General features: G+C 62.1%; 58 protein-coding genes (1 of these 58 only partly in view). 28 read left to right on the top strand and 30 right to left on the bottom strand.

Annotation, left to right across the window (positions count from 1 at the left end; translation table 11 throughout):
* On the bottom strand, positions 1–1,418 hold the 5' portion of the coding sequence (locus M1L53_RS12495; RefSeq protein ID WP_228232514.1) for an Ig-like domain-containing protein. It extends 13 nt beyond the left edge of the window; 1,418 of the gene's 1,431 nt are visible here — the first part of the coding sequence; it begins with the start codon at positions 1,416–1,418; the stop codon falls past the left edge of the window.
* A gap of 310 nt (positions 1,419–1,728) precedes the next feature.
* A complete protein-coding gene (locus tag M1L53_RS12490; RefSeq protein ID WP_003941523.1) occupies positions 1,729–2,307 on the bottom strand; it encodes a hypothetical protein in 579 nt (192 codons plus the stop codon).
* Positions 2,308–2,434: 127 nt separating this feature from the next.
* On the opposite strand from M1L53_RS12490, the gene M1L53_RS12485 reads away from it, so the two are divergent.
* Complete coding sequence (locus M1L53_RS12485) at positions 2,435–3,205, top strand: DUF2993 domain-containing protein (protein ID WP_007735358.1); 771 nt, start codon at positions 2,435–2,437, stop codon at positions 3,203–3,205.
* Here the strand turns inward: M1L53_RS12485 and deoC are convergent.
* Positions 3,202–3,867, bottom strand: coding sequence for a deoxyribose-phosphate aldolase (gene deoC, locus M1L53_RS12480; RefSeq protein ID WP_047268935.1), 666 nt, complete (start codon positions 3,865–3,867; stop codon positions 3,202–3,204). The genes M1L53_RS12485 and deoC overlap by 4 nt on opposite strands.
* Before the next feature lie 64 nt (positions 3,868–3,931).
* Between deoC and purU the strand changes: the two genes are divergently transcribed.
* Positions 3,932–4,819: a formyltetrahydrofolate deformylase gene (purU, locus tag M1L53_RS12475; protein WP_003941509.1), complete on the top strand. Its 888-nt coding sequence runs from the start codon at positions 3,932–3,934 to the stop codon at positions 4,817–4,819.
* Between the two features lie 12 nt (positions 4,820–4,831).
* On the opposite strand, the gene M1L53_RS12470 is transcribed toward purU, so the two are convergent.
* From M1L53_RS12470 to M1L53_RS12450, 5 genes are all read right to left on the bottom strand, one after another.
* A complete protein-coding gene (locus M1L53_RS12470) occupies positions 4,832–5,863 on the bottom strand; it encodes an alpha/beta fold hydrolase (protein ID WP_021333908.1) in 1,032 nt (343 codons plus the stop codon).
* 168 nt (positions 5,864–6,031) lie between these two features.
* Positions 6,032–6,328 carry a DUF2516 family protein gene (locus tag M1L53_RS12465; protein ID WP_003941505.1) on the bottom strand — a complete coding sequence of 99 codons (297 nt, stop codon included), beginning with the start codon at positions 6,326–6,328 and terminating at the stop codon, positions 6,032–6,034.
* Positions 6,329–6,423: 95 nt separating this feature from the next.
* Positions 6,424–7,251 (bottom strand): heparin-binding hemagglutinin, encoded by an 828-nt coding sequence (locus tag M1L53_RS12460; RefSeq protein ID WP_003941552.1) that lies wholly within the window; start codon positions 7,249–7,251, stop codon positions 6,424–6,426.
* Complete coding sequence (locus M1L53_RS12455) at positions 7,244–7,750, bottom strand: helix-turn-helix domain-containing protein (RefSeq protein WP_003941483.1); 507 nt, start codon at positions 7,748–7,750, stop codon at positions 7,244–7,246. The genes M1L53_RS12460 and M1L53_RS12455 overlap by 8 nt, the downstream gene beginning before the upstream one ends.
* Before the next feature lie 103 nt (positions 7,751–7,853).
* Complete coding sequence (locus M1L53_RS12450; protein WP_020968906.1) at positions 7,854–9,134, bottom strand: DUF445 domain-containing protein; 1,281 nt, start codon at positions 9,132–9,134, stop codon at positions 7,854–7,856.
* Between the two features lie 170 nt (positions 9,135–9,304).
* On the opposite strand from M1L53_RS12450, the gene M1L53_RS12445 reads away from it, so the two are divergent.
* Entirely contained in the window at positions 9,305–10,039 is a 735-nt protein-coding gene (locus M1L53_RS12445; protein WP_003941527.1) for a TetR/AcrR family transcriptional regulator, read from the top strand.
* 57 nt (positions 10,040–10,096) lie between these two features.
* Positions 10,097–10,951, top strand: coding sequence for a polyphosphate kinase 2 family protein (locus M1L53_RS12440; protein WP_047268875.1), 855 nt, complete (start codon positions 10,097–10,099; stop codon positions 10,949–10,951).
* A 16-nt stretch (positions 10,952–10,967) separates the two neighbouring features.
* Here the strand turns inward: M1L53_RS12440 and M1L53_RS12435 are convergent, their stop codons facing one another.
* Positions 10,968–11,189, bottom strand: coding sequence for a hypothetical protein (locus tag M1L53_RS12435; protein ID WP_039973486.1), 222 nt, complete (start codon positions 11,187–11,189; stop codon positions 10,968–10,970).
* 114 nt (positions 11,190–11,303) lie between these two features.
* Here M1L53_RS12435 and M1L53_RS12430 point away from each other — a divergent pair, with 114 nt between their 5' ends.
* Positions 11,304–11,873 (top strand): DUF2231 domain-containing protein, encoded by a 570-nt coding sequence (locus M1L53_RS12430; protein ID WP_054186880.1) that lies wholly within the window; start codon positions 11,304–11,306, stop codon positions 11,871–11,873.
* Positions 11,874–11,895: 22 nt separating this feature from the next.
* Here M1L53_RS12430 and M1L53_RS12425 read toward each other — a convergent pair whose 3' ends face one another.
* Entirely contained in the window at positions 11,896–12,309 is a 414-nt protein-coding gene (locus M1L53_RS12425; protein WP_003941464.1) for a DUF6292 family protein, read from the bottom strand.
* A gap of 120 nt (positions 12,310–12,429) precedes the next feature.
* Between M1L53_RS12425 and M1L53_RS12420 the strand changes: the two genes are divergently transcribed.
* Positions 12,430–13,698 (top strand): glycosyltransferase, encoded by a 1,269-nt coding sequence (locus M1L53_RS12420; protein WP_003941555.1) that lies wholly within the window; start codon positions 12,430–12,432, stop codon positions 13,696–13,698.
* Positions 13,699–13,766: 68 nt separating this feature from the next.
* Here M1L53_RS12420 and M1L53_RS12415 read toward each other — a convergent pair whose 3' ends face one another.
* Entirely contained in the window at positions 13,767–14,210 is a 444-nt protein-coding gene (locus M1L53_RS12415; protein WP_007735372.1) for an STAS domain-containing protein, read from the bottom strand.
* Between the two features lie 391 nt (positions 14,211–14,601).
* Here M1L53_RS12415 and M1L53_RS12410 point away from each other — a divergent pair, with 391 nt between their 5' ends.
* Complete coding sequence (locus M1L53_RS12410; RefSeq protein WP_003941553.1) at positions 14,602–15,033, top strand: ATP-binding protein; 432 nt, start codon at positions 14,602–14,604, stop codon at positions 15,031–15,033.
* Positions 15,030–15,824: an RNA polymerase sigma factor SigF gene (locus tag M1L53_RS12405; RefSeq protein WP_003941515.1), complete on the top strand. Its 795-nt coding sequence runs from the start codon at positions 15,030–15,032 to the stop codon at positions 15,822–15,824. The genes M1L53_RS12410 and M1L53_RS12405 overlap by 4 nt, the downstream gene beginning before the upstream one ends.
* A 37-nt stretch (positions 15,825–15,861) precedes the next feature.
* On the opposite strand, the gene M1L53_RS12400 is transcribed toward M1L53_RS12405, so the two are convergent.
* From M1L53_RS12400 to aceA, 4 genes are all read right to left on the bottom strand, one after another.
* Entirely contained in the window at positions 15,862–16,902 is a 1,041-nt protein-coding gene (locus M1L53_RS12400; RefSeq protein ID WP_003941488.1) for an NAD(P)-dependent alcohol dehydrogenase, read from the bottom strand.
* A gap of 72 nt (positions 16,903–16,974) precedes the next feature.
* Complete coding sequence (gene metE / locus M1L53_RS12395) at positions 16,975–19,281, bottom strand: 5-methyltetrahydropteroyltriglutamate--homocysteine S-methyltransferase (RefSeq protein WP_003941510.1); 2,307 nt, start codon at positions 19,279–19,281, stop codon at positions 16,975–16,977.
* Between the two features lie 91 nt (positions 19,282–19,372).
* Positions 19,373–20,269, bottom strand: coding sequence for a 3-hydroxybutyryl-CoA dehydrogenase (locus tag M1L53_RS12390; protein WP_003941541.1), 897 nt, complete (start codon positions 20,267–20,269; stop codon positions 19,373–19,375).
* Positions 20,270–20,454: 185 nt separating this feature from the next.
* Complete coding sequence (gene aceA / locus M1L53_RS12385; protein ID WP_003941533.1) at positions 20,455–21,744, bottom strand: isocitrate lyase; 1,290 nt, start codon at positions 21,742–21,744, stop codon at positions 20,455–20,457.
* Positions 21,745–22,247: 503 nt separating this feature from the next.
* Between aceA and M1L53_RS12380 the strand changes: the two genes are divergently transcribed.
* The 4 genes from M1L53_RS12380 (at position 22,248) to ramB (ending at position 26,130) form a co-directional block, all read left to right on the top strand.
* Positions 22,248–22,871: a serine/threonine protein kinase gene (locus tag M1L53_RS12380; RefSeq protein WP_223304378.1), complete on the top strand. Its 624-nt coding sequence runs from the start codon at positions 22,248–22,250 to the stop codon at positions 22,869–22,871.
* A 79-nt stretch (positions 22,872–22,950) separates the two neighbouring features.
* Positions 22,951–23,238, top strand: coding sequence for an FmdB family zinc ribbon protein (locus M1L53_RS12375; protein WP_037129638.1), 288 nt, complete (start codon positions 22,951–22,953; stop codon positions 23,236–23,238).
* 94 nt (positions 23,239–23,332) lie between these two features.
* On the top strand, positions 23,333–24,592 hold the full coding sequence (gene fmdA / locus M1L53_RS12370; protein ID WP_042923284.1) for a formamidase: 1,260 nt from the start codon (positions 23,333–23,335) through the stop codon (positions 24,590–24,592).
* Positions 24,593–24,717: 125 nt separating this feature from the next.
* Entirely contained in the window at positions 24,718–26,130 is a 1,413-nt protein-coding gene (gene ramB / locus M1L53_RS12365) for an acetate metabolism transcriptional regulator RamB (protein ID WP_003941547.1), read from the top strand.
* Positions 26,131–26,135: 5 nt separating this feature from the next.
* Here ramB and M1L53_RS12360 read toward each other — a convergent pair whose 3' ends face one another.
* The 9 genes from M1L53_RS12360 to M1L53_RS12320 all read right to left on the bottom strand — a co-directional run bounded on the left by M1L53_RS12360 (position 26,136) and on the right by M1L53_RS12320 (position 35,474).
* Entirely contained in the window at positions 26,136–27,158 is a 1,023-nt protein-coding gene (locus M1L53_RS12360) for an alpha/beta hydrolase (protein ID WP_054186879.1), read from the bottom strand.
* A 131-nt stretch (positions 27,159–27,289) separates the two neighbouring features.
* The gene (locus M1L53_RS12355; RefSeq protein ID WP_042923295.1) at positions 27,290–28,309 is read right to left on the bottom strand and encodes an alpha/beta hydrolase; all 1,020 of its coding nucleotides are present in this window, start codon (positions 28,307–28,309) and stop codon (positions 27,290–27,292) included.
* A 68-nt stretch (positions 28,310–28,377) separates the two neighbouring features.
* The gene (locus tag M1L53_RS12350) at positions 28,378–30,018 is read right to left on the bottom strand and encodes a class I adenylate-forming enzyme family protein (RefSeq protein ID WP_054186878.1); all 1,641 of its coding nucleotides are present in this window, start codon (positions 30,016–30,018) and stop codon (positions 28,378–28,380) included.
* Positions 30,019–30,027: 9 nt separating this feature from the next.
* The gene (locus M1L53_RS12345; RefSeq protein WP_020906733.1) at positions 30,028–30,732 is read right to left on the bottom strand and encodes an ABC transporter ATP-binding protein; all 705 of its coding nucleotides are present in this window, start codon (positions 30,730–30,732) and stop codon (positions 30,028–30,030) included.
* A 1-nt stretch (position 30,733) separates the two neighbouring features.
* A complete protein-coding gene (locus tag M1L53_RS12340; RefSeq protein WP_007735383.1) occupies positions 30,734–31,507 on the bottom strand; it encodes an ABC transporter ATP-binding protein in 774 nt (257 codons plus the stop codon).
* Positions 31,504–32,463 (bottom strand): branched-chain amino acid ABC transporter permease, encoded by a 960-nt coding sequence (locus tag M1L53_RS12335; protein WP_228232622.1) that lies wholly within the window; start codon positions 32,461–32,463, stop codon positions 31,504–31,506. Before M1L53_RS12335 ends, M1L53_RS12340 begins: the two co-directional genes overlap by 4 nt.
* Positions 32,464–32,531: 68 nt before the next feature.
* Positions 32,532–33,407 (bottom strand): branched-chain amino acid ABC transporter permease, encoded by an 876-nt coding sequence (locus M1L53_RS12330; protein ID WP_054186876.1) that lies wholly within the window; start codon positions 33,405–33,407, stop codon positions 32,532–32,534.
* Between the two features lie 15 nt (positions 33,408–33,422).
* Complete coding sequence (locus M1L53_RS12325) at positions 33,423–34,607, bottom strand: ABC transporter substrate-binding protein (protein ID WP_261949223.1); 1,185 nt, start codon at positions 34,605–34,607, stop codon at positions 33,423–33,425.
* A 126-nt stretch (positions 34,608–34,733) separates the two neighbouring features.
* The gene (locus M1L53_RS12320; RefSeq protein ID WP_007735390.1) at positions 34,734–35,474 is read right to left on the bottom strand and encodes a TetR/AcrR family transcriptional regulator; all 741 of its coding nucleotides are present in this window, start codon (positions 35,472–35,474) and stop codon (positions 34,734–34,736) included.
* Positions 35,475–35,741: 267 nt separating this feature from the next.
* Between M1L53_RS12320 and urtA the strand changes: the two genes are divergently transcribed.
* The 8 genes from urtA to M1L53_RS12280 all read left to right on the top strand — a co-directional run bounded on the left by urtA (position 35,742) and on the right by M1L53_RS12280 (position 42,302).
* Entirely contained in the window at positions 35,742–36,998 is a 1,257-nt protein-coding gene (gene urtA, locus M1L53_RS12315; RefSeq protein WP_019744446.1) for an urea ABC transporter substrate-binding protein, read from the top strand.
* A gap of 54 nt (positions 36,999–37,052) precedes the next feature.
* Positions 37,053–37,937, top strand: a complete 885-nt coding sequence (gene urtB, locus M1L53_RS12310; protein WP_003941514.1) for an urea ABC transporter permease subunit UrtB — start codon at positions 37,053–37,055, stop codon at positions 37,935–37,937.
* The gene (gene urtC, locus M1L53_RS12305) at positions 37,934–39,040 is read left to right on the top strand and encodes an urea ABC transporter permease subunit UrtC (protein WP_007735392.1); all 1,107 of its coding nucleotides are present in this window, start codon (positions 37,934–37,936) and stop codon (positions 39,038–39,040) included. The genes urtB and urtC overlap by 4 nt, the downstream gene beginning before the upstream one ends.
* Positions 39,037–39,873, top strand: coding sequence for an urea ABC transporter ATP-binding protein UrtD (urtD, locus tag M1L53_RS12300; protein WP_003941545.1), 837 nt, complete (start codon positions 39,037–39,039; stop codon positions 39,871–39,873). Before urtC ends, urtD begins: the two co-directional genes overlap by 4 nt.
* A 3-nt stretch (positions 39,874–39,876) precedes the next feature.
* Complete coding sequence (urtE, locus tag M1L53_RS12295; protein WP_003941544.1) at positions 39,877–40,569, top strand: urea ABC transporter ATP-binding subunit UrtE; 693 nt, start codon at positions 39,877–39,879, stop codon at positions 40,567–40,569.
* A 1-nt stretch (position 40,570) separates the two neighbouring features.
* Positions 40,571–41,260, top strand: coding sequence for a GntR family transcriptional regulator (locus M1L53_RS12290; RefSeq protein WP_020906727.1), 690 nt, complete (start codon positions 40,571–40,573; stop codon positions 41,258–41,260).
* Between the two features lie 205 nt (positions 41,261–41,465).
* Positions 41,466–41,966, top strand: a complete 501-nt coding sequence (locus M1L53_RS12285) for a hypothetical protein (RefSeq protein WP_054186875.1) — start codon at positions 41,466–41,468, stop codon at positions 41,964–41,966.
* A gap of 114 nt (positions 41,967–42,080) precedes the next feature.
* Positions 42,081–42,302 (top strand): hypothetical protein, encoded by a 222-nt coding sequence (locus tag M1L53_RS12280; protein ID WP_042923314.1) that lies wholly within the window; start codon positions 42,081–42,083, stop codon positions 42,300–42,302.
* A gap of 352 nt (positions 42,303–42,654) precedes the next feature.
* Here the strand turns inward: M1L53_RS12280 and M1L53_RS12275 are convergent, their stop codons facing one another.
* From M1L53_RS12275 to M1L53_RS12265, 3 genes are read right to left on the bottom strand one after another with little or no spacing between them, the layout of a single operon-like run.
* A complete protein-coding gene (locus M1L53_RS12275; RefSeq protein WP_054186874.1) occupies positions 42,655–43,263 on the bottom strand; it encodes a signal peptidase I in 609 nt (202 codons plus the stop codon).
* Between the two features lie 10 nt (positions 43,264–43,273).
* Entirely contained in the window at positions 43,274–43,891 is a 618-nt protein-coding gene (locus M1L53_RS12270) for a hypothetical protein (RefSeq protein WP_228232510.1), read from the bottom strand.
* Positions 43,892–43,898: 7 nt separating this feature from the next.
* Positions 43,899–44,528, bottom strand: a complete 630-nt coding sequence (locus M1L53_RS12265) for a SipW-dependent-type signal peptide-containing protein (RefSeq protein ID WP_007735401.1) — start codon at positions 44,526–44,528, stop codon at positions 43,899–43,901.
* Positions 44,529–44,755: 227 nt separating this feature from the next.
* Here M1L53_RS12265 and M1L53_RS12260 point away from each other — a divergent pair, with 227 nt between their 5' ends.
* The 6 genes from M1L53_RS12260 to atzF all read left to right on the top strand — a co-directional run bounded on the left by M1L53_RS12260 (position 44,756) and on the right by atzF (position 50,914).
* Entirely contained in the window at positions 44,756–45,745 is a 990-nt protein-coding gene (locus tag M1L53_RS12260; protein ID WP_039973481.1) for an LLM class flavin-dependent oxidoreductase, read from the top strand.
* 9 nt (positions 45,746–45,754) lie between these two features.
* On the top strand, positions 45,755–46,975 hold the full coding sequence (locus M1L53_RS12255) for an MFS transporter (RefSeq protein WP_054186872.1): 1,221 nt from the start codon (positions 45,755–45,757) through the stop codon (positions 46,973–46,975).
* Positions 46,976–47,072: 97 nt separating this feature from the next.
* Positions 47,073–47,879, top strand: coding sequence for an SDR family NAD(P)-dependent oxidoreductase (locus M1L53_RS12250; RefSeq protein WP_054186871.1), 807 nt, complete (start codon positions 47,073–47,075; stop codon positions 47,877–47,879).
* Positions 47,876–48,409, top strand: a complete 534-nt coding sequence (locus tag M1L53_RS12245) for a carboxymuconolactone decarboxylase family protein (RefSeq protein ID WP_019744457.1) — start codon at positions 47,876–47,878, stop codon at positions 48,407–48,409. The genes M1L53_RS12250 and M1L53_RS12245 overlap by 4 nt, the downstream gene beginning before the upstream one ends.
* Before the next feature lie 76 nt (positions 48,410–48,485).
* Entirely contained in the window at positions 48,486–49,187 is a 702-nt protein-coding gene (locus M1L53_RS12240) for a GntR family transcriptional regulator (protein ID WP_019744458.1), read from the top strand.
* 17 nt (positions 49,188–49,204) lie between these two features.
* A complete protein-coding gene (atzF, locus tag M1L53_RS12235; RefSeq protein WP_054186870.1) occupies positions 49,205–50,914 on the top strand; it encodes an allophanate hydrolase in 1,710 nt (569 codons plus the stop codon).
* A gap of 3 nt (positions 50,915–50,917) precedes the next feature.
* On the opposite strand, the gene M1L53_RS12230 is transcribed toward atzF, so the two are convergent.
* On the bottom strand, positions 50,918–51,493 hold the full coding sequence (locus tag M1L53_RS12230) for a TetR family transcriptional regulator (protein WP_003941498.1): 576 nt from the start codon (positions 51,491–51,493) through the stop codon (positions 50,918–50,920).
* A gap of 68 nt (positions 51,494–51,561) precedes the next feature.
* Between M1L53_RS12230 and M1L53_RS12225 the strand changes: the two genes are divergently transcribed.
* Entirely contained in the window at positions 51,562–53,163 is a 1,602-nt protein-coding gene (locus M1L53_RS12225; protein WP_054186869.1) for an MFS transporter, read from the top strand.
* Between the two features lie 52 nt (positions 53,164–53,215).
* Here M1L53_RS12225 and M1L53_RS12220 read toward each other — a convergent pair whose 3' ends face one another.
* Complete coding sequence (locus M1L53_RS12220) at positions 53,216–54,067, bottom strand: SDR family oxidoreductase (protein ID WP_054186868.1); 852 nt, start codon at positions 54,065–54,067, stop codon at positions 53,216–53,218.
* Between the two features lie 118 nt (positions 54,068–54,185).
* Between M1L53_RS12220 and M1L53_RS12215 the strand changes: the two genes are divergently transcribed.
* Positions 54,186–54,635, top strand: a complete 450-nt coding sequence (locus M1L53_RS12215) for a helix-turn-helix domain-containing protein (protein ID WP_007735410.1) — start codon at positions 54,186–54,188, stop codon at positions 54,633–54,635.
* Here the strand turns inward: M1L53_RS12215 and M1L53_RS12210 are convergent.
* Positions 54,611–55,603: an iron-siderophore ABC transporter substrate-binding protein gene (locus M1L53_RS12210; protein ID WP_007735411.1), complete on the bottom strand. Its 993-nt coding sequence runs from the start codon at positions 55,601–55,603 to the stop codon at positions 54,611–54,613. The two genes, M1L53_RS12215 and M1L53_RS12210, sit on opposite strands and share 25 nt — an antisense overlap.
* Between the last annotated feature and the right edge of the window lie 299 nt (positions 55,604–55,902).

Raw genomic sequence — 55,902 nt, 5'->3', positions numbered from 1 at the left:
ATGTTGCCGAGGCTGCCGAGCGAACCGGTGCCGTTGCCTGGTTCTGCACCGTCGACGGGTGCGGCGATCTGGACGGAGACCTGATCGGACGATGCCGTCACCGTGCCGGCGCCCGAGTACTCCGCCGCGACAACTCGCTGCCCTTGAGTTGCGGGCTTCCACGAAAGGCTGGCCTTTCCGGATGAATCGACCGTGGCCGTGCCGATGACGGTCTCGCCGTCCTTGAAGGTGACTGTGCCACCCGCATTGGCGGGGCTGATTTGAGCGGAGATCGTCTGGGCAACGCCGACCTGGCCCGCTACTACGCTGAGATCTGTTGTGGAGCTTGTTGTTCCGGCGGGCTGTTCGGCGACTGTCACATTCGCGGTGGTACTCGACCCGGTGACACCGGATCGACCGGCGAATACGGCTTCCACCGTCTGTGCACCGGCGACCGTCGGAACCCAGGCATAGGTCGCTTCACCGTTGCCTGCCACCGGCACCGAAGCGAGCACCGTTCCGCCGACCTTGAACGTGACCGTTCCACCGGTGCCCGACGCGGACACAGTCGCTTTGAGATTGGTCGACTTGCCGACCTGCGCGCCCGAGATCGGCGCCAGCGTCGTACTGGACTGAGCATCGGCCTGCGAAACGTTCACGATCAGCGCTGCCGAAGCGGAACCGACGGCACGCGCCGTGTCGGCGAACTTCGCTGTGATCGAGTGGTCTCCACGGGTCGTCGGTGTCCAGGCAAGTGTTGCAACACCATTGGCGAGCGCGCCCGCACCGATCTTGGAACCGGCGTCGAAGAACTCCACCGAATCACCGTCGGCACCACCGGTCACCGTCGCACTCAACGTCACCGGCTGCCCCACCTGAGCGCCACTGACCGGTGACACGGTGGTCGTCGACACGTTCTTCTGAACGTTGATCGACGGACCACGACCATTCGTCGTGTCGTCAACGAACACCGTCCCGTCGAAATGCACCGTCGTCGACAAATCAGTACCACGAGCACAATCCGCACCGACGCGATACTGGAATTCGAACGTCTTGACGTCACCGCCCCACATCGGCCATTCCGTAGCACCCGCACTCAAACGAACAGAATCAGTAGCCACCTCGTTGACACGGAACGCACTACCGTTCACCGTCGCCGAACCATCGACATACGTCATACACGCCGGATGAAAATCGCGCACCGCATACAGATTGTGAACCGCGGCAGTTCGCTTGAACACCGTCTTCGACGTGATCACATCACCCTCGGACGGCGTCCCGTTACTGATCGTCCGAGTCACCTTGTACCCGTCGGAATTGAACTCCGCCGTCACCGGAGCCGCACCAGCAACCCCGACGCCCGCAACCACCGCGAAGCCCGCAGAAACAGCAAAAACACTCAACCCACCGACAACACGACGAACACCACTCACGGACATCCAGATCCCTCTCGACAACGGGGCAGACAGGCGTCCAGGACAAGCGTCCGTCTGCTTTCGATGCCGTGACGTTATCCCATTGACTGTAAAGTAACTACGCTTTTCGCAGATTTAGTTCATCGGCGACATCGCCGAACTGCAGTAACAGTGGGCTGAACGTCCCGAACCGCACATCTGGATGCGTTCTTACCTGCGCTAAAGACAAAACAGTCGCCCGAAAATAGCGATTTACAAATCTCTGATATCGGCGTCATATTCGATTTCGGGCGTGATGCCAGAAGGTCGCAGGAGCCTCGAAGATCTCTCTCGGCTACAGGCTTGCGGCCAGAGCCAACTCGACCCGAACAGCAACGTCGACGCTCGCGTTCTCACACGAGAGATACAACTCGTGCGCGTCCAGTCGGCCTATCGCGACCGCATCGGCGACTACTTCGTTGAGCAGAACTTGAGAGATTCCACCGGAAGCGAGGTCGTGCACGGTGCGCAAAGGCGTGGTGATGCGGATGGGCCCGATCTGTTCACACTCGTCGTCCGCGAGCGGCAGTCGGTGCAGTGCTACCTGGCGGGTCGGCGCCGCGAGAGGGTGCGCAACGGAGAGGTGGATGAAGCGAGGTTGCAGGTGCCCGAGGCCATGCAGATCTGCGGCACTGTAGTGCGAGACGGTGGCGCTACCGGCGAACCACGTGCACCACTTCGCGAACTCGTCCAAGGCGGTATGTCTGACGCGTTCGAGGCGAAAAAGTCCGCGACACTCACATGTCCATGTTCCGGATTCCGTCATTTCTTCCATCAACGCCAGACCGAAACCCAGTTCGGATGCCTGGAGAGCCGTGACAAATCCGCACTGTCGCAGCGCCAGCAGCTCGAGTGATTCGTAGTCCGAAGCCATGACCACCTCCGGTGACCGTCGAAAACGCCGTTTCGAACAGACTACGGGCGAGTGTGTCGCGCATCACAGGAATGAGGAAGTGCGTATTCACAGAGTTCGTTCAGACTCGTCGGGAAGAATCTGGCGAATGACTGTCGCAGCGAACAACCCTCGTCCGCGCAACCGAGTGCTCATCATCCTTCTCGTGGTGATCGCCGTACTCGTCGCGGCGCTCGTCGGTGGAGAACTGTACGTACGCAACCAGGTGAAGACCTGCATGGCCGATCAGTTCCAGAGCGAACTGGGATCCCAGGTCGACGTCGGGTTGAGCTGGAAGCCCGTACTCCTGCAGGCAGTCGACAAGAAGGTGCCGTACATCAGCATCGACAGTGACGACTCTTCGTTCGGCCCCGCAACGGGAATGCAGGTTCACGCGAAGGTGAACGACATCAACTTGCAGCCCTCGGCGGGCAACAGCGGCACCATCGGCAGCTCCAGCGCCGACGTCACCTGGTCTACCGCAGGCATTCTCGCCACCTTGCAGGAACAGACCTTCGGCGGGCTCGTCTCCGGCGTCACCGCCGACTCGAGCGCCGGAACACTCGCGTTCGACGTCGGTCCGGTCGGGCTCGCGAAGCTCACGGTCAAGCCCACCGTCACCAACGGTGTGGTCGACGTCCAGACCGTCGGCGCCGAGATTCTCGGATTGGGTCTGCCGACCGATCTGGTCGACGGCATCGTCCAGACACTCACCGACAGCCTGCAGACCTACCCGCTGGACATGAAGCCCACGAAGCTGACCGTCACCGACGACGCTATCCAGATCTCGTTGGAGGGCGGCGCTTACGCCATGCCCGTCGCCGACGCGAACAACCAGAACACCTCGGCGGTTCCGGACAGCTGCGGCCTGCTGACCTAGTCGGCCAGACCGTCCAATACTGCTCGACTTCCGGATAGTCCGAGGCGGGTGGCGCCGGCCGCGATCATGTCGAGCGCTGCCTGCGTCGTACGTATTCCGCCACTGGCCTTGACTCCCACGCCCGGGCCGACCGTCTGCGCCATCAGTGCGACGGCCTCGACCGTCGCTCCACCCGCGGGGTGGAAGCCGGTGGAGGTCTTGACGAAGTTCGCTCCGGCACGCACAGCTGCGCGGCAACATTCGACGATGGCCTCGTCGGACAGCGCTGCGGTTTCGAGGATCACTTTGAGGATCGCACTCTCCCCCATCGCCTCGCGGACGGTGAGGATATCGGCCAACACCGCGCTGTAGTCGCCGGCGACCGCCGCTCCTACGTCGATGACCATGTCGATCTCGGCTGCGCCTTGATCGACGGCCAGTCGCGCTTCAGCACCCTTGACCAGCGAATGATGCTTCCCCGACGGGAATCCGACGACGGCCGCCGTCACAAGTCCCTCGGCGCGAATCGGCAACATCGACGGCGAGACACAGACAGCCAGCACACCGAGGCTGCGTGCTTCGTCGATCAGGGCGGTCACATCGGCCGCGGTGGCTTCGGGTTTGAGGAGAGTGTGGTCCACCATCGCGGCAACCTGGGAACGAGTGAGTGCAGCTTCAGACATGTTGGAAAGCTTGGCACACCACCACGCGACCGTCGCTGCAGCCGCACCTGAGAGACTAGGCCGCATGACCGCTGCACCATCGATCGATGATCGTCGCTATGTTCTGTCCCTCGGCTGCCCCGACACCACGGGCATCGTCGCACGCATCTCGACCTTTCTCACCGACGTCGGTGGATGGATCGTGGAGGCCGCATACCACGCCGATGCCGACACCGGATGGTTCTTCACGCGTCAGGCGGTCCGTGCCTCGTCGGTGAGCATGAGCATCGACGAGCTTCGTGAACGGTTCAAAGCTGTTGCGGCCGAGATCGGTCCGGAAACCGAGTGGACTCTTCACGACTCCGGCGCACCCAAGAAGATCGTGTTGCTCGTGAGCAAGGAAGGTCACTGCTTGCATGACCTCCTTGGCCGCGCCGCGGGCGGGGAACTCCCCGCAGAAATCAGCGCCGTCATCGGAAACCACGAAGATCTGCGCAGTGTCACCGAGCGCCACGGGATCGACTTCCACCATGTTCCGTTCGCCAAGGACCCGGCAGAACGGGGACCGTCCTTCGAGAAGGTCCGCGCCCTGGTCGACGCTCACAATCCCGACGCCGTGGTGCTTGCCCGATTCATGCAGGTGCTGCCCGAATCACTGTGCGAGCACTGGGCCGGGCGCGCGATCAACATCCACCACAGCTTCTTGCCGTCGTTCATCGGTGCCCGCCCCTATCACCAGGCGTTCGCCCGCGGCGTGAAGTTGATCGGCGCCACCTGCCACTACGTGACCGCCGAACTCGATGCCGGTCCGATCATCGAGCAGGACGTGATCCGTGTGGACCACGCCGACGATGTCGCCGACATGGTCCGTCAGGGTCGAGACATCGAAAAGCTCGTGCTCTCCCGCGGACTGCGCTGGCACCTCGAGGATCGTGTGCTGGTCCACGGGCGCAAGACGGTCGTCTTCAGCTAGAGCTGCGTTGCGCTAGAGATTGCGCAGTCGCACGATTTCCTTGTCGAACTCGTCGATGTTCTCGATCGACGACATGTGACCGACGCCCGGCAACACGATCAGCCGTTCGAGGTTGCCGGCGTCGTCGAGGACTTGCGCAAGCTTGCGCGCATGGACCGGCGGAGTGAGCCGATCGAGCGAACCGACGAGCACGGTGGTCGGCACTTCGAGATTGTCGAGTCCCTCGTGAATGTCGAGGGTGCTCAGCGCTGCTCCCCAACCTCCACGGATGCGGGGCTTGCACTCACGAACGATGTTCTCGCAGAACTGAATCTCGGCCTTGGTCGCGTTCGGTGACATCGAGACGTACTGGATCGCCTTCGTCATGGCGCCCGAGGAGACGAACGGAACGGGCGAACTGAGGATGGCGCGGCCCACGGGGACCGGCACGCGAGGGAAACGATTGGGCAGTGGGATGACCGTGGTCTCGGCGATCAACCTTTCGCTCGCGGTGCTCGCGAGCATGACCGCCGACGCGTACTTCTTGACCTCGTCGGGGTGACGACCCGCCCAGGCGATGATACTCATCCCGCCCATGCTGTGACCGACGATGACGGCCTTCTTGTCCTCACGAACCGTGGCCGCCAGCACTGCAGAGAGATCGTCGGCAAGGACGTCCGGGCCGAGCGGAAGATTGCCGACGGTGCTGCGGCCATGACCGCGCTGATCGTAGGTGATGACGCGATATTCGCCGGCAAGCGCATTGACCTGCGGGTACCAGAATTCGGTGGAGCACGTCCAGCCGTGACTGAGAACGATCGGATCGCCGTCGACGGGACCGTAAGCCCGGACATTGATGATCGCACCGTCGTCGGTGGTCAGTTCGCTGATGTCAGCTTTGAGAGTCGGAGTCTTCAGGAGTGCATTGGGCTCGACGTCGCTCGAAAGAGTCAACCCACGCGTGGATCGCCGATGACGGATCCCAGCGACGGCCGCGACGAGTGCTCCCACTCCGACGGCGCCTGCCAGTACTCGAAGCTCTGTGGTGCGCGAACGACTGGACATGCATTTACCCCTGACTGCTGCTGACGACAGACGGATGCAATCTATGTGTGACTGCCGTTAACCGACACTATCACTCGAACAACGCCCGTTGTCAGCGTTGGAGAGAAGAGTGGGGCAGCACACCATGAGCCGGGAACCACGGCTCGGAATGAGCGGGAGTGCGGCAAACTACCAGCGAGAACCGCCGTGCTGAATGTCGTCCACCCGCGGGCGAACGTCGACGAGATACACGCACACTGCAACGACCGCGATGATGCCCAGGAGCCCGACAGGGGACGTCGCCAAGAGGATCAACGCCGCGACGATCAGAATTCCCAGCCAGATCGGCTTGGTCAATTTGTTGACCGCGGTGAAAGCGTCAGGACGCTGCCTGACGGCATGAACGATCGCGTAGACAGCACCCACCAATGCGAGCACTTTGAGTGCGAGAAAGATCAGACCGACTAGCCCATCGACTTGAGTCACAACTACATCCTAAGTTCTCATCCGGTTCCCGACGAACACGAAGGCTCCCACACTCGGCTGAGTGAGGGAGCCTTCGTCAGGTGGAGCTGGGCAAATCAGGCCTTCTTGGCCGGAGCAGCCTTCTTGGCCGGAGCCGGTGCGGTGGCCTTGGCCGGAGCAGCCTTGGCAGGTGCAGCCTTGGCCGGAGCGGCCTTCTTCGCGGCGGTGGTCGCGCGCTCCTGGACGTCGGAAGCAGCAGCGGTCACGCGAGCGGCAGCTTCCTTGGAAGCCTCGTCAGCCTGGTCACCGAGGTCGAGGACCTTCAGTGCAGCCTCGTCGCCTGCGTCGGCGATCTTCTCACCGGCGTCAGAGATCTTCTCGCCGACCTCTTCTGCGGTGTCGGAGATGCGTCCGGCAGCGCGGCCGGCCAGCTTGGCAGCCTGCTCGCCTACGGCGCGCGTCTGACGAGCAACGGTTCCGAGTGCGTCTTCGGTCAGCTCGACGGCGTCGCCGAGTGCCGACTCTGCAGCAGCGATGCCTTCTTCGACTGCGGGCTGCTTGCGGATGCGCTCGACTGCGTCTTCGCCACGTTCTGCGAGGGAGTTGTACAGATCTCCGGCAACCTTGAGGTATGCCTCGGCGACCTTGCGGAGTTCCTCGGGTGAGAACTTCTCGCGCAGCTCGGCAAGCTCTTCGGGCAGCTCGGACGGCAGGCCGGCGAGACGCTCGCGCAGCGCATCGACGCTCTCGGCAACGTCACCCTGGACGGAAGCGAGCTTCTCGCGAGCACCGTCGACACGGCCGTTGACATCGCCCTGGGTGTTCTCGGCGCGCTCACGAACCTGAGCAACTACATCGGCCACGGCCTGGACAACCAGGTCGCCTGCGCCGACGGCGGCGTAGAGCGAGGTCTTGACGCTGTCGATGGCGTTCTTGTCAGTCATCTTGTTCTCCTAGTGAAGTCTCGGTGTCTGGAATTGCGGCCGATTCAGCGAAATCGGGCGCTGCGGCTGGTCTTGACGACTCGTTCTCGCGACAGAACGAGTCGTAGATTTCGAGCAGTACTTGCTTCTGCCGTTCGTTGATGGCCGTCTCGGCCAACACCGCGTCCCTGATGGGACTGTGCGGGCGTTGCTCGAGATATCCCGCTTGGACGTACAGCACTTCTGATGAGACTCGAAGGCCCTTGGCGATTTGCGCCAGTACGTCCGCCGACGGTTTGCGCAATCCGCGTTCGATCTGACTCAGATACGGATTGCTGACGCCGGCGAGTTGAGCGAGTTGGCGCATCGAAACTTGGGCGGCTTCCCGCTGTGCACGAATGAACCCCCCGATGTCGTGTGCCGCAGAGCTGACGACGCGAGCTGCCAAGTCGCTTGCTCCGGCTGCGGCACCGGATGATTCACGATCTCCGTCATCGGAGTTCGTCGACTTCGCTGGCATTGCGTCCTCCCTTTCCAGTGGACATTTCCCAGGATAGGAGAGGGTGCTAACTATTGCAAGCACTACTGCTAGCACTCGTGGTGGACGTCACATACCGGACAGCTCAGCCGAAGATGAGCGTCGAAATCGTGTAGATCAGCAGTCCGGCGATCGAGCCCACAACGGTGCCGTTGATACGGATGAACTGAAGATCTCGACCGACCTGCAACTCGATCTTCTGGCTCGCTTCGTCGGCGTCCCACCGCTCGACGGTGTCACTGATGACTCCAGTGATCTCGTCGGTGTAGTTCTCCGCGATGTACTTGGTGCCCTGCACCAGCCAGCCGTCGACCTTCTCACGCATGGACTCGTCGTCACGCAGCCTGACTCCGAAGCCGGCGACGTTCTCGGCGACCTTGGTCCGCAGGGTGCTGTTCGGATCGTCGACGGACTCCATGATGAGCCGCTTGGCAACCTGCCATGTCGACGACGCCAGACCCGTCACTTCCTCGCGACCCATGATCTCGGCCTTGATCCCCTCGGCCTTCTTGATGGTCTCCGGGTCGTTCTGCAGATCATCGGCGAAGTCGATCAGGAAGCGGTTGGCGGCGAGGCGTACCTCGTGTTCGGGGTTGGAACGGACCTTCCAGGTGAACTCGACGAGTTCCTTGTATATCTTCTCCCCCAGCATGGCGTCGACGAACTTCGGCGACCACGCGGGCGAATCGCGAACGATCACACGATCGATCGTCTCCTGGCTGCCGAGAGCCCACTGATGTGCCCGCTCGGCAAGCAATTCGATGATCGGCAGTTGCTTGTTGTCCTTGAGAAGTTCACCGAGCACTCGGCCGATCGGCGGTCCCCACATGGGCTCGGCCAGACGCTTCACGATCGTGTTGTCGATGATCTGGGCGATGTCCTCGTCGCGAAGAACCTCGACCATGCCGCGCAAGACCGTCGACGTCTCGGCGGCGACGCGAGCGGCGTTGGCAGGTTCGGCCATCCACGTACCGAGGCGGAGCGGAATCTGCGCCTGCTGCACCTTGGCCGACACAACCTCGGGAGCCAGGAAGTTTTGACCGACGAATGAGCTCAGGCTGGCTCCGAGCTGGTCTTTCTTACGCTTGATGATGGCAGTGTGCGGGATGGGAAGGCCCATCGGATGACGGAAGAGCGCGGTGACGGCAAACCAGTCGGCAAGCGCGCCGACCATGCCTGCCTCGGACGCGGCCCGGACGTACCCGACCCACTCTCCGGCGCCGCGGGATTCCTGCCACCGGCAGAAGATGTAGACCACCGTCGCGAAGCCCAGAAGGCCAGTAGCGAAGACCTTCATCTTGCGAAGGTCCCGACGCTTGGCGGCGTCGTCGAAGGCGGAGAGGCTCAGTTGCTGCACCCTCGCCATTGTGCCGAAAGGTGTGACGCGGCGTAGCGCGAGCGACACGAAGTCCGATTCTGCAGGACCTAATCCCCCGAACTGCGGATGTGAGTGCCCGAGATAAAGGCGCGGACATTAAGCTGGACCGGAAAGTAGACCGATCGGACGTGGCTCGCACCACAGATATGAGATGACTCGTGGCCAAGAATGCCGTGCAGGACAACGAGCAGGTAGACGGCCCAGTCGTTGCTGATGCGAAGCCCGAGAAATCCGACGGTCGGAAGCGTCGTTGGCGTGAGCACAAGATCGCTCGCCGCGAGGAACTCGTCGACGGCACCATCGCCGCCATCCGCGCGCGCGGCCGTGAGATCGGCATGGACGAGATCGCGTCCGAGATCGGTGTCTCCAAGACCGTGCTCTACCGATACTTCGCCGACAAGAGCGACCTCACGACCGCCACGATGATGCGGTACGTCGAGACCATCCTGTCGCCGCGTATCTACGAAGCGATCAGTGGCGATCTCGACGATTTCGAACTCACTCAGGCGAGCATCACCGCATACGTCGAGACGGTGGCATCCGACCCCGACATCTACCTCTACGTCATGGCCAACGGCGCCGGCGCCAACCGCGACGTCGTTGCCGATTCCGAGCGCATGATCGCCGAATTGCTCTCCACGGTGTTGGGCAATCGTCTTCGCGAGATGGAGATGGATTCCGGCGGTTCGCTGCCGTGGGCGTTCGGGATCGTCGGCGGAATTCAGCTCGCGACGCACTGGTGGATCTCCAACAAGTCGATGTCCGCGGAATCGCTGATCGACTACCTCACGATGATGACGTGGGGCGGCATCACCGGCATAGCGGCGGTCAACGGATCACCGGCCAAGTTCAAGTCGGTTCCGCATCCCCTCGTCAAGCCTGCCGAGGACTGACTCGCCCGAGACCGAACTTTCGAGCCGCCGGGCGCGATCCTGTGGCACTCTTTCGGCATGGCACAAGACTCGCTGTGGGAAACACCGGCCGCCAAGACCCTGCGGGCGGAGCCCGGGTTCGAACTCGATCAACTCGATCGCAACAGCACTCCGGGATTCACCGGAAACAAAGCTGACGGCGAACGTCTGCTCGAGGAGCGCGGCGCGGTTCTGTCCGACCTGCAGGAGTTGCTGTACGCCAACGGCCGGTCAGGGGACAGTCGTTCAGTCCTGCTGGTCCTGCAAGGAATGGACACCGCAGGCAAGGGCGGCATGGTCCGACACGTGATCGGTCACGTGGATCCTTCGGGAGTTCAGCACGCGGCCTTCGGCGTCCCGACCGAAGAGGAAAAGCAACATCACTACCTTTGGCGGATCAAGAAGGAACTCCCCCGCGGCGGCTATCTCGGTGTGTTCGATCGCTCCCACTACGAGGACGTCCTGGTAGTGCGCGTCCACGATCTTGTCCCGGAGGATGTCTGGAGCAAGCGCTACGACGAGATCAACCAGTTCGAAAAGGAACTCGTCGACGCCGGAACCACCATCGTGAAAGTCGCGATGTTCGTCTCGCTCGACGAGCAGAAGAAGCGACTCGAAGAACGTCTCGACCGCCCGGACAAGTATTGGAAGTACAACCCCGGCGACGTGACCGAACGCGGTTTGTGGCCTGCATATCAACAGGCGTATCAGGCAATGCTCGACAAGACGTCGACCGAGCACGCGCCGTGGTACGTCGTGCCGTGTGATCGGAAGTGGTACAGCCGCATTGCGGTCACGGAGCTACTGATCGACGCTCTGGAAAAGCTCGATCTCGACTGGCCCCCTGCCGACTTCGACATCGAGGTGGAGAAGGCACGACTCGCACAGTCTTGATCAGAAGCAGGCCCGATCAGAACAGGTGTGGGGATTCGCGGTGCACTTTGTGATCGTGACGCACAGTACTGGCGTACAGGGCTACCGCGAGGCCGATGCACGCGACGCCGGCGAGGCCGGCGATCAATGCCCAACCACCCTGGCCTGAACCTGCCGCCACCAGAAAACTGCCGAGGCAGACCACTGTGGCCAGCACCAGGAAATACGACGCCCACGCTGCAAAGAGATTGAGCTTCATCGTTCGCTCCTCCGGTCGGATCTCTTTCGTTTCGACCGTACGCCGGAGCATGACGGTCGACAAGACACTGCCGCCTCGAGGTTTCCCGACGTCTACGCCGGGTAGCCGAATTACATGGACATCGGAACTCTTTATCGCGGAATCGAATCCGCTCACGGACTGGACGGTCCGTCCACTGGCCTCAGGCGCAGAATCCTCGAGATCACGGAGCGATCCGACCGATCGCGCACTGTCGCGGCACTTCTGCGCGGCGCCGCCGTCGGGCATCCCATCCATCCTGCCCTCGTGACCATTCCCGCGGGCGCGTGGACGGCTTCGTTGATCTTCGATGTTCTAGGCGATCCGCAGACTGCACGACGGCTGATCGGGCTCGGATTGGTTTCGACTCCGCCGGCTTTGCTGACGGGATGGCTGGACTGGTCCGAACGTGGCGACGTCGCACGCCGAGTGGGGCTGGTGCACGCGGCGTCGAATGCAGTGGGGATCTGGACTTTTGCGGCGTCGTACAGGCTACGCGGAAAGGACTCACTCGCGCTGGCGCGAGTGCTGTCGGTGCTGGGGCTCACCGCGGTCGGTGTCGGTGGCGCGCTCGGTGGTCACATCGTTTTCAAGCTCATGGACGATCCGGCCGTCGAGGCTGCAGCGACTCCGGTTCTCGATCCCATCCTGGATGTAGTCAACTGAGCCGATCGGACCTCGATACTGTTCAGGCGTAAGCACTTCCGGAGTAGCTCCGCAGTTCTCGCGCGGTCTCGTCCGAATCCGCCAATGGTCTGTTCATGACCCAGTGTGGGCTGCGCGTGCCCAGTGTCGCGGCAAAATCGGCGACGGCGTCCGGGGTCGGCACTGCGTGTTCGCCCAGATATCCGAGAACGATGAGGTCCTCCCCTGATCTGGTCTCCACGGCCAGGGCCCAACCGCACGTCTCCTCCCACAGCAAAGCCACCTCGCGCCCGGGGAAACGCGGCACAGTTCGGTCCAATGCGATGTAAGCCTCCAGAGGGTGCTCGCGCCTGCAACACCACTGCTCGATGCCGGCCCCCACACCGACCGCCACCCGTTGTACGTACCGCTCGAACCCGAGTCCGACGGTTGCGTCGACCAGCATTTGTTCTGTCATCGAACCTCACTCCTCGCCATCGTGTTTGGAATGTGCCCAGCGCTGACCGCGTCGAAACCCGGTTCAGATCACGGACTCCGGGTATCCCCAGACGAACCGATCAAGTGGAGAGGGGACCCGATGAAGTACTCGCCCGCTATGGCTCCCGGACGAATGCTGAAGATCTCCATGGTGTCGGTGAACGCCGATCCACTCGCACCGGTGGGCTGCTCGGCAGCCGGTGCACAGAACCTGCACGTCGACGAACTGTCTGCCGCCTTGGTTCGTGCCGGACACGACGTCACCGTCTTCACCAGGCGTGCCCACGTCGGTGGGCCGGACCGCGTTCGCGCCCGCGCCGGGTACTCCGTCGACTATCTCGAGGCCGGCCCGACGCAGGCTCTCCCGGATGCCGATATCCTCCCTCACCTGGGAACCTTTGCCAGCATTCTGCGCGCTCAGTGGAGTACCGACCGACCCGATGTGGTGCACTCGCACTTCTGGATGTCCGGTGTGGCAACGGAACTCGCGACCCGATCGCTCGGCATCCCCGTACTTCAGACATTCCATTCCCTGGGATCTGCGGCGCACCGCCACCTCGGAGCAGCCGACGACAGCCCCTCGGAGCGGACTCACCTGGAACCGTTGATCGCCAGGGGCGCAACCCATGTCATCGCGACCAGTTCGGACGAAATCTTCGATCTGGTCCGGCAGGGATCACCACGATCACGGACCACGATGGTGCCCTCGGGCGTGGACACCGAAGCATTCACCCCGGAGGGACCCGCCGCGAAGAAAACCGCACCGCATCGATTGATCTGCGTCGGAAGACTGGTGGAGCAGAAGGGCTTCGATGTTGCCGTCGCCGCGCTGGCTTCGCTGCCGGATACGGAGTTGGTGGTGATCGGCGGGCCACCCGTCGCGCAACTGAGCACCGACGAAGTGGCGATCCGCTTGGTCAAGCTCGCCGAGCGCCTCGGCGTCGCAGATCGAGTCCAATTGTTGGGACGGGTTCCGCACCGCCAACTACCGAAACTGATGCGATCGGCCGACGCCCTCGTGTGCACCCCTCGATACGAACCGTTCGGAATCGCGGCACTGGAAGCAATGGCGTGCGGAGTTCCCGTAGTCGCGACTCCTGTTGGCGGACTGCGGGATACGGTGATCGACGGACTCACCGGGCGTCGGGTCCCGGTCAACAACCCGGTGGAAACCGCGCGCGCAGTCCGCCATCTTCTCGACGACGAGGACGAAGGCGCGGCGTTTGCACGGCAGAGCCGGGCCCGAGCGTGCGAATCGTATTCGTGGGATCACGTCGCCACCGAAGTGGTCCGCACCTACGGCCGCTGCGTCACAGCACCGCCGAGAGCCCGCCAACACAAGGGCACTCACCGAAGTGAAGTGCACTGACGCTGACGGGCTCTACGAAACTGAATTCACGAAGGTGATTTCACGAAGCTTGGACTGAAACTGCGTGATCAAGCGGGGAAACGTCGGGTCTCTTCGAGTCCGATTGCATGATCGAGCGACTCGTAGCAGGCAAACATCGACTCCTGACCAGCTGCTTTGAGCAACCTTTGCACCGGGCGGGCGCAGACGAGCGCGAGTGTGCCGCCCACGTCGCGTGATCGCGTCGACAGGACCGACAGCACGGACAAGCCGCACGTCCCCATGAATTCGAGTTCGGATAGATCGACGACCAGCGTCCGGTCCGCGGCCACGTGGTACGTCAAGAAGTCACGAAAAGCATTGGCGCTCATCAGATCGATCTCACCACGAACTTTGATCACAGCGGTGTGTGCACTGATGCGGTGCGCGTGAAACGATGCGGTCGCTGTCCCGGTCGCGGGAGGTCCGTAGTCTACCGATCCCTTCGCCGCGTTCGTAAAGCCTGAAATAGATGATCCTGGAACAACAGTCATGGTTCTCCCATCCCGCAACGGTTTACACTCTGCAAAAGAGAAGGGACCTCCGAAGGAGACGCACGATGAACGGGTCTCCAGAAATACGGATAAATCCCTCATCGGCTGTGTGCTCAACCTCGGTTTGAAACAGTACGCCAGCATGACGGACGTCACAAGTGCGTTGCGACCATTCGTTTCGGTGTTCCGAACAAAAATGTGGTTTGGTCTGCGGTTCCGCGAGGTAATCCGATGTTGCGATCGCCAACGGTCGTGAGCAGAATCGTGTCGTTTACCCCGGCACCACCATCGACCAAATTTCGTGTTCGGGGGTCACTGTGAAGGTCGGGATGGGTATCGTTCTCGGCACCAGACTTCACCGCGACCCCTGGTACGACGATCCGGAGAACTTATGGCACACCTCAGCGCACTCGAGCCCGATCAGGATCAGACTCAGCCAGTTGTGGAGTTGAGGATTCAAGCGACTCTCGATCAGCTGTCGATTTTGCGTGCACTGGCCGCCACCGTTGCCATTCAGGAAAACTTCGACCTCGACGCCATCGCCGACATCAAACTGGCCATGGACGAAATCTGTACGCATCTGATCGTTCGCGCTGCGCCTGATTCGGTTCTGGTGTGTCGGTTCGTCTTCACGCCGCCGCAATTGCACGTGTCCGTGTCCACGACGACCACGGAGTACGAGGACAGCAGTCAGCGTTCGTTCGGGTGGCACATCCTCACCGAACTAACCGATTCGATTTCGCTCGACCAGGAAGAGAACCTCGGCGGCGTCGGCTACATCACCACCATGAAGTTCACCAAGGCCCTCAGCGGGCGCCTGTGACCGCTTCCGCAGACGGCCCGTCACGCCCGCGTCGGCGGTCCACCGACGAATATCGGGACGTAATACCAGTTTTCGAGGAACTGCGGACCCTCGAGCCCCACAGCCCGGAGTACGAACGAGTGCGCACTGCACTCATCACCAGATGCCTACCGTTGGCCGAGCACATCGCCAGACGATTCGACGGTCGTGGCGAGGCACACGACGATCTGGTTCAGGTGGCGCGTCTCGGTCTGGTCAACGCCGTCGACCGTTTCGATTCCACGCGCGGATCCGATTTCGTCTCGTTCGCAGTTCCCACCGTCATGGGCGAGGTTCGACGACACTTCCGCGACACCGGTTGGGCATTGCGGGTTCCCCGCCGGATGAAGGAGTTGCACTTCCAACTCGGGCAGGCCATCAGCGAGCTGTCACAACAGCTCGGACACGCGCCGACCGTCGACGAGTTGGCCGAGACGTTGGGGATCGAACGCGAAGAAGTTGCCCAGGCCTTGATCGCCGGCAACGCGTATCAGACGGTCTCGGTCGACGGTGCCGCGTCCAATCACACCGACGATCTCCCGCTCGTGGAGACACTCGGTGACTACGACGCAGCTCTCGAGAACGTCGAGAATCACGAGGCGTTGCGTCCGCTTCTCGACAAGCTGCCCGAGCGAGAGCGGACGGTGTTGATGCTCAGATTCTTCGGAAATCTGACGCAGACACAGATCGCCGAGAAAGTAGGTGTGTCCCAGATGCACGTGTCGAGGTTGCTCGCGAAGACACTGAGTAATCTTCGCGAGCAACTCGACTGAGCTCCGCGAACAATTCGACTGGGCAGGACCGAGCGGGTCAGATCGTTGCGGTGTCGATCACGAATCGGTATCGGACGTCGCTCTTGATCACGCGCTCGTAAGCGTCGTTGATGTCGCTCGCCGGGATCAGTTCGATTTCTGCGCCGATGCCGTGCTCGGCGCAGAAGTCGAGCATCTCCTGTGTCTGCGGGATACCTCCGACCATGGAACCGGCGAGGCTACGACGGTTTGCGGCGAGCGAGAATGCTCGAACTTCGATCGGCTTCTCGGGCAGGCCGAGTTCGACGAGAGTGCCGTTGATGGCAAGCAAGGACATGTAGGCGTCGATGTCGAGGTTGACCGAGACCGTGTTGAGGATCAGGTCGAACTCGCCGCGAAGAGCCTTGAACGTCTCACGGTCGTTGGTCGCGTAGTAGTGATCGGCGCCGAGGCGAAGCCCGTCGTCTTTCTTGCCGAGCGTCTGGCTCAGGACGGTGACTTCCGCTCCGAGCGCCTTGGCGATCTTCACGCCGACGTGCCCGAGGCCGCCGAAACCGATGATGGCGACCTTCTTGCCGGGGCCGGCGTTCCAGTGCCGCAGCGGTGAGTACAAGGTGATGCCCGCGCACAGGAGCGGCGCTGCAACGTCGAGTTCGATGCCCTCCGGGATCGAGAGCACGAAGTGCTCGGTGACGACGATGTGCGTCGAGTAGCCACCCTGAGTGCGCTCGCCGTCGCGGCCGGTGGCGTTGTACGTACCCGTCACACCCTTGCGGCAGTACTGCTCTTCACCGGCGGTGCAGGCGTCGCACTCCCCGCACGAGTCGACGAAGCAGCCGACGCCCACTCGGTCGCCGACCTTGTGCTTGGTGACATCGGACCCCACGGCGGCGACGACGCCGGCGATTTCGTGTCCGGGGACGATCGGGTACTTCGCTCCGCCCCACTCGTTGCGAGCGGTGTGGATGTCGGAATGGCAGATGCCGGCAAATTTGATGTCGATGAGAATGTCCAGTGGACCGAGCTCGCGGCGTTCGACAGTGGTCTTCTCGAGGGGACCGTCAGCGGACGTCGCGGCATAAGCAGCAGCAGTAACCATGCACACATGCCTACCCGTGCATGGAGGGACCTGCAACTCGCAGGCCCCTCCATGACTTGTTCTTTACGTGACTTACCCGGCGTCGCGCTCGGCTTGCTCGGCCCGACGACGCAGGCGCCTCGCGGCCGCAACCATATTGCGCAGCGAAGGCTCGAGTTGCCACGGATGGCGAGTCTTGAGGCCGCCGTCCGGGTTTGCCCACAAGCGATCGAGAGAGATCGATTCGCTTGCCTCAGTGAGCAATTCGTCGAGTTCGTCGATGTCGGGAATCCGAGCCGAGCGAGATTCGTAGACACCGGGGCCGACGCCGTGCGTGAGCGCGCCTTCCTTGAGTGCTTCGAGAACCCACGTGATGGAGCGGGTCGCGACGATAGCCGTCACATCGGCGTCCAACCGTTCGATGGCGTCGACCACCGACGACCGAGCGGAGTACGTCAAATGTGTGTGGATCTGTGTTTCCGGCTTCGCTCCACCTGTTGCCAGACGGAACGCGTCGACGGCCCACTCCAGGTAGGCCTCCCGGCCGTCCTCACGCAGTGGCAGCAGTTCACGAATTGCCGGTTCGTCCACCTGGATGATGGCGATTCCGGCAGCTTCGAGATCCGCGATTTCGTCTCGAATGACAAGTGCCAGTTGCTCTGCCGTTTCGTAGAGCGGCTGATCCTGGCGAACGAACGAACGGGCGATCATGGTGACCGGACCCGTCAGCATGCCCTTGACCGGCTTGTCGGTCAGCGACTGCGCGTACGCGATCCACTCGACCGTCATCGGCTTCGGACGTGCGATGTCGCCGTAGAGAATCGGCGGACGCGTGCAACGAGATCCGTAGGCCTGAACCCAACCGTTGTGCGTGAAGGCATAGCCCTCGAGCAGTTCGGCGAAGTACTGGACCATGTCGTTGCGCTCGTGCTCGCCGTGCACGAAAACATCGAGACCGATGTCCTCTTGCAGACGGATTGTGCGCTCGATCTCTTCCTGGATGCGCTTGTAGTAGTCGTCCCACTCCAAACGCCCCTGGCCGAGTTCGTAACGAGCCTGGCGAATCGCGTCGGTCTGCGGGAACGAACCCAGTGTCTGAGCCGGCACCAAGGGCAGATTCAACCGTTCCTGCTGAGCCTTACGACGCTCCTCGTACGGTGCACGCACACGATCTTCGGGCTTGATCGCGTTCACCCGAGCACGGACAGCGTGCTTGAGCTTGAAGTGCACCTTCGTCGGACGCTTACGCCACTTGTCCGAAGGACCTTCGGTGAGCGCCTTCGCCAGTGAGACGACTTCGCCGACCTTCTGCTTCGCAAAAGCCAGACGGTCTGCGACGTCTCCCGGAATGTCGTACTCGGAGAGCACGTCGTACGGCACGTGCAGCAGCGACGACGACGTGGAGACGACGAGGTCAGGCACAACGTCTTTGAGTTCGTTCAGGTACGTCAAGGTGTTGAACCTGTCGACGCGCCAGACGTTGCGACCGTCGACGACGCCCGCGTAGATGCGCTTGCGCTTGATGTTCGGCACCGCGGCCAGTTCCTCGGCCGTGATCTTGCCGTGCACCAGGTCCAGACCGAAGGCTTCGATCTTGGTGGGCGCCAAGATGTTGAGGGCTTCGCCGAACTTGCCGTACGGACCCGTCACCAACAGGCGCGGGCGCAGCGGGGCCGTCGAAAGCTTCTCGTACGCACGTCCCAGAGCGGCTAGCTCCTCGGGGGTGCGGTCCTCGGTGACCGAAGGCTCGTCCAACTGAACACAGGTCGCACCGGCCTTGGCGAGCTGCTCGAAGAGCTTCTCGTACTCGGGCAGGAGCGCGTCCAACAGGTCGAGCGGGGTGAAGTTCGGATCGGACTTCTCGGTGGCAGGTCCGACCTTCGAAAGCAGAAGCAGCGAGACGGGCCCCATGATGACGGGGCGCAATTCGATGCCGCGCGCCTTCGCACGTTCGAACTCGTCGAGAAGTGCATCCGAGTTGAGCGAGAACACTGTGTTCGCGTCGATCTCGGGCTGACGGTAGTAGTAGTTCGTACCGAAGAAGCGCACCAGCTCGAGAGGCGGGAAGTCCGGGCGGCCGCGGGCCATCGTGAAGTAGAAATCGAGCGGCTCGAGGGCGCCCTCGAGCGGCTTGAACCGCTCCGGCACTGCGCCGAAGAGCAGCGCATTGTCGAGCACGTGATCGTAGAAGGAGAAGGTGTTGCCGGGAACCTGGCTCAATCCCGTCGCAGCCAATTCGCTCCAGGTCGATTCCTGGAGTTCCTTGGCGACCGCGAGAAGTGCGTCCTTGTCCGAAGTGCCGTGCCAGTAGGACTCGAGGGCGCGCTTGAGCTCACGGCGCGGCCCGATGCGCGGATACCCCAGGACGCTGGAGCCGAATGCTGCAGTGCTGCTGGACATGCGGTCGACCTTTCTAACCGAGGGGCGCGAGCGCCCTGTGCGCCTTTGTGGTAGCCGGAACTACCAGAAAGGCGCACAGGGGCGTTGGGCCTTAGCTTGCCTGCTTGGTGGAGCGACCGTTGTCGGCGTATTCGTAGAAGCCCGCGCCGGACTTCTTGCCGGTCAAGCCGGCTTCGACCATACGCAGGAGCAACGGCGGAGCGGAGTACAGCGGCTCCTTGAACTCTTCGTACATGGAGTCGGCGATGGACTTGACGGTGTCGAGTCCGACCAGGTCCGTGAGAGCCAGCGGACCCATGGGGTGCGCGAGGCCGAGAACCGTTGCCTTGTCGATGTCTTCCTTGGTCGCGAAGCCCGACTCGACCATGCGGATCGCCGAGAGCAGGTACGGCACCAGGAGTGCGTTGACGACGAAGCCGGAGCGGTCGGCACTGCGGACGACCTGCTTGCCGAGGATGTCGCTGGCAAAAGCCTCGGCGCGCTGCGAGACGGAGGCACTGGTCTTGAGCGTCGTCACCAATTCGACGAGCGGCAGAACCGGAACCGGGTTGAAGAAGTGCATGCCGATGACTCGCTCGGGACGCTTGGTCGAGATGCCGAGCTTCATGATCGGGATCGACGACGTGTTGGACGCGAGAACCGCATCCGGGTCCGTCACGACCGCGTCGAGCTCGGCGAAGATTTCGCTCTTGATCTTCTCGTCTTCGACGACGGCCTCCACGACGAGCTGGCGGTCCGCGAAATCTCCCAGATCGGAGGTGAAACGCAGACGCCATGCGGCCTGCTCACGCTCACGTTCTGTGATCTTTCCGCTGCTCACGCCGCGGTCGAGCGAACGCAGGATGCGTGAACGCCCGGCTGCTGCAAGCTCGCGAGTCTGCTCGAAGACCAGAACATCGACATGTGCGCGGGCGCACACCTCGGCGATTCCGGCACCCATGATTCCGGCGCCGATAACGCCGACGCGCTGAATTTTTTCGCTGGTCACGTCAGCTCCTTGTTTGTCTCGTGGAGTTTGTCTGGTGAAGGTGTTGCAAAAACAAGCACTTCGAACTGCGTCGACGCTGGTGGCCGACGCAATCGGAACTGCCTTGAAGACGAGAGAAAGTAGTGCGGTGATACAAGCAGGGGAGAGACCCGAAGCCGAGCCTCTCCCCCACCCGAAGTCAGTTCTTAGTGGAACTGTCCCTCTTCGGTGGAGCCCTTGAGAGCTGCCGTCGAGGTGTTGGGGTCAACGGTGGTGGCGATGGTGTCGAAGTAGCCGGCGCCAACCTCACGCTGGTGCTTGATGGCGGTGAAGCCACGCTCTTCGGCAGCCTTGAACTCGCGCTCCTGCAGGTCGACGAATGCCGTCATGCCTTCGCGGGCGTAGCCGTAGGCAAGGTCGAACATGCCGTAGTTGAGCGAGTGGAAGCCGGCCAGCGTGATGAACTGGAACTTGAAGCCCATCGCGCCGAGCTCCTTCTGGAACTTCGCGATGGTCGCGTCGTCCAGGTGCGCCTTCCAGTTGAAGGAAGGGGAGCAGTTGTAGGCCAGGAGCTGGTCCGGGAATTCGCTGCGAACGGACTCGGCGAACTTCTTTGCAACCTCGAGATCCGGCACGCCGGTCTCCATCCAGATGAGGTCTGCGTACGGTGCGTAAGCCTTGGCGCGAGCGATGCAGGGCTCGATGCCGTTCTTGACGCCGTAGAAGCCTTCAGCCGTGCGGGTTCCGTCGAGGAACGGGCGGTCGCGCTCGTCCACGTCGGAGGTGATGAGGGTTGCGGCCTCAGCGTCGGTGCGGGCGATGATGACGGACGGAACGTCCGCGACGTCGGAAGCCAGGCGAGCCGAGGTCAGGGTGCGGATGTGCTGCTGCGTGGGGATGAGCACCTTGCCGCCGAGGTGGCCGCACTTCTTCTCCGAAGCGAGCTGATCCTCCCAGTGGACACCGGCAGCGCCGGCGCCGATCATGGCCTTCTGCAGCTCGTAAGCGTTGAGAGCGCCACCGAAGCCGGCTTCGGCGTCGGCAACGATCGGAGCGAGCCAGTTGCTGACGGAGGTGTCACCCTCGGTCTTGGCGATCTCGTCGGCGCGCAGCAGTGCATTGTTGATGCGACGGACGACGGTCGGAACCGAGTTGGCCGGGTAGAGGCTCTGGTCCGGGTACGTGTGGCCCGAGAGGTTCGCATCGCCGGCAACCTGCCAACCGGAGAGGTAGATGGCCTTCAGGCCGGCGCGAACCTGCTGCACAGCCATGTTGCCGGTAAGTGCACCGAGGGAGTTGATGTAGTCCTCGTTGTTCACGAGATCCCACAGGATCTCGGATCCGCGACGAGCGAGGGTCTGCTCCTCGACGACGGTGCCCTGGAGCTTGACGACCTGATCGGCCGTGTAGTTACGAGTAACGCCCTTCCAGCGAGGGTTGGTGTCCCAATCCTGCTGGAGCTCAGCTGCGGTCTTCGGGGTGCCGGTGGTCGACATCAAGACTCCATCTCTTTGATCTGCTGGTCCGGCCTGTTGTGAGCAGTACGTGCGTACTACTTCACATACTTGCCAGGCCCTTCTTGTGTACTTACCGAGAATGGCACATCGAAAAAGTGCCGTCTACCTGTTGCTAATGCCAATCTTCGCTACCTTTTCAACACACTTTGCTAAGTCTGTGAAGATTCCTACGCGGCTGGTACTACCCAATCGGACAGGTTCCGTACTGGCGAGTAGGAAAGAAACCGCAGGCTGTGAACGAAATGCACTCAACTCCGCCGCTTGCGAATTCCGGCAGTTCGCACGCCACTCGGAACAGGCCCGTCCGCTACTTCGGAGCCAACTTCACTACCCGCGAGTGACCGCAATCACTCCTCGGCAACAGCCTTCGCTAGGACAATTCCGGGATCTACCCCTGGGAAAGCCGGAGACAACCCGTTCGCCGGCCATATGCTGTCGAACCATGACTTGTCGTTCGACGCCCCCGACCGGGCGATAAAGCGGTGCCGGACAACTATCAGCGGCCACCGAACAACCAGGCATGGTCGCAATCCGGTCCACAGCCGCCGCAGTTGGGCTACCGAGCCGCGCCGCAGTCGTATCCCCCGCCCCAGGGATTCCCGCCTGCACCGCCACGTGGAAATCCGCCGCCGCGTCGGCCCGGCTGGGTGATTCCGGTATCCGTAATCGGAGTCATCACTGTGTTGGCTCTCTTCGGCGGGCTTGCCTGGGTCCTCTGGCCGAAGGACGTCCCCAACTCGGCCGCCGGTGGCGCCGCCCACACCACCATCAGCGCCGCGAACACACCCGGCACCACGACAACCGCTCCCAGCACGACATCCCCGACGACCACACGCGCCGCGAACTTTCCGGCCGGTGCGTCCGCCTGCCCCGGCGGGCAGCCGGCCGGAAGTTACAAGGAGTCCGCGACAAGTGGGGGCAAAACTTCATGTGAGTTTGCCGAGGCGGTTCGGATCGCCTACGGGAACTCCGGTGCAACCGGTGCATCCAGCACCGTGTCCGCACGTAGTCCGGTGACCGGCAAGGAGTACACGATGGCATGCAAGGTGACCTCCGGCATCGTCACCTGTACCGGCGGAGACAACGCGGTTGTGTACTTGCGCTGACGGGCGCAATTGCGGCATCGGCAACCCGGTGCGTGTCGTTCCAGTGTCGCACTTACGGATCCTCCGATAGCGTGACCGCATGCCTCTGTACGAGTTTCGCTGTACCGGCTGCGGCCCGCTCGAGCGGTCGTTCGCGATGGCCGAAGTGCCCCAGTCGATTACTTGCCCCCAGTGCAGTCTCGAGTCCAAGCGGGTGGTCTCGTCTCCCCGGTTGAGTCACGCGTCGTCGGCCGCGATGGGTCTACTGGACAGCACTGCTCGATCGGCTCACGAGCCTGCCGTGGTCAGTGGGTCGCTACCCGGCCGCGGCCGGCAATCTGCCCCGACGACGTCCAATCCGTTGCACCGCAAGCTACCTCGCCCCTGAGCGTCCTCACCGCGCGTCCTCGCCATGAGGCCCGATCCGACACGAAAGTCCTGCCGCCACGAGTTTTCCGTTTCTTCGAGAATGAGGAGTGCATATGCCTGAACTGCTGTTTCCACTCGATTCCGCCAAGAAATTCACCGACCAGGCAATCGTCGGCCACAATCGGTGGCACCCGGACATCCCAGCGGCGGTGACAGTGAAACCCGGTGATGCGTTTCGTGTCCATTGCCGCGAATGGTTCGACGGCGCAATACACAACGACGACTCAGCCGACGACATTCTCAATGCACCACTGACCACGGTCCACACGCTGTCCGGCCCCTTTGCCGTCGAAGGCGCGAAGCCCGGCGACCTCTTGATCGTCGACATCTTGGATATCGGGCCTATCCCCCAAGAAGATTCGGGTCCGTTGGCCGGCCAAGGCTGGGGGTACACGGGCATCTTCCCTCGGAACAACGGCGGCGGCTTCCTCACCGAACAGTTCCCCGATGCGTACAAAGCCGTCTGGGATTTCTCCGGCCAAACGGCGACGTCGCGTCACATTCCGCACGTCTCGTTCACGGGCATCGTCCACCCGGGACTCATGGGCACGGCTCCGTCGGCAGCCTTGCTCGCCAAGTGGAATGCCCGCGAGGGCGCCCTCATTGCCACCGATCCCAATCGGGTTCCCCCGCTTGCACTTCCGCCCGAGCCCCGCGATGCAGTACTGGGAACCTTGACCGGTGACGAGTACACACGCGTGGCCGGCGAGGCGGCTCGTACCGCTCCCCCGCGTGAGAACGGCGGAAACCAGGACATCAAGAACCTCACCAAGGGCAGCCGAATCTTCTATCCGGTGTTCGTGGACGGTGCGAATCTGTCGGTCGGCGATCTTCACTTCTCCCAGGGCGACGGTGAGATCACTTTCTGCGGTGCCATCGAGATGGGCGGCTTCATCGATCTTCGTGTGGACATCATCAAGGGCGGAATGGATACCTACGGTGTTTCCGAGAACGCCATCTTCATGCCGGGCAACACGGATCCGCAGTATTCCGAGTGGCTTGCGTTCTCGGGCACTTCCGTCACGTTGGACGGCGAACAGAAGTACCTGGATTCACATCTGTCCTACCAGCGTGCGTGCCTGCATGCGATCGAGTATCTGACCAAGTTCGGGTACGCGCCAGAGCAGGCGTACCTGCTACTCGGCGCGGCGCCGATCGAGGGCCGCCTGTCGGGTGTCGTGGATATCCCCAACTCGTGTTCGACGGTCTATCTCCCGACTGCGATCTTCGACTTCCCCCTTGCACCCTCGTCGAGCGGGCCGTTCCAGATCGATCCCGGAATCGGCGCCCCTCGATCGGAGAACAGGGTCTAGGCCTCCGGCCCCGTGAGTGGTTAGGGAGTGCCGAGGCTCGTCAACCACTCACGGGGGCGGAGCCCCCGTGCGAAGACTGCGAACCCACCTTTGCGAAGCCGGACTGTCACTCGTATCCTGGGAAAATGTCGAAAACCTTTGTCGGTGTCCGGCTCCGCCAACTGCGGACCGAGCGCGGGTTGAGTCAGGCTTCACTGGCCAAGACGCTCGAGATCTCGGCAAGCTATCTCAATCAGATCGAGCACGACGTCCGGCCACTCACCGTGCCGGTGCTCCTGCGAATCAGTGAAGTCTTCGGTGTCGACACCACGTTCTTCTCCCCGCAGGACGACACGCGCCTGATCGCGGAAATGCGTGAAGTTGCCCTCGATCAGGAGATGGGTATCGACGCCGACGCCCACGAAATCGCGGAGATGGTCTCCACCCACCCCGGCCTCGCCAAGGCGATGGTGAACATGCATCGCCGCTTCCGCAACACGACGGCCCAGCTCGCCGCAGCCACGGAGGACCGTTTCTCGGACGGCAGCGGCAGCGGTTCGATCACCATGCCGCACGAGGAAGTGCGCGACTACTTCTATCAGCGACAGAACTACATCCACGATCTCGACACCGCAGCCGAAGAACTCACTGCCCGGATGCGCTTTCACCGTGGCGACGTCGCCGGCGAGATCGCCAGACGCCTCGAGTCCGTCCATGACGTGCAGATCGTTCGACGAGTCGACTTGGGCGAGAACATACTTCACCGTTACGACCCGGACACCAGGGTCCTGGAAATTTCCGCAAGGCTCTCCGGCGGGCAACAGGTCTTCAAGTTCGCGACAGAACTCGCATACCTCGAGCATGGCGACCTGCTCGACTCGTTGGTGGCCGAGGGCAACTTCACCAGCGAAGCGTCGGTCTCCCTGGCGAAGCTTGGTTTGGCCAACTATTTCGCCGCGGCCACCGTGCTGCCCTACAGCCAGTTTCACGAGGTTGCCGAGGACTTCCGGTACGACATCGAGCGCATGTCCGCCTTCTATTCCGCGAGCTACGAGACGATCTGCCACCGCCTCTCGACCCTGCAGCGCCCCAAACTTCGCGGGGTTCCGTTCATGTTCGTGCGTGTCGATCGTGCCGGAAACATGTCGAAGCGTCAGTCCGCCACCGGATTCCACTTCTCCACCAGCGGCGGTACGTGCCCGCTGTGGAACGTCTACGAGACGTTCTCGTATCCGGGCAAGATCATGCCTCAGATCGCGCAGATGCCCGACGGTCGTCGATACCTCTGGGTTGCGCGCACGGTCGAACGTCGAGCGGCTCGATACGGACAGCCCGCAAAGATCTTCGCCATCGGATTGGGATGCGAGATTCGACACGCCCACCGACTCGTCTACAGCGACGGTCTGGATCTGGACGAGTCGAATCCGGGAACGCCGATCGGCTCGGGCTGCCGTGTCTGCGAACGCCTCAATTGTCCGCAGCGTGCCTTCCCTCCGTTGGGTAAAGACCTCGACATCAGCGAGCACCGGAGTTCGATTTCGCCGTACGTGATTCGCTGACCGCGCTAACGCACGTGGTCGCGTAGGAACGCGACTGTGCGATCGAACGCGACCATCCCGTCCACGGTGTCGAGGTCGAACTGATATTCGTGGTCGAGTGCAGGCTCGTGATCGTCCGGGTAGAACAGTGCATCGACCTCGACGCCCAGATCGGCGAGCCGTTCTGCCATGGGTTTCGACTGGCTGGCGGTCAGTGGGTCGACATTTCCGCCGGTGATGAACGTCGCTGGAAAGTCCGAGGTCACATGACCCAGTGTCGACATCTGACCCACTGCAGTCGACCCGTCGAAGTCCCTCGTTCCGAGGTACCCCCACAGCGATTGCTTGTCGACGCCCCAACCGAAGTACTTCCCCTGTGACAGCAGCGGTTTCAGATCGAAGACCCCACAGTCGAGGACAACTCCGCGTATCTGCTCGGGACGTAATGCCGGCTCCACACCCATTTCCGACGCGTAGTCAGGGCTGGTCATGACGGTCGCCAACTGACTGGACAACTGCGCGCCTGCCGAATCTCCGGCAAGAAAGAGGTTGTTCGAATCGACATGCAACCTGTCCGCATTGCTCACGATGAATCGATACGCGTCGTTAAGTTGATTCACTGCGGTGGGGTAATACGCGTCCGGCCCCAGTGAATAGTCCACCGAAATCACAGTGAAGCCTTGATTTGCCAACAGTTTGTAGTAACCGTCGGCATCAGTTCTCGATCCTGATATCCAGCCACCGCCGTGCACCCAGACCACCGTGGGTAGCGCCGAAGTGGACTCCGACGGGTAGTACGCGTCCAGTTGTGCATCGTCGTCGCCGTCGCGGTACGACTGATCGAGAATCGAGACGATTCCTGACGGTGCATGCCTGTCGAGTTGTGCGTGAGTCGCTTCGGAGCCACCCGCTGACATCCACCGTACGACGAGAACTCCTGGCCACGGACTGACGAGTGCCGCGGTTACCCCGGACAGCAGAATGACGACGAATACCGCCGCGGTTCCGACAATGCGCCTTCGCCGTCTGTCGGGGGAAGACGCGCGCACAACAACTCCTGGGGTCGGATCGGATTCACCCAGGCTAGACCAAAAGGACTAGTTGAGAATTCCCTGGCAACGCACCCGCGGAGCTTTGTCCAAAATGACCATTTTCGCAGTGGTTCACCACAATCCGACATTTAGCCGGTATGAGCCTCGAGAAACTGAACCGTGCGATCGAGTGCAGTGAGACCGTCGGCATTGTCCAGATCGAACTGATACTCGTGACCGAGCGCCGGAACGTGATCGGCCGGATAGAACAGTGTGTCGACCGCAACTCCCAACCCGGTCAATTTGTCAGCCATCGGTTTCGACTGAGAATCCGTCAACGGATCGGCGTTGCCGCCGCTGATGTAGGCAGGCGGAAATCGATCGGTGACGTGGTTCAAGGTCGACATCTGATCCGCTGCGTCGGTACTCATGAAGTCACGCACGCCGGTATACGCCCAGAGGGACCGATCAACTCCCCAACCGATGATGCCGGGTCCGCCGACCATGTTCCCGACGTCGTAGATTCCACAGTTCAGGATTACTCCACGTAACTGATCCGGCCGCAGCGACGGGACCACGCCCACACGGTTCGCATAGGCGGGATCAGTGATGAGAGTGGCGAGCTGACTCGAGAGTTGCGCTCCCGCAGAATCACCGGCCAGAACGACCGTCGTCGGATCAACATGCAGCCGTTCCGCATTCGCGACGACGTACGCGTGAGCGTCGTTGAGCTGCCGCACTGCCGTCGGATAGTGGTGCTCAGGTCCGAGTGAGTAGTCCAGGGACACAACTGTGTAGCCACGCGAGGCCAGCAACTCGTAGTACGGCGCGTAGTTGGACTTGCTTCCCGAGATCCAGGCACCGCCATGAGTCCAGATCACCGTAGGCAATGCGGTCGTCGTCGCTGCGGGAAAGTAGACATCCAGGTATGCGTCGTCGTCATCGGCGCGGTACTGCTGGTCCTTGATCGAGTCGACGCCTTCGGGCGCGTGCTTCTCGAGCGCCTCGGTGACTTTCACCGCATCACGATCGAAGACCCATCGCACGGTGAGTGCGCCAGGTCTCGGGCTCAGAACGAAGGCCAGAACCACGGCTCCGACCAGAACGAACACAATTGCCAGAGCCCACAGCAAGCGCCTGCGCCACCGATGCGGTGAAGGGTTCGTCATCGGGTTTCCTTCACTCTCGGCACAATGTCCGGATCAGCGTAACGCGAAGCCGGTACCGCCAAGTGCGATCAGCCGAGTTCAGCGATCCGCCTCTGCGCGAGTGCCTTGACTTCACCCTTGGCTACTTTGCCGCCTGCCGCCATCGGCAATTCGGCGACCGTCATCACGTACTCGGGTATGTACTCGCGGGTCACTCCTCGGCTCTGCAGCCAGGCGGTCAGATCCTCCGAACTCAGATCGTCATCGGCGGACACGACGACCGCACAGACCTTCTCACCGAACAGCGGATCGTCGACCCCGACCACGGCGACCAACTCCACCGAAGGGTGCGCGCGCACGTACTCCTCGACTTCGACCGCGGAGATGTTCTTGCCGCCACGAATGATGATGTCGGCTTTGCGCCCGACCACACGCACCCGTCCTGTCTCGTCGATCTCGACGATGTCGCCGAGAAGCATCCAACCGTCATCGGTGTACAACTCGTCGTTCGCATCGGTGTCCCCCCAATAGCCCTGACACATCAGCGGTCCGTTCACCCCAGGCTGACCGCGGCGGACGGAGCCGGTCATTTCCTTTGCCGCATCGTCGAATACACGAACTCGCATGCGATCGATGACGTGGCCGCACGTCTTCAGTCGGGTGTCGGAATCGTCCGAAACCGTCGTCACCGAGACGGCGCCGGTTTCGTTCGATCCGTAGAACTGCAGGACAGCCGCTCCGGTACGTTGTTCGAATGCCAGCGCCTCCGAATAGGGCACGGCTTCACCACCGGTGAACATGAAACGAAGTGACGAGAGATCGGCCGATTCCGCGGCCTCCGAACGCAACAGCATCTTGAATTGTGTACTCACACAATTCAAAGCAGTCACCCGTTCGCGCTCGATCAACTCGATCATCACCGAAACGTCGAAGCGTTCCATGACGACATTGCGAGCACCGAGTAGTGCCGGCAGGAAATGCGAAGTCCAGAGGCCGAATCCGAAAGGTGCTGGAACCGCGCCGAGGAACACCTCATCCGAACCGATCGCCGCCGCCTCGGCGGCAATCTCGGAGAAACCAACCCAACGATCCTCGGTTTGTGTGACCAGTTTGGGTAGGCCCGTTGTGCCGGAGGTCGAGTTCAGCATCGAAACGGCTGACGTGACAAAACACGGACTGGTTGCGGGGAACTGCTTTAGCTCGACCGGCAACGAGGTGAGTTCGCCGTTTGCGCTCACGCGTTCGAAACTCACGTCGGCGCGTTCGTCGGCGAAGACGACGTCCAGTCCGGGATGCTCTGCCCGCAGACTCGCCACGAGTTCGGCGGTATCGACGCCGCGCAGCGTGCGAGTGGTGACGAGTACGGAGGCTTCCGAGCGGGCGATCAGATGAGAGATCTCGCGAATGCCCGAGCGCGAACCGATTCCGACGGCGACGCGGCCGGTACGAAATGCTGCGCAGAGAGCCGCATGAAATACAGCGGTGTCGGGGAGCAACACGGCTACATGTCCGTATCCCTCACCAGCTAGATCCAGCGCCGACGCGATCGCATCGGCAGCCGCGTCGTACTGCTTCCACGACACCCTCGATTCCGGAGTGACAAAGGCGGTTTCGTCCGGGATGGTCTCAGACCAATGCCTGACCATTTCGCTGATGCTGACGCCGGCGAAGCGGTCCGGATTCGTGGCGAATTCACCGACGGTGAAGTCGAGTGTCTTCGTTTCAAGCATGATCGTCGATCATCTCCCGTCGGCGCTGAGGACGCCCATCGATTGTTTGTACGCGTTGTCCAGTGTCGCTGCGGAATCGCATTCGCGGACGAGTTCGCCGCGCTGCATGACATATCCGCGGTCGACAACCGATTTCAGTGCAGTAAGTGCCGGTTCCGTCACGATGACGGTCACACCCTCGGCGGCCAGACCCCCGACCAATGCTCGCAGCTCCGCGACGATTTTCGGTGCCAGTCCTGTCATCATCTCGTCGAGGAGCAACACCTTCGGGGTTTCCAGAAGGGCCCGCCCCAGAACCAACATCTGCTGCTCACCACCGCTGAGGACCCCGGCATAACTCTCCGAGCGTTCACGCAGGATCGGGAACCTCTCGAAAGCTGTTTCCACGGCTTCGGCTTTCAATCCCAGCAGGTCTGCGCCGACGCGTAGGTTCTCGCGAACGGACATTCGCATGAACAGTTGCCTGCCTTGGGGAACGTAGGCAAATCCGCTGCGGACACGATCCAGTGCCGATAATTTCTGGATCTCTCGACCATCGAATTTGATTGTCCCGGTGGCGGGAACCGAGCCGTAGATGGATCCCGCCAAGCTGGTCTTGCCCGCACCGTTCGGCCCGACGATCGCTGTCACTTCACCGGCGGGGGCGACAAGGGAGACTTCCCGGACGGCGACAGCGGATCCGTATCGAACTGTGACTCTGTCGAGTTCGAGCATGTCAGGCGCCTTCCTCGTATTCGGAACCGAAATAGACTTCTCGCATCGCGTCGCTGGCCAAGCACTCCTGCGGTGGTCCGTAGAACGCCACTGATCCGAAATTGAGCAGCACGATCTTGGTGGCGAGCGCCGCGATGAGATCGACGTTGTGATCGACCAGGACTACTCCCTTGCCCTGCGCGGCAATCGATCGCACGGCACCGGAGATGGCAGCGATGCCGTCGTGATCCGCACCGGCAAACGGTTCGTCCAACAGGAGGACTTCGGGTTCGGTCGCCATCGCCCGCGCCACCTCGACCAGACGCTGCGCGCCCAAACTGAGATCCCCGCAAGCACTCTCGACGTCGGTGACCGAGTATCGCGCAGCAATCTCCCGGGCCCGCTGTGCTGTCCGGTCCCAGTTCTCGAAAGGTCCTTTGATCGCCCACCACAGCGAGTGCAGCGGTGAGGTGATCTTGTGCCCGTACAGTCCCGGGATGATGTTGTCGACGGCGTCGAGTTCCGCCGCGAGCTGCGGATGTTGAAACGTGCGCGAGAGCCCTTGCCGTGCACGGCGCTCCGACGGCCCGGTCAAGGGAGCACCGGCGAGCGCGACGGTTCCGGAGTCTGCTTGCTGTGTGCCGAAGATGCAGTCCACCAGTGTGGTCTTGCCTGCCCCGTTCGGGCCGACAAGGCCGATCACCTCTCCCGGTCCGACGCTGAACGAGACATCGTCGACAGCGCGGACGCCGCCGTAGGACTTGTGGAGCCCGCTCACTTCGAGTAGCCGAGTCATCGATTGCCACGCTCCTTGTACAGACGGTTCATTCGACCCAGAACGTTCTGACTCCACCCGATCACCCCACCAGGCGCGACGATGAGGATCACCAGGACGGCTCCGGCAAGCAGGAGTTCGCCACTTCCCTGGTACCCGGGCATGTTCAGCGTCACGATCACCACGATCAATGCACCGAGCGGAGCACCCCACGCCGAACTGCGACCGCCGATGATCGGCATGAAGATCGCAAGGAAAACAATACTGAGAGTGAAGGTTTCAGGAGTGACAGCTTGCACCGACACGGTGAACAGCGATCCGCCGGTCGACGCGATCGCGGCACCGATCGCCAGCGCCACAACGGTCAGGTGCGCAGGATTGACGCCGGAAGACCGTGCGACATTACGATTGTCGCGGGCAGCTTGCAACATCAGCCCCCACACCGATTTCCGAAGTCGATCGACAGTGACCGCGATCAGACACACGAACAAGATCGCGAACACGACCAATGCGTAGCGCGGTGGCTCCCAGCCGAACATCGTCACAGTCTCGACGCCCGAGATCCCGGCCGACCCGCCGGTGAAACTCGGCCCGTCGATCAACCAGTGCTCGAAAGCGATACCGAACAACAAGGTCACCGCGGCAAGGTAGAAGCCGGAGAGTTTCTGTGTTGCCAAGCTGAGGAGTACTGCAACCGCTGCAGCGGCGAGGGCGCCGAGAATCCATCCCCACCACATCGACAACCCGGTCCGAACCGAGATCAGCGCAACGGCATACGCGCCGATCGCCGCATACGCGCTGTACGCCATCGACAGTGATCCCGCGAGCACGAATGGCACGTACATGCCGAGGGCGATCAGCGAATACGTCGCAGCGAGGAACACCAGATCCTGCCGGTACAGACTCGGCCCCATCCACAGCAGCACGGCAGCAACCACGGCCACGGTGATCAGCGCTTCTCGTGACACGGCGAGCATCCTCGTCCGGGAACTGCCGGCCGGAGTGGGCGGACTTGACGTCGGCGGACTGGTAGAAAGCGAGGCCATCAGACGCGAACCTTCCTCGAGAGCAAGCCTTCCGGACGGAAAGCGAAGAACACCAGGGCAATCAAGAGAATCGCGGTTTGAGCAGCACTCGCACCGAAGTAGTACGGGGCGAATACCTGGACGACGCCCAACACCATTCCGCCGATCAGCGGAGCCCAACTCCTGCCGGTACCACCGATGACGAGTGCGATGAATGCCGTCAGCGTCCATGACAGACCGCTCGTGAACTGAACACCGGCCTTGGGAGCGAACAGAAGTCCGGCGACCGCGGCGATCACACCCGCGAGGGTGAACGCGATGAGGCGTACCCGATCCACCGGCAAGCCCAGGACGCGGGCGGCATCCGGACTGTCGCCGACGGCGCGGAGCAGACGGCCCGACGTGGACCGGTTCAGCCACAGTCCGATACCGACGAAGATCAGAGCAGTTCCGACGACGAGCACAACGGTCGAACTGTCGACGGTCGCACCGAGTACCGATATCGGATCGAAGTCGAAGATCTTCTGCCCGGGAAGTGGTGTGCGGCCGAAGACAGTGCCGGCGAGCTGCTGGATCCCGAACAGTACTGCGGTCACCGCCACCAACGCCGGTAGTTCCCCACGACCCGAACGCTTCTGAACCTGTTTGACCACAAGCTTTTCCGTCAAGATCGACAGCGCCACCGCTACCGCGATCCCCAGCGGCATGGCAATCCAGAGAGCGAGCCCGTAATTGATCGCGACCCAACTCGACGCCATTGCCGCAGCCATAGCGTACGGGCCCATCGCAAAGTTGAAGAAGTCGGCGCCGACCACCACGAGATACATTCCGAGGGCTATCAGAGAGAAGAAGGCACCGATCTCGATGGCTGCGAGCCACAGTTGTGCGTCTGTCATGTCAAAGCTCCTCGGTTATCCGCACGGGGGTTGGTAGGAATCCCACGGATGGGCCGGTTTGTTGTCCTCACCGAATTCGACGAGCACCAGTCCGCAGAGGCTGTCCGGAGCAAGGTGATCCTGCGAGGAGAACGACAGTGTCAGTCCGTCCTGGCCGAAGCTGGCGGGAAGTGCCGAAACCTGTTGAAGAGCATCACGAACGGCCGTCCGATCTCGGTGATCGCCGGCAATCTCGATGGCCTCGGCCAACATCATGACGGCGTCGTACGCCTGTGCGTCGTAGGCGGTCAGTTGATAATCGGGCCCCTTGACCGCCTGCACCTTGCGACGCAGTTCGGCGGTTCTCGGGTTGTTCTCACTGAGCGAGCCCATGTACACCATGCCGCTCAACGCCTTCGGGTCCGCCAAAGCCCAAGATGCGGGCTGGTTTCCGATGGAAGCGAGTGAGAAGCGTTGCGTCTGCGGGGTGACCTTCGACAAGGTGTTGTGCGCGAGGATTTCGAAGTGCCCGCCGATACTGGCGACCAGAATCGCGTCCGGTTCGGTTTCCGCGAGACGTGAGACCTGTGCGGTGATGTCCGCGGCATCGACCGGCGCCTTTTCGACGCCCGTCACTCTCGCGCACTTCTCGAGCGCCGGCCGCAGGGTCTTGATGATTCCGTCGATGGACGCACTCGCGTCACCGAGAATTCCCAGGGACTTGTACCCCATCTTCTCGAAAGCCCCGCAGTACACCTGGGCGTACTGCTTCAACGAGTTCGGAATCATGAACGAGAAGTCGTTGTCGGGCGCCGAGGCAAAGGCGTCGCTGAGAACGACCGGAGCTATCGCAGGAATCTTCGACTGCTGGAGAATCGACTTGGCCTGCAGCACCGACCCGCTGCCCGTGGCGAGGATGACCGCACTTGATCCGTGATCGACCAACTTCCGAATGATCGACGGGGTCTTGGTGGGACTGCTCTCGTCGTTCTCGACAACCAATTCGACTTGCTTACCGTTGATTCCGCCCGCCTGGTTGATCAGGTCGACGGTCAGCCGCACGGTCTTGCCGGCGATCGTGCTGTATGACGCACCGGGCCCGGTGGAGTCCTCGTCCAAACCGATGACGATGGTGTCTTCGGGAATGACACCGGCAGATGCGCACGCGCTCGCCCCGAGGACCACTGCCGCGCAGACGGCGATCGCCTTTCCGAGTCTCACATCGAACTCCCGTCCAAACTATGCTTGGTAAATCTAACAAGCGCTTGATTTACGAGTGTGGACAGAAGTATGCACTGGGTCACACTGATAGTCAAAATCCGAACTACACGCGCAGGAACTGCGGTGTTACGGCTTCTGCAGCTGCCGGATCGAGGAGCTGAGTTCGCGAATGACGGACTTCAATTCGTCGACATCAGAGCGGAGTTCGGCAAGGTCCGAGTCGGGAGATTCGGTCTGCGCTTCCTTCTTCGCCGTGCGCCGCGCAACGCGTGCCACCGGCTCGCCGTCGACGGAACGTGCGGCAAAGCCGTCCAGGAAAACCGAAATCAGATTGCGCTGCAGATCTTCGGCCAATTCGGAAAGCTGCGGGCGATACTGCGCGACGGTGGACCAGACGGATTCACGCAGGAGACGGTGAAACTGTTCGGGATCGATGTCTTCCCGAAACTCCGCGTCGGCAATTCCGCGAGCGATAGCCGATCGCCAGTAGCTGTGTGCCTTCTGAACCAGGATGGTGATGGGCGCGTCCGCCGGTTGCGACGAAAGTATGGCTTCTCCCTGATAGACCTCCGTGGCATACGGGTGATCCACCGCCGAGGCAAAAGACACCGACACCATCGTGGCCAGCCGATTTCGAGCCGAACCTTCCGGTTCGATCGAGTCCTCGTACCGGACGTTGAGATCTTCGAGGAACCGGACGACGATCTCGTTGGCTATCGCATCCTTGGAGTCGAAGTAGTGATAGAGGCTGCCGGAGAGGATCCCGACTTCGTCGGCGATGTCTCGCACCGTCGTCGCGGCGATTCCCCGCTCACTGAACAGCTTGGCCGCATGAGCGAGTATTTCGTCCCGTCGGGTCGAGCGCACGAGAAGATCCTTCCGACGTTCCGATCGTCAAGCGAGTGCTTGATCAATTTCTCGTCGATGCTAACACCGCACCCTCGCTGACCTGCGGTGTGAGGTCCTGGACACCCAATCGAAACACCGGACACACACTTGTCACCGACAGTCATTCCACCGCAACAACTTCCACCTACTCTGTGCACTCGACGAATACAGCGTTGTATACGCACTCCGGATACAGATCTGTCAGAGCCATTGTCTGCCAGAGCCATCGACACGAAAGGCCCGTACATGCGAACCTTCTCGAAGCGCACCCTTGCCGCGCCGGCCGCTCTCGCCGCGCTGGGCTTGGTTCTCACCGGCTGCGGAAGCAAGGCAACAGACACCGCATCGGGAGATTCGACGGCTACGTCGTGCGTCGACACCTCGGGGGACACGATCAAGGTCGGTTCCCTGAATTCACTCTCGGGCACCATGGCCATCAGTGAAGTGACGGTCCGCGACTCCATCTCGTTGGCGGTGCAGGAGATCAACGATTCCGGCGGTGTGCTGGGCAAGAAGATCCAGATCGTGGCAGAGGACGGCGCGTCGGAGCCGACAGTGTTCGCCGAGAAGGCCGAGAAACTGATCAGCAGCGATTGCGTCGCAGCAGTTTTCGGTGGCTGGACCTCCTCGAGCCGTAAGGCCATGCTGCCGGTGTTCGAGGACAACAACTCTTTGCTCTACTACCCGGTCCAGTACGAGGGACTGGAAGATTCGAAGAACATCTTCTACACGGGTGCAACGACCAACCAGCAGATCATCCCCGCTCTGGATTACCTGAAGGAGAAGGGCGTCAAGTCGCTGTATCTGGTCGGGAGCGACTACGTGTTCCCTCAGACCGCGAACCGCATCATCAAGGCGTACGCGGCAGCGAACGGCATCGAGATCAAGGGCGAGGATTACACGCCATTGGGCTCGACCGACTTCTCCACCATCGTGAACAAGGTCCGCACAGCCGACGCCGATGCCGTGTTCAACACACTCAACGGTGATTCCAACGTCGCGTTCTTCCGTGAATACTCGAATGTCGGCCTGAAGCCCGCCGACATGCCCGTCGTCTCCGTCTCCATTGCGGAGGAAGAGGTCGGCGGTATCGGAGTCCAGAACGTCGAAGGCCAGCTGACGGCGTGGAACTACTACCAGACCATCGACTCCCCCGAGAACAAGAAGTTCGTCGAGGCGTACAAGGCGAAGTTCGGCCAGGACAAGCCCACGTCCGATCCGATGGAAGCGGCATACACCTCCGTCTACCTCTGGAAGAACACCGTCGAGAAGGCCAACTCGTTTGCGGTCAAGGATATTCAGGACAACGCCGACGGTGTGACCTTCCAGGCGCCCGAAGGACTCGTCACCATCGACGGCGACAACCACCACATCACCAAGACTGCCCGGATCGGCGAAATCCGTTCCGACGGACTGATCTACACGGTCTGGGATTCGGGACAGCCGATCGAGCCGGATCCGTACCTGAAGAACTACCCCTGGGCTGAGGGGCTCGGTAGCTGATCGACAAAAGGCGGAATTGACGGAATCGACGAGTAGAGAGGTGGAGCGTCTGTCATGGATGTTGTGATCGGGCAGTTGTTCACGGGTTTGAGTATCGGATCGATTCTCCTGTTGGCAGCGTTGGGGTTGTCTCTCACGTTCGGGCAGATGGGTGTCATCAACATGGCACACGGCGAGTTCATCATGGCCGGCTCGTACACCGCATACGTAGTGCAGCAGGTGATCTCGAATGCAACGGGATCGTTGATCATTTCTCTGCTCGTCGGTTTTGTCGTCGGCGGACTGATGGGTGTCGTGCTCGAAGTGGTCCTGGTATCGCGGATGTACCACCGACCCCTCGACACCCTGTTGGTGACATTCGGCGTCGGATTGATCCTTCAGCAGTTGGCGCGCGACATCTTCGGCGCGCCGGCAGTCAATGTTTCGGCGCCGAGCTGGCTTTCGGGCGGGGTCGATATTTTCGGCGCCGTGGTGCCGAAAACCCGCATCTTCATTCTGGTGTTGGCGATCGCAGCGGTGATCGCACTTTCGGTCGCACTGAAGCAGTCGTCGATGGGTAGACGCATCCGGGCCGTCGTCCAGAATCGCGATCTGGCCGAGACGAGCGGAATCTCCTCTCGTCGTACGGACATCACGACCTTCTTCCTCGGTTCCGGGCTCGCCGGCGTCGCGGGTGTCGCGTTGACGCTCATCGGTTCCACCAGCCCGACTATCGGCCAGTCCTATCTGATCGACGCCTTCCTGGTTGTTGTCGTCGGCGGTCTCGGTCAGATGAAGGGAGCCGTGATCGCAGCCTTCGCCCTCGGCATCTTGAACTCGTTCATCGAGTACTCGACGACAGCGTCGATCGCGAAGGTGATCGTGTTCGTCATCATCGTCGTCTTCCTTCAAGTTCGGCCGCAGGGCCTGTTCGCAGTCAAGACGAGGAGCCTCGTATGAGCATCCTGAACAATTCCCGAATTCGGGTGTGGGGCGGTTTTGCACTCGCCGCCATCGTGCTGTTCGCCGTCGCTCCGGCTGTGCTCTCGGACTTCAGGCTGTCACTGTTGGCCAAATTCCTGTGCTTCGCCATAGTCGCTGTCGGTATCGGTTTGGCTTGGGGCAGAGGCGGAATGCTCACGCTCGGCCAGGGGGTGTTCTTCGGGATCGGCGCATACGTGATGGCGATGCACCTCAAGATCGCCGATGCCGAACTCAAGGGTGACGCGGTCCCGGACTTCATGTCCATCGCCGGCAAGACCGAACTGCCGGGATACTGGCAACCGTTCGCCTCGCCATTCGTGGCGATCTTCGCCATCCTTTTCCTGCCGGCCGCTGTTGCCTTTCTCCTCGGACTCGGTGTGTTCAAGCGGAGAGTCAAGGGCGCGTACTTCGCGATCCTCTCGCAGGCACTCGCCGCGGCTTTCGCGATCCTCTTGATCGGCCAGCAGTCGATCGGTGGCAGCAACGGCCTCAACCGCTTTCGCACGTTCTTCGGTTTTAACCTCAACGATCCGGCGAACAAGCAGATGTTGTTCTTCATCGCCGCCGGAGTTCTTCTCGCATCGGTCGCTCTGATTCGCCAGCTGATGAACTCCCGATACGGCGAACTCCTCGTCGCCGTCCGCGATCAAGAGGAGCGCGTACGTTTCCTCGGATACGATCCGGCGAACATCAAACTGGTCGCCTACGTGACCGCGGCGTTCCTCGCCGGTATCGCCGGCGCGCTGTTCGTTCCGATCGTGGGCATCATTTCCCCCGCCGACGTCGGGATCGTCCCGTCCATCGCTTTCCTCATCGGGGTCGCGATCGGCGGCCGCGCAACGCTTCTCGGTCCGGTACTCGGTGCGATCGGCGTCGCATGGGCACAGTCGACATTCTCGGAGAAACTCCCTTCGGGATGGATCTACGCGCAAGGGCTGATGTTCATCGTCGTGGTCGGATTCTTCCCGGCAGGTGTGGCCGGATTGTTCGCCCTGATGCGCCACCGCAAGAAGCGTGAGACCCCGGCCGACCCACCGGTCAAGGTCTCCCAACCCGAACCAGTGGAGGTGTCGTCATGACCAACACAACCGCCACCAGCGAACCCACACCGGCACTGGGCGGCAACGCCGGAATGTCGTCCGAGTACCTCGAAGTACGAAATCTTTCGGTCAGCTTCGACGGTTTCAAGGCCGTCGACGGCGTCGACTTGACCCTCATGCAGGGCGACCTGAGGTTTCTCATCGGCCCGAACGGGGCTGGAAAGACAACGTTGGTCGACGCCATCACCGGACTCGTTCCCGCGACGGGTTCCATCACGAAGTCCGGCGAGCAACTGCTCGGCAAGAAGGTTCACAAGATCGCCCGCCTCGGCGTCGGGCGAACCTTCCAGACGGCAAGCGTCTTCGAAGAGCTCTCGGTGCTGCAGAATCTCGACATCGCGGCCGGAGCCGGCCGATCACCGTGGAACCTGCTCAGAAAACGCAAAGGTGTGCTTCCCGAGATCGAAGAGGCGCTGGAGACAACCGGGTTGGAGCACCTCAGGGACACCGCCGCAGGCATTCTGGCGCACGGACAGAAGCAGTGGCTCGAAATCGGAATGTTGTTGGTACAGAACTGTTCCGTGCTCCTGCTCGACGAGCCCGTCGCAGGCATGAGCCTCGAGGAGCGCGAGGAGACCGGGAACCTTCTGCGGCGCATCGGCGGTGCGCGAACCGTCGTCGTAGTCGAGCACGACATGGACTTCATGCGATCCTTCGCCACGTCCGTCACAGTGCTCGCCGCTGGGAAAGTGCTTGCCGAAGGAACTGTGGCGGAGGTCCAAGCCGACCCCAAGGTGCAAGAGGTCTACCTCGGCACAGCCGCTGCCGGAACCGATCTCGGCGCCGACACCGAACCGACCCCGGAGGACTGAATCATGCTCGAGCTCGTCGACATCCGCGCCGGCTACGGACGCACCGAAGTGATCCACGGCGTATCCCTGCTGGTTCCCAGCGACGGAGTTGCGGCAGTCATGGGTCACAACGGTGCGGGTAAAACCACCTTGCTGCGCGCCGCCGTCGGTCTGATCAAACCTACACGGGGAAAGGTACTTCTGAACGGTGAGGACATCACCGGTCTACGGCCGAGCGCCCGCGTCGCTCGCGGACTTGCCTACGTACCCCAGGGCCAGCAGTCGTTCGGACAACTGACAACTGCCGAGAATCTTCGGGTGGTCGCCGACGGGCGCAAACGCGGAAAGGCACTCATCGCAGAGGCATTGGATCTGTTTCCCGCACTCACCACGCTCCTCGACCGTCGCGCGGGACTTCTCTCCGGTGGGCAGCGACAACAGCTTGCCATCGCTCGCGCCCTGATCACCGAGCCCAAGATCCTCATTCTGGACGAACCAACCGAGGGCATTCAGCCCAACGTGGTCGCCGAAATCGAAAGAACCGTCATGGAACTCACCGAGCGCGGCGATCTCGGTGTCCTCCTCGTAGAGCAGCACATCGGTTTCGCGCTCCAATCTGCTCAGCATTACAGCATTCTCGCGGCCGGACACGTGACCTCGACCGGTGAGGGCGGCACCACGTCCACCGAGGCGGTTCGTCGAGCGATGGCAATCTGACATGAGTGTGCGGCCGCCGCTGCGCGAACAGGTTTACCGGTCGATCCGAAACGATCTGATGTCCGGTCAGATCGCGCCATCCGAACGACTCGGCGAAGAACGGTTGGCTCATCTCTACGGTGTCTCGCGAACACCGGTGCGCGAAGCGCTCGCGAAGTTGGAATCCGACGGGCTGGTCGAGCGCGACGAACATGGACTCTTTCCGTACCGACCGCACCTCGACGAGTTGGGTGGCCTCTACGAGCTGCGCATACTCCTCGAAGTGCACGGGCTTCGGCGGGTACTAGACGGTGAGGCCCCCGCTCATGATCGAGACGCGCTCGGTTCCGAACTCGACAAGTGGTACGCATTTCTCAAACAGATGCCGGTACCGGACGCCGGCTTCGTGACGCTCGACGAGGAGTTCCACATCGCGCTCCTCGCCTCGTCCGGAAACCACGCGTTGGTCGACGCCTTGCAGGCCGTCAACTCGAAGCTGCGCCCCGTGCGGATGTTCGACTACCTGACTCCCGACCGTATGAAGGCCACCGTGGAGGAACATATCTCCGTCGTCGAACTGGTGCTGGACGGCAAGATTCCGCAAGCACACGAGGCACTGGTGTCGCACATCGACATCTCTCGTGCGGTTGTCCTCGACCGCGCTCGGCAGGCCCTCTCGTTGGCCGCCATGGCCAACGCTGTGCGGAACTGATCAGCGTCGTGTCGCTGACTTCAGGGTGAAGACTTCGGTGACGTGGTCTCTCGTCAGGGGGACCAGCAGATACTCCCCCGCTACGGTTGGCTGCGGGCCGAGTTCAGAACCGGGGACCGTACCCGTTGTGCCGTCCGAGCATTCGACTGCAACTTCGCTCGTGTAGTCCGCGTCAGGAGCAACCTCGCAGGAGAGTCCGGTATCCGTGGTGAAGGCGGAGATGCTCGAATCGGCAGGGCCGTGGATCGCTGTCCCGATTGGATCTGCCGGAGCCGGTGTGCTCGTAGTTGGTGTAGCCGTCGTTGTCGGGGTTGCTGTCGATGTCGGGGTTGCTGTCGATGTCGGGGTTGCTGTCGGTGTCGGCACAGACGCGGTGGTCGTCATCCCTGCAGTGTTCTCAGCTGCCGTGGTCTCAGCTGCCGTGGTCGAAGAAGTCGTCGATGACGGGGGTTCGCTCACCGAAGTAGACGTCGGGCTGACCGCACGCGCAGCAAATCCGGTTGGGAGGCTCAGCGGCGTGACCGGGTATGTCGCGCTGCCAATTCCGCATTGGGCCGTTACAAGATTGAATGTCACGTTTGTGGTGCCCAGTATCTGCGCCCCCAGAATCGCAAAAGCTGCCATCGAAAGACTCACGCTCAGCGTCGATTGCGCCATTGTTGCCGTGGACGTTCGCGTGCTCACGAGCTTGATGTTCGTGTATTGAATCGTCGCCAAGCCAGCGGCGTTCACAGTGGCGTCCGCCCCTGTTACCGTCACCGATGCGTTCTCGGCAGGCTGTGGAATCGTGAGGACGCGAGATCCCACCGTCACCTGATTCGTGGGGCTACTCGCCGATACCGATGCCCTGTTCGAGGTATCGCACGCAGCCCCTGCCGTAATCGGCGATGCCACAGTGACTATCGGCGCACTGACCAGATCAACCCCCAGTAGAGACAGCAAGTTCACTGTCACGGTCATCGAGGTGAGTGTCGACGTCGCATCGGTATCCGAAACAATTGCCGACTGGCAGCGGCCGCTCGCTGGCTGCCCGACCGAGTAGGCAGCGCACGTCGAGATCGATCCGGTCCGGGACAACGAGTTGACGCCCAGTAGCTTTGCAACCACCAGATTGGTTGTGTCCAGGTCCTTTCCAATCGTGTTCTGTTGTGAGACACCTTCGAACATCGAACTGCCGAAAAGATCTATCACGATTCCGCCACTGGACAACCCGAGCCCGCCGGCGCCTCTGCCGTACCCACTCGTCGTCCATGAACCGGTGGAAATCGGGCCGGTAACGTACTCGGAGTCTGTCCACGCCGCTTCTGTCTCTCCGAGGAGTGGGTGAGACGAGAAACCAGAGCCCAGAACAACCGCAACTGCCAATACGATGACTGAAAACAGGTGGCGACGCTTCATTGTCTACCGCCGTCTGGCGGTAGAAGAACCTGAATGGGTTCGGTTTTCGGGTCGGCCGAGTCGGCATCATCGTCGTCATCGGTATTGCGCGGCCAGAATACCGCGACCACCAAAGCGGCCATGGTCAGCGTGATCGCCCCCAGAACAAGAGGATTCGAGAAGTAGACGATCACCCGCGCCAATCCCGGAACGTGCCAGAGCACCTTTCGGACCGTGGTGACCTCGTATACCGCGGGATCAGCCGAAGCGTTGGCATCACCCTTGAGATCGAGAATCGTGATGCCGTTGTCCTGGGTACGAGCGGAGACGACCCGGTGGGTCACCGGCAGTTCGGACACTCCCCGATCGACGGTGACGACGTCGCCCACCTCGACGGAATCTGCCGGTACTTCCCGCACAACTGCCAGAGATCCGGTCGGAATGGTCGGCGACATCGATCCGGTCTTGAACATGATCAGTGTGATGTCGAAAACGAAGGCACAGATCACCAAAGCGATACAAACAACCCCACCGGCAGCGAGAACCTGAAGGATGCAGTCCCCGATGATCGTGGGGATCGAACGCTTCTTCGTCCGGGCATGTGTTGCCCGGGCATGTGTTGGCATTGCAGCTCCTTCAGGGTGTTGCACTGAACTGCCAAGTGGGAGTTGCCGTTTTACCGGTCAGCGCCGAGTTGCTCCAATTAGCCGAGGTTGCGGGCAGCGAAATCTCGAAGCACAGCGCCACCGCGGCGCCCGGGGACGCTCCACCGGTGGGTAGCGCGATGGCCCCGACTGCGGAACCAGTTGAGAGCGACGGAAACACCGTCGCACTTCCCACCACGAATTGTGGTGTTCCCGTGGCGAAGGCTGACGCATCACAGGTCGTCGACTTGACCACCCGATACCGCAGCGCCGACGCCAGAGTGGAGTCGCCGGCAACCGTGGCCGCCTGCAGAGTGACGGATGCTGCCGGCGAGACCGGCACTGTTCGAAGAGATATCGGGCCGTACGAGAACGCACCGGGGCGAATCAGGAGCGCCGAGGGCGTGTACGTGAAAACGCCAGGGGCACTGGATGAATGCGACGACCATCCACCGCCGACGTTCGACTCGATTCCGAATGTTCCGGTGCGAAACGATGCATCGCCCATCGTGCTGTCCACCCAACTGGCGGCCACGGTGGTTGCACCGATACCCAGGACGAGTCCCGAGGCCGCCAGTGCGTACACCTGACGCATTCGCCGTGTGACCACGCAGGCGTCAGGGGGTGGACTGGCCGGTGAACTGCCAGAGCAAGCGCCCGGTGTTCTTGCCCGACACGATCGAAGGGTCGACTCCGGCAGGCAGCGTGACCGCGAAGCACAGTTCCACCGGCACGCCCGTGCCTAGCAAGGTGACATCCGAACCCGAACCTGCCGTCAAGGCCACCGGACTGGCTGTCGTGCCTACCCATGCTGTTCCTGCTCCAATTCCCGCTGCCGTGCAGGTCGTGGAGGGGACACCTCGATACACCGAGTACCGCAGGGCGGGTTTGAGGTCGGTATCACCGCCCGTTGCACCGAGTAGTTGTACCGTCGCGCCGGAAGTGCTGGCCGTGGGACCGATCCGAAGCGCTACCGGCGCGTATACCGTCGTTCCGGGTGAGAGTGCGTCGAATCCCGTGCTGAATTGGAAGTGGCCGGCGGAAGCGTCCACTTGATACTCACCCCAGGTCGTCAGTCCGTCGAAGCTGCCCTGGAGATTCCAACTTCCCGTCTTGAACTGCGCGTCGCCGAAAACGTTGTCTGTCCACGCCGCCAAGGTGACAGCGGCGCCGATACCGAGGACAAGTCCTCCGGCAAGTAATGCACGTACTTTGCGCTTGTTTACAGCCTTCCGATCAGTGGCCATGCTGGTCTCGATTCACTTGGAATGCGAAAGAACCTCCGATTCGGGAAATCTAGCCCCCAATTTCATCCGAAATATCCGAAATGACCGAAATCGAGACAAGAACTTCACGCCTTGTCCGCCTCGCCACCATCCGTGGGCGCTGACCAGGCGGAAATAGGAAAGCCGGCCAGATGGTTGCACCTTCCAACGACGTTTGCGTTCTATTCGCTGAGAAAGGCACCACATTCATGGCCGTCCCACTTTCCATCCTCGATCTCGCCCACATCGGCGACAACGAAACCGCCAAAGACAGCTTCGACGCCAGCGTGACCTTGGCGCAGCGTGCCGAGGAGTGGGGTTACAAGCGAATCTGGTATGCCGAGCACCACAACATGGGTTCCATCGCGTCTTCGGCCACCAGCGTTCTGATCAGCCACGTCGCCGCGCACACCAGCAAAATCCGCCTCGGCGCCGGTGGAATCATGCTGCCCAACCACGCGCCGCTGACGATCGCCGAGCAGTTCGGCACCCTCGAGACTCTGCACCCGGGTCGCATCGATCTCGGTCTCGGTCGCGCGCCCGGTAGTGATCAGAAGACGATGCAGGCTTTGCGACGCGACCCGAGTTCTTCGGACAGCTTCCCGCAGGACGTACTCGAGCTTCAGGGCTACCTCGGCGACACTTCGCGCGTCCCCGGAATCAATGCCGTTCCCGGTAAGGGCACTCACGTTCCGCTCTACATTCTCGGATCGTCATTGTTCGGAGCCAAGCTCGCCGCGATGCTCGGCCTGCCGTATGCATTTGCCTCGCACTTCGCCCCCAACGCCCTGCGCGACGCCGTCGCGATCTATCGACGCGAGTTCAAGCCGTCGGAGCAGTTGGCGGAGCCGTACGTCATCGCGGGCGTCAACGTCATCGCCGCCGACACCCATGAGCAGGCTCAGCAGGACTTCCTCGCGGCCAAGCGTTCGCGCGTCAGCCTTCTTCTCGGACGCGGACGCAAGTTCACGGACGACGAAGCGGACATGCTGCTCGACTCCCCCGCGGGTCAGCAGGTTCTGCAGATGACCAAGTACAGCGCCATCGGCACGCCCACGGAGGTCCGCGCCTACCTCGACGAGTTCACCGAGCATGCACAGGCCGACGAGCTGATCACGGTGTCGACCGGCACCAACCGCGAGGCTTGGTTGCGCACGTTCGAACTCCTCGCCGACGTGAGCGATCTGGTACCCGCCTAAGCTGCCGGTATGGGCGATCCATCCCGTCGCGGGTTCATCTCGGTACTGGCAGTTCTACTTTCGACGGGTTGGGCCGCCAACCACTTTGCTTCGCTCATCCCGGTTCTCCGGGTGGACGAGGGCCTTTCGCATACCGTGCTCGACGGTGTTTTCGGTATCTACGCGCTCGGACTTCTACCCGGCCTGTTGACCGGTGGAGCACTGTCGGATCGCGTCGGCCGAGCTGTAGTCGTCCTGCCCGGAGCGCTCATAGCCTCGCTCGGAACCTTGATTCTTCTTCTCTGGCACGACGCGCCCGGGCTCATGGTCGGGCGCCTCGTTGTCGGTATCGGTGCCGGTCTGGCAATCGGCGCCGGTACCGCGTGGGCGGCTGACCTTCGCGGCAAGTCCGGAACCGTGATGGCGGGCGTAGTACTCACCTCGGGTTTTGCACTGGGACCACTGTTTTCGGGTCTGTTGGCACAATTTGCCGCCTTCCCACTCGCTACGCCCTTTGTCGTCTCGGCCGTCTTGTCGGTGGGTTCGGTTACCGCGGCAGCTGTGTGGAGTCGTACACCTGTTCCCGTAGAAGCCGCGACCATCACACCCGTCCCAGACGGCGCGGAGCGCTCCGTCGCAAATGCGCCAGACGGCGCGGAGCGCTCCGTCGCAAATGCGCTGCTCTGGGCACTTCCGTTGGCGCCGTGGGTGTTCGCCAGCGCAACAGTCTCTTTTGTGACCATGACGGCCAGGCTCGGAGACCGCTACTCCGGCCCTCTCCTTCCGGGTTTCGCGGCGGCGCTGACTCTGGGTGCTGGAATCTTGGTTCAAACCGCTGCGCGCCATCGCAATTGGGGTCCTCAGGCCGGCACGGTCGGCGCCGCACTGGCGGCGCTCGGATACTGCCTGGTCGCCGTCGGCGGCGCACACCCCGCGCTCGGGTTGTTCATCGTCTGCGCGCTCGTCCTCGGTACGGCCTACGGACTGTGTCTGCGTGAGGGACTGCTCGACCTCGAGTCGCTGGCTCCCCCGGCCTCGCGGGGCGCCCTGACCGGGATCTTCTACGTCGGCACCTATCTCGGATTCGGACTGCCGGTGCTACTGGTTGTCATCGAACCCACGATGGGTCCGTCACTGCCGTTGGTGATCCTCGCCGCTGTTGCCGCCGTCGTTGCCGTGGTCCGATTCCGTCGATTGCGGTCGACCCAGGCTTCCTCGTCACATCCGCGTCTCGAAGCCACATCGGTCTGAACACCCGTTCGGACGGAGTTGGCGGTACTTGCAGTCGCAGCTACCCGGCGGTGTTAGCGTCGGAGGACCAGAAGGTAACTGCGTAGGGACACAGCACATGGGCAAGAGCGAGGCGGGCAAGGCCGAATCGGCCAAGAGCAGTGGCGACGATCTGACGGGTCGGCGCATCCTGATCACCGGCGCTGCCCGCAATATCGGTTCTTCGCTGGCCAGACGCCTGTACGACCGTGGTGCGTCCGTGGGACTGCTCGGCCTCGAGCCGGAACTTCTCGAGCAAGTCGCCACTTCCTGCGGCCGCGCGCCGTGGCAGTTGTGCGACGTCGCCGACCTCGAGCAGGTATCTCGCGGCGTCGACTACATCGCTGAGAAGCTGGGAGGCATCGACGTCGTCGTCGCCAATGCCGGTGTCGAGGCGAACTCGTCGATCCTCGGCGGCGACCCTGCGGACATGCGCCGCGCCGTCGAAGTCAATCTCATGGGCACGTACTACACCCTGCGCGCAGCCGGTCCGCACATCAGTCACGAAAACGGTTACGCCCTGGTGGTCGCCTCGGCTCACGGCGCCGCCAAGCATCCGTTTCGCGGACCGTTCGGTGCTTCGCGCGCCGGCGTCGAAGCCTTGGGTGACGCGTTGCGCTTGGAAATGAAACACCTCGGCACCAAGGTGGGCGTCGCGTATATCGGCGACATCGACACCGATACCACCGCACTGTCGTTCGACGGAGCACGCGGAACCCTCGCCAGCGTCGGCACCACGACCGTCGCTGACGCCGTCGACGCGTTCGAGCGCGGTATCGTCGGCCGGAAGTCACGCGTACACGCGCCCCGCCGCAGCGCCGCGGTTCGCCACATCGCGCAACGAGCTATCGACCTCCGTCCCTCTCACATCCGTGGAGTCGCATGAACCCCCGCATCCCGCCCGGCCGATTCAAAGACCTCGGTCCGATCAACTGGGGAATCTGGCGTGTCCTGTCGAAGGCTGCCGGAGCACCCGATGCGCATCTGTTCAGCACCTTGGGGCGCACGGGTGGACTCTTCCGCGGTTGGCTGCACTACTCCGGCTCACTCATGCCCGGCGGCAAGATCTCTCGCCACGACACCGAACTGATCATCCTGCGGGTCGCGCATCTGCGGGACTGCGGTTACGAGATGGATCACCACATCAGGCTCGGCCGCAAAGCCGGAATCGACGCAGAAGAACTGGCCCGAATCATCGAGGGCCCTGGCGCTTCCGAGTTGAGTCCGCGTCACCGTGCGATCTTGACTGCGGTCGACGAGTTGGTCACCACCAAGGACATCACCGACAACACGTGGGGAACGCTCTCGCAGCATCTCGACGATCGTCGGTTGATCGAATTCACCTTGTTGGTCACTCAGTACGACGGCCTGGCCACCACGATCGGAACCTTGCGGGTTCAGCGCGACTTCTCCTGAAGTTCCGCGGCGGCCGTAACTCAGCTCTAACCCGAAGACATCTGGACGAAACACCTGATCAATAGCGTATACAGGTATGTCGACAGGGATGAATACGGCGCCGGAGCCACTGCGTGAGGTGGTCTACCGGGAACTACGCACCGAACTGGTCAACGGGACTATCGGGTTCGATCAGCGCCTGACGGAACCGAAACTCTCCACGCGTTTCGGCATTTCTCGCACACCAGTACGGGAAGCGTTGACGATGCTGTGCGCCGATGGACTCCTGCGCCGGGAAGAGTACGGGTTCTCCGCCGTGCGCCCGAGTATCCCGCGGATCCGAGATCTGTATGAACTCCGAATCACTCTGGAACTACAGGGAATTACCCGGGCGATCGCAGATCCGACGATCCGGCACGACCGAACAATCCTCGACGACGAATTGGTGCGGTGGCGTGCCCTGGCTCTCGATCCGCCCGCTCAGGAACCGGGGTTCGTCGAACTGGACGAGGAATTCCACGTCGCCGTACTGAGGGCGTCGGGAAACAATGAACTGGTCGCGTCGCTGCTGTCGGTGAATTCCCGTATCCGGCACGTTCGGATGTACGACTTCATGGTCAACGGCCGCATCGACACCTCGATCGCGGAGCACATTCGAATCCTCGAAGAACTACGTGCCGGCAATCTGCCCGAGGCCCGCACGCTTTTGCACCAGCACATCGGCGAGTCTCTCGACGTCGTCCTCGACCGGGTGACCCGCGCGATCACCGCGCTCTCACTCGCCAACATCACGGACTGATCGGAGCAGTACACACCATGACCATCGCAGCAGAAGTTTTCACCCCGACAGCCCGGGTCGAGCAGGCATTCCAGCGGATCGAGGAAGTAGATCGCCCCGAAGTCTGGATCACGTTGCGCCGCAAGGAAGATGTGCTTGCCGATGCCGCTTCGGTCGAAGCCAGAATCGCCGCGGGCGAGCATCTTCCTCTGGCTGGGCGTCTGGTCGCCGTCAAGGACAACGTCGACGTCGCCGGTCTGCCGACCACAGCGGCGTGCCCCGAATTCGCGTATTCGCCGGACGAAACCGCCAGTGCCGTTGCGCGGTTGATCGAGCACGGGGCTGTTGTTCTGGGGAAGACCAATCTGGACCAGTTCGCCACCGGACTGGTCGGAACGCGCAGTCCGTACGGAGCCGTTCGCTGCGCCTGGGACGAAGAGTTGATCTCGGGCGGTAGTAGCTCCGGATCCGCCGTCGCTGTCGCGCTGGGAATTGCAGACATCGGAATCGGCACCGACACCGCCGGTTCCGGCCGGGTGCCGGCAGCGTTCCACGGGATCTACGGACTCAAGCTCTCGCTCGGCGTCATCCCAGCCCACGGAGTAGTGCCCGCCTGCGTCGACTACGACGCTCTGACGGTATTTGCCGACGACCTCGAATCGGCAACCGCGGCAGCGGCAATCATGATCGGCCACGAACCTCGGGATCCCCGCAGCCGCGTCTGGCCTTCCGACGTTCGTCTCGCGGCGGCGCCGAATCCCCGCGTCGCCGTCCCCCGAATCGAGGATCTCACTCAACTGAGCCCGTCGTATACAGCAGCATTTCAGGACACTGTGGCAGCTCTGGTAGCCGGCGGCGCCGAGACCGAGACCGTCGACATATCCGGACTGCTCGACGCGGCCCGATTGCTCTACGACGGCGCCGTAGTGGCGCAGCGGTACGCCGCTGCCGGCGAGTTCCTCGAAACTCGTCCTGCCGGAGCAGATCCCGCGGTGTCCGACATCGTGCTCGGTGCGAAGCACCCCACCGGATACCAGCTAGTCGACGATCTCGATGCTCTCACCCGCGCCAAGGCTGCCGCCCGGGAACTCCTCGCCGGGTTCGACGCCCTACTGCTTCCCACCACCACCGAACACCCGACGATTGCCGCCGTGACCGAGGATCCGTTCGGAATCAACCGCCGGATGGGAACTTTCACCAACTTCTGCAACCTGCTCGACATGGCGGCCGTCGCGGCGCCCGGACACCGCACTGCCGAAGATCACCCGTTCGGCGTCATGTTCGTCGTACCCGCTTTCGACGACCAGAGCGCCATCGACCTCGCTGCGCGACTCGGCGGTGTGCCTTCACCTACCCTCGTCGATACCGGAATCGACCTCGCAGTATTCGGCGCTCACCTGCGCGGGCAACCCCTCAACACACAGTTGGTCGACCTCGGCGCGCGGTACGTCGAAACCGTCACGACCTCGGATGCCTACCGGCTCTTCGCTCTCGACACGACGCCACCGAAGCCCGGCCTGGTACGCCGTGGACCCGGCCTCGGGGCACCGGTCGTCGGCGAGATCTTCCGGATCTCACCGGCCGGGCTGGGAACGTTCCTCGCCGCCTTGCCTGCACCGATGGCGCTCACGAGCGTCGAGTTATCCGACGGCAGAACGACAGTCGGTTTCAGCTGCACTCATGACGCCGTAAACGGCGCAGCTGACATCACCGACTACGGCGGTTGGGCCGCGTACCTCTCTCGCTGACAGTCACGGCTTGCAGATTCGAGTGACGGCCTCGCGCACCACTTCACGGCGGCGCGCGATCTCGTCGGCGTCGACGTTCTGGTTGTCGGCCACACCGGGGGCCACCACCCAGCCGAACACGAGGCCGAACAGCATCGTGATCAGGTCCTGGGGGTCCCAGTGCTTCGAGATGAGGCCGTCTTCTTGAGCCTTGCGGATCGTGGCCATTCGCGGAACCCAGCTGGAATGTTCCTCGGCCAGCTTCTTCATCCGTGGTGCCTCACCCTGCAATTGACCCCAGATCATCATCCGTTGAATCTGTGGTTTGCCGAGCATTGCGTCGAACAGTTCGACGGCATGCGCGGGCATGTCTTCACCGGTGAACTCGACGGATTCCATCGCCTGCTCGAAGTCGACGTCGAGCACCGCGTGGAACAACGCGACCTTGTCACCGAAATAGGCGTAGAGGCGCTCCTTACTGGCGTTTCCGTTCTTCGCAATCCGATCGATGCGCGCACCGGCAAGCCCGTAGGTGCCGAATTCTTCTTGCGCAGCGTCGAGGATTCGCTGTTTCGTCGCGGTCACGTCAGTGGGAGCCATAGTGATGATGGTAACCGAACGAACTATTTCGTTTGACTCACCCGAGAAGGCTGGAATACCTTTTTCCAATGACCACCACGTCCCACGTCGACGGCGGCACTCTGCCACCGATCCCGGCTGTCTCCGAGAATCCGAATCATCAACGTCGCTGGCTGGTGCTCTGCATCGTCGCGTTCGCTCAACTCATGGTGGTGCTCGACGGCACCATCGTTTCCATCGCCCTACCGGCAGCCCAAGAAGAACTGGGCATCAGCGACCTTGACCGCGCGTGGGTGGTCACGTCGTACGCCTTGGCGTTCGGTGCGCTGCTGCTCCTCGGCGGACGTATCGCCGACTACTGGGGCCGAAAGCGATCCTTCATCGTCGGCATGGCGGGCTTCGCGGTTGCCTCCGGCATCGGCGGCATCGCGCAGAGCGGTATCGAACTGTTCATCGCTCGCGCCGGCCAGGGCGTCTTCGCAGCATTGCTCGCGCCCGCTGCGCTGTCGATGCTCACCACCACCTTCATCGGAGAGAAGGAGCGCGCCAAGGCTTTTGCCGTCTACGGCGCGATCTCCGGCGGTGGCGCTGCCATCGGCCTGCTCCTCGGTGGAGTGCTGACGCAGTACGTCGACTGGCGCTGGTGCCTGCTCGTCAACATCCCGATCGCGCTGATCGCCATCGCTGCAGCTGTCCCGATCGTCAAGGAAACCAAAGCGCACGGCGACACGAGCTACGACCTTCCCGGCGCTGTCCTCATCGCCCTGGGGCTCGGCTCACTGGTCTACGGATTCACACGCGCCGAGCACGGCTGGGGTCAGGCGGACACTTTGCTGTTCATCGCACTGGGTCTGGTCTTCCTCGCGATCTTCGTGGTCGTCGAGAGCCGCAGCAAGAATCCGCTTCTACCGCTGAGCGTTCCGTGGCATCGCGATCGCGGCGCTGCTCTGATCGGCTCCATGCTGGTGGGCGCCGCCCTGCTCGGCGGCACGTTGTACCTGACGTTCTACCTGCAGATCGTGCTCGGATTCAGCCCGGTCATGGCCGGCGTCGGATCGCTGCCGATGGCGTTCTTCATCGTCTTGGCGTCGACCATCGCAGCGCAGTTGTCCACCAGGATCGGCCCCAAGCCGCTCATGGTCGCCGGCCCGCTGGTGGCAGCAGTAGGACTGCTCATGCTGACCCAGATCGAGGTACACAGCTCCTACTGGACGCACGTGTTCCCCGGCCTCGCCATCTTCGGCTTCGGACTCGGTCTGCTGATGGTGCCGATGCAGAACCTCGCACTGATCGGTGTCCCCGACCACGACGCCGGCGCTGCCAGTGCCCTGGTCAACGCCACCCTGCAGATCGGCGGCGCACTCGGAACCGCACTGTTCACCACGATCTACGCTTCGGCAAAGTCGGCCTTCACCGCCGACAACGCGGCGCCGATCCCGCCGGAAGGCATTCCTGTCGACATGTCGAACGCGACCATCCCGACTGGTGACCAATTGGCGCTACTCCCCCAGCCGGTGCAGGACTTCGTCGCCTCGATGACGGACTACTTCTTCGGCGCCGAGGTATCCGGATACTCGGCCGCATTCGGTTGGGCGGCAATCCTGTTGGCGATCATCGCACCGGTAGTGCTGGTTCTGGTCCGCGCCAAGAAGGGTGATCTGCCCGCCGAGGGTGCAGTCCACATGGGGTAGCCCCCTGTGCGCCTTTATTAACCGCCCGCGGTTAATAAAGGCGCACAGCAGGTCAGGCCTTCCTCAACACCTCAGTCACCGGAGTGCTGCTGCGGCCGATCAACTTCTGCAGGTCACCCGACTCGGTGTCCAATGCCCCCTTGGCAATTGCAGCATCGGAATCGGCGAGGATCTGCGCAACCGGTGCAGGCAGTCCGACGCTCTCGAGAATGCCTTCGTATGCCTGCTCGTCCACGAACTGGTACGCGACGGGCTTGCCGGCAAACTCGCTGATCTTCTCGGCCAATTCGGCATAGGTGAGCCTCTCGTCACCGCCCAACTCGTACACTGCACCTTCGTGACCATCGGTGGTCGCGACTACTGCTGCGGCGTCGGCGTAATCCGCACGCGCCGCAGCCGCGATCTTGCCTTCCGCTCCCGCACCGACCAGTGCGCCGCGTTCGATCACACCGGCAAGGTCGTTGGTGAAGTTCTCCCAGTACCAACCGTTGCGCAACAGCGCGAACGGAATACCGCTCCGAGTGAGCACGTCCTCGGTCGCCTTGTGCTCGGCAGCAAGCTTCATCGGCGTGTCCTGAGCATTCAAGATGCTCGTGTAGGCGATGAATCCGACGCCGGCAGCCTTCGCCGCGTCGATGATGTTGGTGTGTTGCGCGAGCCGTGACCCCACTTCACTTCCCGAGATCAGCACCAGCTTGTCGACGCCCGCCAATGCGGTTTCCAACGCCGAGGCATCGGCATAGTCCGCTTGACGTACAACTACTCCGCGGGCGGCGAGGCTTTCCGCCTTCTGTGGATTGCGGACCACTGCGACGATGTCGGACGCGGCGGTTCCCCGCTCGATCAACGACTCGACTACCAGTTGTCCGAGGTTTCCGGTTGCGCCGGTGACTGCAATGCTCATGCGAACTCCCGATCCAGGTTGAAGCGTAAATGCGTTCTCCAACCATCATGCACTTATTTTTCGTAAGTGCAACACGTCGAGTTAGCGCTATGGGATCGTGCAGTAGTAGCCTGGGTTCATGACCAGCACCGACTCACCTTCACGTGCTGCCCAGACCCCTGATCCGAATGCCGACGTCGTGGACCCAACGCTCGAGGCTGACGTCTTCGCTCGCGGGTGCAACTCTCGGGCGGCATTGCAGAATGCAACCGGACGCTGGGGCGCACTCGCGCTGGCGGCATTGAACGAGGGCCCGTACCGGTTCAGTGCACTGCGCCGACGCGTCGACGGAGTCAGCGAGCGCATGCTCTCACAGACCCTGCAAACACTCGAGCGGGATGGCCTCGTGCACCGTGAGGTACTCGAAACCATCCCGCCCAAAGTGGAATACAGCCTGACCGAACTCGGCGCCGACGTCGCCGCAAAGATCACGGCCCTGATCGAACTACTCGAATCGCAGGTGCCGAAAATCGTTGCGTCACAAGCGTCGTACGACGCCCGGAATCAGCTCAACTTGTCCGAGAGCTGAGCGATGAACTCGTCGAATGCGTAGGGAACGCTCAGCACCGTCGGAGCGGACGTAGCCATCGCGTAGTCCATTCCGACCAGACGAACCAGACGGCCGTTCGACACCGAGGTCATGTTCGCGAACGGACCGAAGGACATGAGCTTGTCCAGGTTGGTGCCGTCGGCGTCGACGAGAATGAAGACGTCGGCGTCGAGTGTGTCGATGGATTCCATGCCCACGGACACCGAACTGTCGCCGGAAGTGCACACTGCGTCGACACCGGGCGTGGTCTTCACCCCGAGCTGGCCGAGAAGACGGATCCGCGGGTCGGTGCCGCAGAAGACGATCAGGCCCTCGTCGGTGCGCATTGCATACGTTGCGGTTTTGCCCTGGAACTGTGGGTGATCAGCGGCCTGCTTCTCGAAGTACGCCCCGGTCTCGTCGATCAGCGTCTGAGCCTGCTCCGGCTGTCCGAGCGCTGCACCGATCATGCTCATCTGCTTGTCCCACGCCGTATCCCACGGCTGGTCGGGGAACGCGACGGTCGGCGCGATGTCACTGAGACGCTTGTACTCGCCCTCGTCGATGCCGGAGTAGACGGCGAGGATCACGTCGGGATCGAGCCCGAGGATCTGCTCGAACGGGATATCGGGATTGGTCGTCATGAGAACGGGCTTGGCACCGTTCAGACGCGAAGCGTCCCAGGGCAGGATGTTGTTCTCGATGCCGTCGCCGGAGAAGCTCTCCATGGCGACCGGAACCTTGTTCAGTGCGATCACCGCATCCTGGCCACTCCATCCGATGGTCACGATGCGCATAGGCTCCGCGTCGATCGTCGTCGAACCGTAGGCGTGGTCGACGGTCACGGGGAACGCCCCCGCCTCGGCGGCACCCGAAGCTTCGGCGTCCGATCCGGAGTCACCTGAGGTTCCACAGGCGGAGAGCGTCAGCGCGACGCAAGCCGCGAGCAGTACGGAACGAGTTTTCATGAGTGGTCCTTCGAAAGCCGAATGGTCGACTCGGGACGCTAATGCGTTGCGCGCCTACACCCCGACTCGAAGGCCTCAGATGGCGGTTTCGCAACACAACTCGACACAAAAGACGAAAAACCCCGTGTGCCTTTCCGGTAGTGCGAACTACCGAAAAGGCGCACGGGGCCGAAGGCCCTGCCGTCAGAAGTTGATCATGTGGCCTGCGAGGCCGTGGATCGCTTCCTGCAGTGCCTCACTGAGTGTGGGGTGGGTGTGGACGTTGCGTGCCAACTCGTTGACCGTGAGGTCCCACTTCT

This window comes from Rhodococcus sp. T9N, from assembly GCF_024436645.1.
Lineage (GTDB): Bacteria > Actinomycetota > Actinomycetes > Mycobacteriales > Mycobacteriaceae > Rhodococcus_F > Rhodococcus_F qingshengii.
The sequence above is the reverse complement of the archived record's forward strand: the minus strand, read 5'-3'. Positions and strand labels throughout refer to the sequence as shown.

Excerpts from the sequence above, each read along its gene's own strand:
- M1L53_RS12490 (WP_003941523.1), bottom strand. The coding sequence starts at position 2,307 with ATGGCTTCGGACTACGAATCACTCGAGCTGCTGGCGCTGCGACAGTGC.
- M1L53_RS12485 (WP_007735358.1), top strand. The coding sequence starts at position 2,435 with ATGACTGTCGCAGCGAACAACCCTCGTCCGCGCAACCGAGTGCTCATC.
- deoC (WP_047268935.1), bottom strand. The coding sequence starts at position 3,867 with ATGTCTGAAGCTGCACTCACTCGTTCCCAGGTTGCCGCGATGGTGGAC.
- purU (WP_003941509.1), top strand. The coding sequence starts at position 3,932 with ATGACCGCTGCACCATCGATCGATGATCGTCGCTATGTTCTGTCCCTC.
- M1L53_RS12470 (WP_021333908.1), bottom strand. The coding sequence starts at position 5,863 with ATGTCCAGTCGTTCGCGCACCACAGAGCTTCGAGTACTGGCAGGCGCC.
- M1L53_RS12460 (WP_003941552.1), bottom strand. The coding sequence starts at position 7,251 with ATGACTGACAAGAACGCCATCGACAGCGTCAAGACCTCGCTCTACGCC.
- M1L53_RS12455 (WP_003941483.1), bottom strand. The coding sequence starts at position 7,750 with ATGCCAGCGAAGTCGACGAACTCCGATGACGGAGATCGTGAATCATCC.
- M1L53_RS12450 (WP_020968906.1), bottom strand. The coding sequence starts at position 9,134 with ATGGCGAGGGTGCAGCAACTGAGCCTCTCCGCCTTCGACGACGCCGCC.
- M1L53_RS12440 (WP_047268875.1), top strand. The coding sequence starts at position 10,097 with ATGGCACAAGACTCGCTGTGGGAAACACCGGCCGCCAAGACCCTGCGG.
- M1L53_RS12435 (WP_039973486.1), bottom strand. The coding sequence starts at position 11,189 with ATGAAGCTCAATCTCTTTGCAGCGTGGGCGTCGTATTTCCTGGTGCTG.
- M1L53_RS12430 (WP_054186880.1), top strand. The coding sequence starts at position 11,304 with ATGGACATCGGAACTCTTTATCGCGGAATCGAATCCGCTCACGGACTG.
- M1L53_RS12425 (WP_003941464.1), bottom strand. The coding sequence starts at position 12,309 with ATGACAGAACAAATGCTGGTCGACGCAACCGTCGGACTCGGGTTCGAG.
- M1L53_RS12420 (WP_003941555.1), top strand. The coding sequence starts at position 12,430 with ATGAAGTACTCGCCCGCTATGGCTCCCGGACGAATGCTGAAGATCTCC.
- M1L53_RS12415 (WP_007735372.1), bottom strand. The coding sequence starts at position 14,210 with ATGACTGTTGTTCCAGGATCATCTATTTCAGGCTTTACGAACGCGGCG.
- M1L53_RS12410 (WP_003941553.1), top strand. The coding sequence starts at position 14,602 with ATGGCACACCTCAGCGCACTCGAGCCCGATCAGGATCAGACTCAGCCA.
- M1L53_RS12400 (WP_003941488.1), bottom strand. The coding sequence starts at position 16,902 with ATGGTTACTGCTGCTGCTTATGCCGCGACGTCCGCTGACGGTCCCCTC.
- metE (WP_003941510.1), bottom strand. The coding sequence starts at position 19,281 with ATGTCCAGCAGCACTGCAGCATTCGGCTCCAGCGTCCTGGGGTATCCG.
- aceA (WP_003941533.1), bottom strand. The coding sequence starts at position 21,744 with ATGTCGACCACCGGCACCCCGAAGACCGCAGCTGAGCTCCAGCAGGAT.
- M1L53_RS12375 (WP_037129638.1), top strand. The coding sequence starts at position 22,951 with ATGCCTCTGTACGAGTTTCGCTGTACCGGCTGCGGCCCGCTCGAGCGG.
- fmdA (WP_042923284.1), top strand. The coding sequence starts at position 23,333 with ATGCCTGAACTGCTGTTTCCACTCGATTCCGCCAAGAAATTCACCGAC.
- ramB (WP_003941547.1), top strand. The coding sequence starts at position 24,718 with ATGTCGAAAACCTTTGTCGGTGTCCGGCTCCGCCAACTGCGGACCGAG.
- M1L53_RS12355 (WP_042923295.1), bottom strand. The coding sequence starts at position 28,309 with ATGACGAACCCTTCACCGCATCGGTGGCGCAGGCGCTTGCTGTGGGCT.
- M1L53_RS12350 (WP_054186878.1), bottom strand. The coding sequence starts at position 30,018 with ATGCTTGAAACGAAGACACTCGACTTCACCGTCGGTGAATTCGCCACG.
- M1L53_RS12345 (WP_020906733.1), bottom strand. The coding sequence starts at position 30,732 with ATGCTCGAACTCGACAGAGTCACAGTTCGATACGGATCCGCTGTCGCC.
- M1L53_RS12340 (WP_007735383.1), bottom strand. The coding sequence starts at position 31,507 with ATGACTCGGCTACTCGAAGTGAGCGGGCTCCACAAGTCCTACGGCGGC.
- M1L53_RS12335 (WP_228232622.1), bottom strand. The coding sequence starts at position 32,463 with ATGCTCGCCGTGTCACGAGAAGCGCTGATCACCGTGGCCGTGGTTGCT.
- M1L53_RS12330 (WP_054186876.1), bottom strand. The coding sequence starts at position 33,407 with ATGACAGACGCACAACTGTGGCTCGCAGCCATCGAGATCGGTGCCTTC.
- urtA (WP_019744446.1), top strand. The coding sequence starts at position 35,742 with ATGCGAACCTTCTCGAAGCGCACCCTTGCCGCGCCGGCCGCTCTCGCC.
- urtB (WP_003941514.1), top strand. The coding sequence starts at position 37,053 with ATGGATGTTGTGATCGGGCAGTTGTTCACGGGTTTGAGTATCGGATCG.
- urtC (WP_007735392.1), top strand. The coding sequence starts at position 37,934 with ATGAGCATCCTGAACAATTCCCGAATTCGGGTGTGGGGCGGTTTTGCA.
- urtD (WP_003941545.1), top strand. The coding sequence starts at position 39,037 with ATGACCAACACAACCGCCACCAGCGAACCCACACCGGCACTGGGCGGC.
- urtE (WP_003941544.1), top strand. The coding sequence starts at position 39,877 with ATGCTCGAGCTCGTCGACATCCGCGCCGGCTACGGACGCACCGAAGTG.
- M1L53_RS12290 (WP_020906727.1), top strand. The coding sequence starts at position 40,571 with ATGAGTGTGCGGCCGCCGCTGCGCGAACAGGTTTACCGGTCGATCCGA.
- M1L53_RS12275 (WP_054186874.1), bottom strand. The coding sequence starts at position 43,263 with ATGCCAACACATGCCCGGGCAACACATGCCCGGACGAAGAAGCGTTCG.
- M1L53_RS12265 (WP_007735401.1), bottom strand. The coding sequence starts at position 44,528 with ATGGCCACTGATCGGAAGGCTGTAAACAAGCGCAAAGTACGTGCATTA.
- M1L53_RS12260 (WP_039973481.1), top strand. The coding sequence starts at position 44,756 with ATGGCCGTCCCACTTTCCATCCTCGATCTCGCCCACATCGGCGACAAC.
- M1L53_RS12255 (WP_054186872.1), top strand. The coding sequence starts at position 45,755 with ATGGGCGATCCATCCCGTCGCGGGTTCATCTCGGTACTGGCAGTTCTA.
- M1L53_RS12250 (WP_054186871.1), top strand. The coding sequence starts at position 47,073 with ATGGGCAAGAGCGAGGCGGGCAAGGCCGAATCGGCCAAGAGCAGTGGC.
- M1L53_RS12245 (WP_019744457.1), top strand. The coding sequence starts at position 47,876 with ATGAACCCCCGCATCCCGCCCGGCCGATTCAAAGACCTCGGTCCGATC.
- M1L53_RS12240 (WP_019744458.1), top strand. The coding sequence starts at position 48,486 with ATGTCGACAGGGATGAATACGGCGCCGGAGCCACTGCGTGAGGTGGTC.
- atzF (WP_054186870.1), top strand. The coding sequence starts at position 49,205 with ATGACCATCGCAGCAGAAGTTTTCACCCCGACAGCCCGGGTCGAGCAG.
- M1L53_RS12230 (WP_003941498.1), bottom strand. The coding sequence starts at position 51,493 with ATGGCTCCCACTGACGTGACCGCGACGAAACAGCGAATCCTCGACGCT.
- M1L53_RS12225 (WP_054186869.1), top strand. The coding sequence starts at position 51,562 with ATGACCACCACGTCCCACGTCGACGGCGGCACTCTGCCACCGATCCCG.
- M1L53_RS12220 (WP_054186868.1), bottom strand. The coding sequence starts at position 54,067 with ATGAGCATTGCAGTCACCGGCGCAACCGGAAACCTCGGACAACTGGTA.
- M1L53_RS12215 (WP_007735410.1), top strand. The coding sequence starts at position 54,186 with ATGACCAGCACCGACTCACCTTCACGTGCTGCCCAGACCCCTGATCCG.
- M1L53_RS12210 (WP_007735411.1), bottom strand. The coding sequence starts at position 55,603 with ATGAAAACTCGTTCCGTACTGCTCGCGGCTTGCGTCGCGCTGACGCTC.